This is a genomic window from Dokdonella sp. (assembly GCF_019634815.1).
Lineage (GTDB): Bacteria > Pseudomonadota > Gammaproteobacteria > Xanthomonadales > Rhodanobacteraceae > Dokdonella_A.
In genome coordinates, this window is record NZ_JAHCAP010000001.1 from 1 (window position 1) to 57,671 (window position 57,671).

Below are 57,671 nucleotides of genomic sequence, written 5' to 3' on the forward strand. Positions count from 1 at the left end.
AACCGGGGCCACCGATCAGGCACGCCAGCACGATCAGCGGCGGCAGGCGAAACACGAGGGCGCGCAGCAGGTTCATGGCATCAGCTCCGATTCGGTTGGGCGCAGGGACGGAAGTGCCGAGTCTGAACCTTCATGGCAGGCATTCCATCCTCAAATCTGGGGATGCCCAGGTCCTGTACGAACTGCGAATCGGCGCCGCTGTACACCTGCTGCCAGCTCGCGCCCACTTTTTCCTCGAGCCGGTAACCAGTGGCGCTGCTCATTGCAGTCCACTTCACCGTGTAGGGCGTGCTCGCGCCGACCGGGTTGGGCGCCCAGGCCAGCCCCGTGGGTGCGCGCAGCACGTAGGCGCTGGCCTGCGGCCCGGGTTCACTGCAGCCGTTGGCGTTGCAGGCGCGCAGCGCGTAGGCGTACACCCCGCCGGTGCGCGCGCTGACGGGCGTCCAGTTCGTCGTGCCGGCCGCAGGCGCGGGCGTGGCGGGCGCCAGCGCGCCGCCGTTGACCGACTCCAGCAGCACCATGCTGGTGCTGCCGCTCGGGATCGACCACGACACGGTATACGTGCCCGTGGTGCTGATGGCCGGGTTGATCGTCGGCGCCGAGGGCACCGTAGCTCCGCCGCCTCCCACCCGCGCCAGCAGCGAGCCGTTCAGATACACGTAGTCGGTGAACTCACCGTTGGCCGACTGCTCGGCCAGCAGCTGGCCGGCCTTGCTGTACACCTGATAGGTGTTGGCGTTTCCCGTGCGGGTGATGCGCACGCGCCGGCCGAGGCCGTCATACAGGTAGTTTTCGTTGCCCTGGTCACCGCTGGTGGCGATCACGCGGTCGGCGTCGTCAATCGTGAAGCTGCGGCCCGCCCGCGATGTCACGTTGCCGCGCGTGTCGTAGCCGTAGCCGATTTCCTGCGCGCCGGTGAGCGCATCGAGCCGATTGGTGGTGGGGTTGATGGTGTAGTTCGTCTGCGCGCCGCCAAGGACTGCCTTGCGCAGGTTGTCCACGCCGTCGTACTCGAAGCGGGCCAGGCCCCAGCGCGTAGGATCGGACGTGACAGTTTCCAGGCGATCGAGCGAGTCGTAGGTCATGCTGCGCGTGTCGAGCCCGGCTTGCGCATGATCGACGATGTCGGTGACATTGCCGTTGGCATCGTAGGCGTATTCAAAATCGATGACACCCGCATCGGTGCTGCGCTGGGGCAGTTTGCGGTCGTTTTGCGTCAACTGGTGCGTGCGATTATTGCCATAGGTGAAGGTGTTCATCGCGCCATTGGGCCAGTACGTCACGTTGCTCGCGTAGCTGCCCGCCTTGCTCGGCCGGCCCAGCGCATCGGGGGCGAAGTCCACCGCCGTCATGTCCGGATACAGCAGGCCGCTGAGGTGGCCGTTGGTGCTGTAGGTCCAGTCCAGCTGGAAGGTCTTGCCGTCGAGGGCGAGCGTTTCCTTCGTGATCTGGCGACGCCCGTTGTAGTCGTAGCTCCAGACAACCGGACCTTGGGTGACGCTTCTCAACGTGCCATCGGCGTACCAGTCCTGACTGATCGTCGCGGTGCCGCTCGGGAAGGTGGTCGTGAGCAGGCGGTTCAACGCATCGTACCCATATTCGACGACCTGGCTGGCGGCGCCGCTTTCTATACAGTTGCCAGAGCCGCCCTTGCCACGCCATTCCAGGTTCCCGGCCAGATCGTAACCGAACACGCTGGTGCCCGATTCGGGTTCGGTCACGCTGCACAGGCGCTGCTGGTCGTTGTAGGTGTAGCTGCGACTGGCGCTGTGGGAATGACCGCCGCCGCTGCGGGTGATGCTCAGGATCTTGCCGAAGGAGTCGCGAGCAATCGAGGTCAGCTGATCGGTTTTGCCGACAAGCTCGCGGCGGATCTCCACGGGCGTGTCATAGCCTGGCGTTTCGAACGATGCGAACGTGGTGTACGTCTTGTGGCCGCGCGCGTCCGTCGTGGTGCGCTTGTGCGCACTTGCATAGGTCGATACGGTGGTGAGCAAGCCACGCTCGGAATCCTGCCCGGTGGCGACCACCCGGCCCAGGGCATCGTAGCTCGTCGAGCGGCCCGCATTGGCGACGGCGGTGGCCGACGGATAGGACGCAAAGGTTTCCCGGCCGGCATGATCGAACCGGCGCCGGACGTAGATCTGCGACGCCCCGATGCCGGATACGTCGGTCCTGGACAGGCGGGGGCGCCACAGTCCATCGAACCCCGTGGTTTCCGTGGCCAGGCCCGTCGTGCGCGTGCTCTGCCAATACGTGCAGCTCCCCATGCCCGCCGTGCAGGGGAAGTCGCCGCCGCCGCTCAACTGCTCATAGGTGAAACTGGTCGAGTTCCATGCCGGGTCATTCCCCGCAACCGGATAGCTGATCTTCTTCAGGCGGCCGGCCGGGTAATACTCGTAGCTCGTGGTATTGTTCAGAGGATCGGTCATCGAGGTGATCTGGCCCCAGTCATCGACCGTTGCCGACATCGTGGTCGTGTCGTCGGCAAAGATGATCGAGCGCGGGATGCCGCGCCAGTAGCTGGCAAACTTCGTCTCGTGCTTTTTGCCATCGGTCTGCGATTTCAGTGTGCCGTCGGCATACCAGATATTGCTCTGCACCAGCTCGCCGAACTCCCGGGCTTCGAGCAGGTCGGCGGTGGTCGAGTCATAGGTGTTGGTGTTGAGCGTGTATTGCTGAAGTCCGTGAGTCTCCTTCAGCGATGCGATTTGGCCGAGCACCCAACGCGTCGTGTTGTCGTGGTACGCGATCTCGCGCTCCTTGCTGCCTGCCGAACCGGACACGGTTTCGTGCACGACGCGCGCCCACGCATCGAAATCGTCCTTGCTGAGGCTGCTGCGCGAAAACGGGGTTCCATCCTGCTTGATCGTCCGCGATTTCACAGGTGCGATGCGCGCGTGAATCTGATCGGGGGTACCCAACGCCGCGCCCCATTGCGCGGGATAGTTCGCGCCGCCCCGATCGCTCGACGAACCGTAGGCGAGCGTTTCCTTGCGCAGGCCATCGGTGCCATCGGGCGCGCCCGCGTAGGTCGTCGTGGTGTACAGGCGGCCTTCGTCGACGTTGTAGATGTTGCCAAAACCGTGCTGCACGCTCGAGCCATCAGGCTGCGTGATCGTGGTCGTGCGCGTTGCCGAGCCGGCCGGCGTGCCCGGGGTGATGTTGTATTGCCAGGTGATCGGCGCGGCAATGCCGGCACCCCGCACGACCTTGCGCGTCAGGCTGAATGCATCGTAGTGGGGCGGCGGTTGGCGATCGCCATCCGAGCATCTGACGCCAATCCCATTGGTGAAAGCACGGAAGAAACGCTTGTTCTCGAATTCGAACTTCGCCTGTGCGCCAGCCGGATGCGTGACGGTCAGGGAAAAAGCGTCGAGCGTGGGGGCCGGTGGAACGCACCAACCGTTGTCGACATCATAGGTGTACAGCAGATTGCCGCCGGGCACATATCGCCACGCCGAGTGGTCGGGTAACTCCACACCTTGGAGTGTGCCGCGTTCAATCTCCGGCCGGCTCGCCGCGTTGGGATAGTAGGAATAATTCCAGATACGTCCGTGCGCAGTCGCGGTTTTCAGGCGCCAACGCTGCTTGCCATCGGGGTAACTGCCACCGACCGGTATGATCGCTTCGTAACCCAGGACGATCGTACGGGTTTCGCCGCTTGCAGACGTACCCCGGATCGCCTCCAGTCGCGGCTGGAAGGCCGGCGTATCGGCCCGGAACGACCAGTCGTATTCGACCTTGTTACCGTGGCGGTCCTCTATCTTGCTGGCCAGCAGGTACACCTCGATACGGTCATAACTTGCAGTCCAGCCATCAGAAGTCGGCAGCTCGACTGAACCGGCGTTGCGGCGGGCTTCCACGTCGAAGGTCCAGACCGTGCCGTCGGCGGAATGCATCACGAACCCTTCGCGAGGTTCGGTTGATCCCGGGTTCTTGACGTTGGCGACACAGGTGAACTGATCGAGATCGGCTGTGACGTAGACATAGGCGCCGATCGGCACTGGCGTCGTGATCGCCGGATCGCGCACCAGCATGGTGCGATCACCCTTGCCGGGAACGTGGACGCGATTGCCCGACCAGGCACGTTTCAGGGGATAGTCGGACTTGGGCAGGAAATTGCTGCTGCAACGCCGACCATTGAAGGCAGGGTTGTTCTGGTCCTCGGTCCAGGGGTAGCGCTTGTCGAACACGCCCGCGATATAGGGCACGTCCAATGTCCAGTTTCCGATGCCGCCGAGGTCCTCCATGCCGATCGAACTGCTGGAGCGCTGTTTGCCGGCCACGTTGAACGTGCGGCCCAGCCGGACCGGCAAGGCGTCGCTGCCGGGAATGTCGATGTCGGTGACGGAAAACGATGTCCGCCCATCGAACAGCGAGACCTGCTCGCCGAACGCGTCGGCACCCATTGGTGAAATTTCCGAGGTCTTGACGCGCTCGGCCCACGCGCCCCAGGGAAAGAACGATTCGGTTGGTGTGCCGGCGCTCAATCGATCAGGCGGGTTGCGCGCAAGATCGGCGTCGGTCAGCACGCCGCTCGTCTGCGCCGTGGCGATCGAAACCGTGGTGCCCAGCGCGAGAAGCAGCAGCCCCCCCCCGCAATCCGTTGATCTTCGGTACCGTCATCTCGCGTGCTCCTTCGCATTCCATGAAGGCGCGACTGTACCTTCTTGAACAAAGGTCAATCCGCGAGTTCAGTCGCAGTTTCGTCGGCCGACTGCAGGTACGCGCGGCCCGCCATGCAGCGCGCATGCAAACCGAGCGGGAACATGGGCGTGCTTGGCGCAAGCGTTCGTGGGCCGTCCGGTCGAAGGCTGCGCTGAAATACCGGTCACAGGGCGAGCCAGTCCGGAGTGCACCTCGAGCCGGACGCGGGTCACAGCCGTGGCCGCGGCCTGCGCGACTGGGCACGCATGCGAATGGTCCCGCCTGGCTTGCGCGCCATGACAGAATCGACACCCGCCATCTGCTTCCACCCCTGCAGCGAGCCGCGTTCACCATGCATGCCCACCAACGTGCCTTTCTCGACCTTGCCCTCGCCCGCGAAGCGCTGCGTTTTGGCGAGTTCACCCTCAAATCCGGACGCGTGAGTCCGTATTTCTTCAATGCCGGCCTGTTCGATTCGGGCGCGGCGCTGGCAACGCTCGGCGCGGCCTATGCCCAGACCGCGGTCGCATCCGGGATTGCGTTCGACATGCTGTTCGGGCCGGCCTACAAGGGCATCGTGCTCGCTGCGGTCACTGCCACCGCACTGGCGCAGCAGCATGGCCGCGACCTGCCCTTCGCCTACAACCGCAAGGAGGCCAAGGATCACGGCGAAGGCGGCAGCCTGGTCGGGGCGCCGCTCAAGGGGCGCGTGCTGATCGTCGATGACGTGATCACCGCGGGCACCGCGATTCGCCAGTCGCTCGCGCTGATTCGCGACGCCGGCGCCACCCCCGTGGGCGTACTGGTCGCGCTTGACCGCGAGGAACGCGGCCAGGGCGAGCTGTCGGCCACGCAGGAACTCAGCCGCGAACAGAGCATCCCGACCGTGGCGATCGCCCGCCTGGGCGATCTGCTCGGCTGGGTCGCCGACAAGCCCGAACTCGCCCTCCACCACGAGCGCCTCGCGGCCTACCGCGCGCGCTACGGATGTTGACGCGGCGCGTACCCGCAGCGGGCGCGGCTCGCCTATACTCGGCGCCGAACAGGAGGCCGGTCATGCGTGCAGCGGTTGTCGTCGGTCTGATCGTGGCATTGGCCGCGCCGCCGGTGTTGGCGGCGGGGACTGGCGCCACCAAATACAAATGGCGCGATGGTACCGGCGCCCTGCATTACAGCGATTCACTGCCGCCCGAGGCGGTGAAATTCGGCTACGAAGTGGTCAACGGGCAGGGACTCGTGATCAGGCGGGTCGAACGCGCCAAGACCGCCGACGAAATCGCCGCCGCCAAGGTCCAGGCCGCGAAGGACAAGGCCGAGCGCGCGATCGCCGAGCAACGCGAACGCGACGACGCGCAGCTGATGTCGATGTATGAGGACGAAGCCGCGCTCAAGGCCGCCCACCAGCAGCAACTGGATTCGATCGATCAGGAAATCAAGGCGGCGCAGTTCAGCCTGCGCGGTCAGGAACAGGCGCTCGCGGACCTGCTCGACCGTGCCGCCGCCGCCGAGCGCAGTGGCAAGAACCTGCCTGATGCACAAACCCAGCGCATTGCCGAGCTGCGCGCACAGATCGAAACCCATCAAGAAGCCGTCGAGCGGCGCCAAGCCGACCGTGAGTCCACGCAGGCGAGGCTCGAAGCCGAGGTGCTGCACTTCCGCGAACTCAAGGCCAAGCGCGACGCGGCCCACTCCTCACCCTGAAGGCGCGGCCGCGACGACTCAGAACGGCAACTTCAGGGTGTCGTCGGTCGCCAGAATCTGTTTGCGGAATATGGCCTGGATGCGCGCCAGGGCCGCGGCATCGTCGGCGTCGAACCGCAGCACGAGCACCGGCGTCGTGTTCGATGCACGCACCAGACCCCAGCCATCGGGCCAGTCGGCGCGCACACCGTCGATCGTGGTCAGGCGCGCGCCGTCGAAGATCGCGTTGTCCTTGAAGGCTTCCATGAACTTGTAATGCTCGCCTTCGCGCATCTCGATCTTGAGTTCGGGCGTGGAAACACCCTTGGGCAGGGTCGCGAAGATTTCGGCAGGCGCGCGTTCCTCGAGATCGCCAGCAAGGATTTCGAGCAGTCGCGCCGCCGAGTAGATGCCGTCGTCGAAGCCGTACCAACGCTCGCCGAAGAAGAAGTGACCACTCATTTCGCCGGCCATCGCCGCATCGGTCTCGCGCATCTTGGCCTTGATCAGCGAATGGCCGGTGCGCCACATGAGCGGGCTGCCGCCATGCTGAAGGATCAGCGGTTGCAGGTGGCCCGTGCACTTGACGTCGTAGATGATCGTCGCGCCCGGGTTGCGCTGCAGGATGTCCATCGCAAACAGCATGAGCAGGCGGTCTGGATAGATGATCTCGCCCGCCGCGGTGACCACGCCGAGGCGGTCGCCGTCGCCATCGAAGGCCAGACCGATGTCGGCACCGACCTGCTTCACCGAAAGAATCAGATCCTGCAGGTTGTGCGGGTCGGACGGATCGGGATGATGATTCGGGAACGTGCCATCGACCTCGCAGTACAGCGGCGTGACTTCGGCGCCGATCGCCTCGAGCACCTGTGGCGCGATCGCGCCGGCAATGCCGTTGCCGCAATCGACCACCACCTTCATGCGCCGGCCGAGCTGCACGTCGTCGGCGATACGCTGGGTGTAATCGCCACTGATGTCGATCGTCTGCACGCTGCCGTCACCGCCGACGAAGGCCTGCTCGACAATGCGCTTGTACAGGCCCTGGATCGCGTCTTCGGCAAGCGTCTCGCCGCCGAGCACGATCTTGAATCCGTTGTAGTCGGGCGGATTGTGACTGCCGGTGAGCGAGACGCAGGAGCCGGTGCGCAGATGGAAGGCACCAAAATAGGTGAGCGGCGTCGGCGCCGCGCCGATGTCGAACACGCGCAGCCCACAGGTCTTCAAACCGTCGATCAAACCCTTGGACAGATCCGGTCCCGACAGCCGCCCGTCGCGGCCGACCACGATCTCCTCGAGCCCGCGCTCGCGCGCCTCGCTGCCGATCGCGCGGCCGATCAGGCGGGCGATATCGACGCTCAGCGACTTGCCGACCACGCCACGGATGTCGTAGGCGCGGAAGATGCTGCGGTCGATCTGCACCGGGCCCGACGGCGCCTTGGCGGCGGCGGTTGCAGGCGCAGCCACCGCGGTTTTCGCGGCGCCCGCCGCCGCGGCCGCCTCCTCGCGCAGGACCTCGGTCATCGTCAGCTGGCTGCCTTCTTCCCTGGGGCGACGCTGCAGTGATTCCAGCGCCTGACGCATGCCCACCTTGCGCACCCACAGCGCCGCCAGACCCGCCGCGGTTGCGACCAGGCCGATGAACAAGAGCAGGAACGGCGCGCGCGGTAGCAAGAGAAAGCGCTCGGCATCGGCCTTGCCGATGCGCAGGCGCGTGCCTGCGATCACTTCACCGACATCGGTCGATGTATAGGCCGAGACGTCACCGATGGTGGCGATCAGTGCGTCGCCGCGTCCATCGCCCTGGCGCAGATCGAGCCGCACGTCGTGCACGCGCGTGCGGCGAAAGGTATCGAGGATCGGCGCAAACGGCTGTTCGACGACCGCGAAGGCGACCACCTTGCCGTCGACCTGCGCCGGCATCGCAATCATCAATTGTTCGCTGCCGTCGTGCTCGCGGCGCATCTCGGCGAGCGGCTGGGCCGGGTTGATCTTGGCCTGCATCAGCGCGGCGGCCTTGGCATAGCCGAGCGCGCGCAGATCGCCCGAAAGCACCTCGTCGAGGTTGGAGCTGTAGAGTTCCGCATCGGTGGCTGCAGGCAGCAGGCGCCGCAACGCCGCGGCCGCGGCCTCTCGACCATCGGCTTGCTGCAGCGCTTGCTGGATCTCGGGATTGGCCAGGGCCTGCGCGATCGCATCCTGATCGCTGCGCACCTGGGCCGCGATCTGCGCCGCGACCTGCGCGCGCGCCACATCGGCCTGGGCCGAGCCGCGCTGCACCGACCAGATCAACCACGCCTGCCACAGCGCGATTGCACCGACCACGAGCAGGATGGCCGCCAACGCAAATGACAGGATCGGCGGCAAGGCCACCCGGACCTTTCTGAGCCGCTCGGAAGATGCTGCGTTTGCGTCCCCGCCCATGCCTGCCGCTCCCCTCGTTCGAAGCATCGCGCCCGCCCGCCTCAATGCCGGCCGGAACTGCCGAAGCCGCCTTCGCCGCGCTCGCTCGGCGCGAACTCGGCCACCGTCTCGAACACCGCGCGCACGATCGGTACGATCACCAGCTGCGCGATGCGTTCCCCCGGGGTGATGGTAAATGCCTGCCCCGAGCGGTTCCAGCACGAAATCATCAAGGGCCCCTGATAGTCGGCATCGATCAGCCCGACCAGATTGCCGAGCACGATGCCGTGCTTGTGGCCCAGCCCCGAGCGCGGCAGCACCAGCGCGCACAGCTGCGGATCGTCCAAATGAATGGCAATACCGCTGGGAATCAGTGCACTGGCGCCGGCCGCCAGTTCCAGCGGCGCTTCGAGCATCGCGCGCAGGTCCACGCCCGCCGAGGCTTCGGTTGCCGGCGCCGGCAGCGGATATTCGCTGCCCAGCCGCGGATCGAGGATTTTCATCGCCACCCGCGTCATGCCGCGGCTCCGCGCGCCGCGCGCAGGTGGGCGATGTGTGCCACTAGGTCGCGCGCCAAGGTGAGCTTGCTCGCGGTCGCCAATTCCTGCCGCCCGCCGGGCCAGATCAGCAGCAGCGCGTTGTCGTCGCGCTCGAATCCGCAACCCTCGCCCACCTGGTTGGCGGCGATCAGATCGAGATTCTTGCGCTCAAGCTTGGCCCGTGCATACGCCTCGACGTCGTGGGTCTCGGCGGCGAAGCCGACCACGAACGGACGCTGCGGCAAGTCCGCAACCTCGGCGAGGATGTCGGGGTTCTGCACGAGATCGAGCGTCAGGCCGCTGTTGCGATCGGTCTTTTTGAGCTTCTGGCTGGCCACCGACGCGGGCCGGAAGTCGCCGACCGCAGCCGTCGAGATGAAAACGTCGGCGCCGGCTGCGCGCGCGAGCACGGCCGCGTGCATCTGCTGTGCGCTGCGCACATCGACACGCTCGATGCCTGCGGGCGTGGACAGGTTGACCGGCCCCGCCACCAGGGTGACCTGCGCACCGGCATCGCGCGCCGCGGCGGCAATCGCAAAGCCCATCCGCCCGGAACTGCGGTTGCCGATGAAACGCACTGGATCGATGTCCTCGAAGGTCGGTCCGGCCGTCACCAGCACACGCGTGCCGGCGAGCACGCGCGGCGCGCGCGTAGCCGCCAGCGCCTCGACGATCTCCCCCGGTTCGAGCAGCCGGCCGCTGCCGACATCGCCGCAGGCCTGTTCGCCCACGCCGGGCCCGAACACGCGCACCCCGCGCGCGCGCAGGGTGACGAGGTTGGCCTGGGTCGCCGCGTGCGCCCACATCTGCTGGTTCATCGCCGGCGCGATCGACAGCGGCGCCGCACAAGCCAGACACAGCGTGGTCAGCAGCTCATCGGCCTGACCTTGCGCGAGCCGGGCGATCAGATCGGCCGAGGCCGGCGCGATCAGGACTTCATCGGCCCAGCGCGCGAGCTCGATGTGGCCCATCGCCGCTTCTGCCGACTCGTCCCACAGGCTCGTGCGCACGGGATTGCCCGACAGCGCCTGAAACGTCAGCGGCGTGACGAAGCGCGCCGCGTTCTCGGTCAGCACGACGCGCACCTGCGCACCCGCGTCGCGCAGACGCCGCACGAGCTCGGCGCCCTTGTAGGCGGCGATGCCACCGGAAACGCCGAGCAGGACGCGCAGGCCGGCCAGAGCATGACTCATGTAGGAAACCACGTACATCAAATGGAGCGGCTAGCTTACTGAAATTCGCGCCGCGCGCCGCTGGCGAGCGTCACTGCTTCGCCCGAACATGCTGCGCGCAGCGGGCATATCGACATGTCCGCACCCGATTTCCGCGAGGCGAAGACGATGAGCATCCGCGAATGGCCCAGCCAGGAACGTCCACGGGAAAAACTGCTCGCACGCGGGCCGGGCGTGCTCTCCGATGCCGAACTGCTGGCTGTGTTCCTCGGCTCGGGGCGCCGCGGCAAGACCGCGGTCGACCTCGGGCGCGACTTGCTCGCCCGCGCCGGCAGCCTCAAGACCCTGCTCGATGCTCCGCAGGGTGAGCCGGGCATCGGCAGCGTGGCCTGGTGCCGGCTGTGCGCCGCGCTCGAACTGGGCAAACGCTATCTCGACGCCGAACTGCGCAGCAGCACCGCGCTCACCAGTCCGACCGACAGTGCGCGCTATCTCAAGTCGCGGCTGGCCGGCTATCCCTACGAGGTGTTCGCCTGCCTGTTCCTCGACAATCGCCATCGCGTGATCGCCTTCGAGGAGCTGTTCCGCGGTTCGATCGACGGTGCCGCGGTGCATCCGCGTGAAGTCGTGCGGCGTTGCCTGGCCCACAACGCCGCCGCGGTCATCGCCGCGCACAACCACCCGTCCGGCGTCGCCGAGCCGAGCAGCGCCGATCGCCAGATCACCACGCGCCTGCGCGACAGCCTCGCCCTCGTCGATGTGCGGCTGCTCGACCATTTCGTGATCGGCCACGGCGAGCCGACCTCGCTGGCCCAGCGCGGCTGGGTCTGAGGCCGCATCAAGCGCCACGCAGCGTCAGCCGCGAGGCTTGCGCAAGGGCCGCGTTCTGCCTGGCGGGCGCACAACACCCGCGCGGCCGAGCGCCTATACTCGGCGCCACTTGGGGGAGACAGGGCGCGGCCGTTGATTCTGGGATTTGCCAGCGAGTTTCCGCCCGACCAGACCGAGCACGAGCTGCCCGACGTGGCCAGCGCGCGCGCGCGCCTGGGTGCCAAGGCGCAGCCGCTGGATGATGTTTTCGAGCATCTGCGCGAAGCGCTGGCGGGCCTGCTGCGCGACCCTGCCGACCGCGCCCTGTTCGCACGTGCCGCCGACGCCGCCCTGCTCGGCTACGCGCGGCTTGCGCTGCGCCACGGCAGCCTCGGCAGCGACTTTCATCCCTATCACAACGAAACCCACGTGCTCGACCTGTGTGGCCCGCGGCTCGATCGCCTGCTGCAGACAATCGGTCCGAATGCACTCCAATTGCCGCAGTGGCTGAGCCTGCTGCTGTTTGCTGCCTGCCATGACCTGCGCCAGCGTCAGGCGCCGCACCCGATCGACGGCGTCGGCGCCAACGAGCGCGCGAGCTGGGAGGAAAGCCAACGGATCCTCACATCATGCGGCCTCGACGAACAACGGGACGCGGCGCTCTGGATCGCTTTGGAACTCGCCATTGCGGGCAGCACCTTCGACGCACGGCCTCTGGCGACGCAAGGTGCGCTCAACGCCGCCGACCTCGTGCACAGCGGCGGCGCGCTCGCAGCCCGCCTCGACCATGTCCTCGACCGGCGCCACCCCGCGTGGCGCAGCGATCCCCAGCTCGTGGCCGCCTGGAAGCTCGCCCTGATTGCGGCCGACCTCGATACCGCCAACGTCAGCGAGACGTTCGATCGCTTCGCCGCCAGCGGTGAAAACCTGTGCCGCGAACGCGAACTGCTCGCCGGCCGATCGCTTGCCGCTGACGAGAGCGCGCAACCGGTGCTTGCCTTCCTCGGCGACGGCCAGAGCCGTTTCTTCTTCGAGTTGCATCGCTTCAATTCCGAAGCCGGCATGGCCGCGTTCGGTGCCGGAAAGCAGGCCAATGCGCCGCGCCTCAAGGCTTTGATCATGGGCACGCGCGCACGCATTGCGCTTGGCGGCGTACCCCGCAGCGGCGACGACGTGATTGCCGCGTACCGGCAAACGCTCGCACGGATCGAATGAAGGCGCTGGTTCTGCGCGGCGATTGTTTCGCGCAAGCCTTACAATGGCCGGTCCCGTTTCTGCGATGTTCCGGCTTTGAAAGACTCCCTGCATTCCCTGCTTCGCCACGCCATCGATGCCTTGCTCGCAGCCGGCAGTCTGCCCGCGGGCGACCTTCCCGCGTTCGTGATCGAGCGCACCCGCAATCGCGAGCACGGTGATTTCGCCACCAATGCCGCCCTGCTGCTCGCCAGGACTGCCGGGCGCAAGCCGCGCGAGCTGGCTGCCGATCTGGTCGCCGCGCTGCCAACCGACCCGGGTCTCGCCAAGGTCGAGATCGCCGGCCCCGGCTTCATCAACTTCTTCCTCAGCCCGGCGGCCTATCACGCCCAGGTGCGCGAAGTGTTTGCACGCGGCGACAGCTATGGCCATGGCGGCGCCGGCGCCGGCCGCACTGCGGGCGTCGAATTCGTCTCGGCCAACCCGACCGGCCCGTTGCACGTCGGCCACGGCCGCGCGGCTGCGATCGGTGACTGCATCGCGCGCCTGCTTGCCGCCAACGGCTGGAACGTCAAGCGCGAGTTCTATTACAACGATGCCGGCGCGCAGATCAACAACCTCGCCATTTCGGTGCAGGCGCGCGCCCGCGGTCAGGGCCCCGACGACGTCGGCTGGCCAGCCGACGGCTATCGCGGCGACTACATCATCGATGTCGCCCGTGCCTATCTCGACGGCGCCAGCGTCGAGGTCGATGGCCGGCTGATCGTCGCGGCGCGCGCAGTCGATGACTTGGACGCGATCCGCCGCTTCGCGGTGGCTTGGCTGCGCCGCGAGCAGAACGACGACCTCGCCGCGTTCGGCGTTGGCTTCGATGTCTACTTTCTCGAGAGCTCGCTCTACGCCGACGGCAAGGTCGAGGAAACCGTGCGCGAGCTCATCGCCCACGGCCACACCTACGAGGAAGGCGGCGCCCTGTGGCTGCGCACCACCGATTTCGGTGATGACAAGGACCGCGTGATGCGCAAGTCCGACGGCAGCTACACCTATTTCGTGCCCGATGTCGCCTATCACCGCAGCAAGTGGCAACGCGGCTACCTGCGCGCGATCACCGAGCTGGGTTCGGACCACCACGGCTCGCTTGCGCGCGTGAAGGCCGGATTGCAGGCGCTCGATTGCGGCATTCCGCAAGGCTGGCCCGAATACGTGCTGCACCAGATGGTGACCGTGATGCGCGGCGGCGAGGAAGTGAAACTGTCCAAGCGCGCCGGCAGCTACGTGACCCTGCGCGACCTCATTGACGAAGTCGGCCGCGATGCCACCCGCTGGTTTCTCGTCGCACGCAAGTCCGACTCGCAACTGGTGTTCGACATCGACCTCGCACGCGCGCAGACCAACGACAATCCGGTCTACTACGTGCAATACGCACATGCGCGCATTGCCAGCGTGATGCGTCAGCTGGGCGAGCGCGGCCTGGCCTGGGACCGCGAGCATGGCCTCGCGCAACTGGCGCGGCTCGACAGCGCCGCCGAACAGGCCGTGTTGGTCGAACTGTCGCGCATGGCCGAAGTCGTCGAGGCCGCAGGCGCAAGCCTGGAGCCGCATTTGCTGGCGAACTGGCTGCGCGAGTTGGCCGCAGCCTTCCATGGCTGGTACAACAGCTGCCAGTTCCTCGTCGAGGATGCAGCCCTGCGCAACGCGCGCCTCACGCTCGCTGCGGCGGTGCGCCAGGCGCTTGCCAATGGTTTGGATCTGTTGGGCGTGACCGCGCCGGAGAGCATGTAATGGCATCGAAGAAGAATGGTCGCCAGGCCACCCGTGGCGGCGCGCAGACACCGGGCTGGATCTGGCTGCTGGGCGGCGTCTTGATCGGTGCGCTGCTGATGGCGCTGGTCGCAGGCAAGGGCTGGCTGCCGCTGCTGCGCAAGAGCGATTTGCCGCAACCCAATCCACAGGCCACCGCGCCACGCGAGACCGAAGCGCCCGTCGCCGAGGCCAAGCCGAAGAAGAACTACGACTTCTATCAGGTGTTGCCCGAGGCCGAAGTCGTGATTCCCGACGCGGAACTCTCGGCCAAGGCACGCGCCGAACAACAGGCACGCACAAATGCAGCGCCGATAGCGCCGGCGCTGCCACCGGGCGCGGCACCCAATCCCACCGCGGGCGGTCGCTACGTGCTGCAAACCGGCTCGTATCCCGATGCCAAGGGCGCCGAGGAAGCCAAGGCGCGCCTCGCCTTGGTCGGTTTCAGCGCGCAGGTGCTGCCGGTGACGATCAACGGCAAGACCTGGAACCGGGTGCGCGTGGGCCCCTACGCCACCGCGAGCGAGCTGGAAACCGCCAAGCGCGCGCTCGCCGATAACGGCGTCAATGCGATCGCGCTCAAGGAACAAGCCTCACCGTGAGTCAATGCGGCGCCCGAGCGCCCCTCCAACGACACGATCAGGCTGAACCGATATGGGTATGCCAATAACAACCCGTACAAGAACACTGACACAGACGGGCGACTCTGCATGCCGGCTTTATCTGATTCATGCACGTACGCCCGAAGCGCGCGAGGGCTTGCGCTGCGATGCCTGCGTGATCGGGCACCAACATTCGCCGATCTGAAACGAACAGGCCCGGCGTCATGCCGGGCCTGCGTTGATCGCAAAGGCGCGCTGAAGGAAGGCTTCAGCTTTCGAAGCCATCCTGGAAAATGATGTCGGTCGGCTTGAACGTCGCCGTCACCGTGCAATCGGCGGTCACTGGCGCCGTCTGGTACTGCAAGGGTGCGTTCAAGCTGCCTCCGCAACCGCTGACGGCATCGACACCGTAGTTGGTCTCGGGCGTGAGCGTGAAGGTCACGACCGAGTTTTCAGGCACGGTCTGTGGTCCCGCCGGCGACATCGCCCCGTGGGGTCCGGGTGCGGGCGTCACGGTCCAGGAGGGTCCGGTTTGCGCCGAGACGAAGCGATAGATCTTGCCGCCACCGTCGGTGAGATAGAGATTGCCTTCCTCATCCTCGCCGAAACCATAGGGCGACATCGACGGTGTTCCCGCGAGGATCTCGCGCGTCCAGGTCGGCAGCGCCGCGCCGGGGTTTGCAACCACGTAAATATTTGCCGAAACATTGTCGCTGAAGATGTACTGGCCGCGCAGCGGCACGATCGGGCCACGATAGACGTAACCCCCGATGATCGCGTAGGTGCCATCAGCCGAATGCCCGGTTTCGATTTTCGGTGGCACGCTGCCCGCCGGGCCGGTGCAGGGTGTCGCGTTGCCGGGATAGGTATGCAGCCCTTCGCAGGCGTTCCATTGGAAGTTCTGGCCGACGCTGCCGGCCGCCTGGAAGTCGATTTCCTCGTAACGGTTCTGACCAACCTCGCCGATCGTCATGTCGCCGGTCTGCCGGTCGAAGCTGAAGCGGAACGGATTGCGGAAGCCCCAGTTGAAGACTTCGGCGCAGTCGTTCGGGAACTGGCCGATGTCGGCAAACGGATTGTCGGGCGGAATTGCATAGGGTGCGGCGCCGCTGGCCGGTTTGCCGCAGAAGTTGGCCGGCACCGGCGCTGGCGTGGTGTTGTGCACGTCGATCCGGATGATCTTGCCCAGCAGGTAATAATTGGGACCGCTACCCGAGGTGTCGTGGCAGCTCGCCGGATTGTTGTCGGCCTTCTTGCGTCCGTTGCACTGGGCAAATCCGTTCGGGTCGCCCTGCACACCACCATCGCCCATCGACCAGTTGAGATAACCCTGCGCATCGAAGGCGATGTCGCCGCCGTTGTGATTGGAGGCAATGTCGGGCACGCGCAGCACCACGGTACCGGTCGGATTGGCGACATCGGGGTTGCCCGACACCGTGTAGCGCGCGAGCACCTGGTCGGCGGCCGCACCCAGGCGCGGATCGCCCGAAGGCGCGCTGTAGGTTACGTAGAACGTGCCGTTGTTTGCGTAGTCGGGGTCGAAGGCCAGACCGAGGATGCCTTGCTCGTTGCCGCAGCTCGGGTCGAGCGAAAGAAACGGCGTCGCCAACAGCACGCCGTTCTTGACCACGCGGATGGCTTCGCATTTCTCGACCACGAACAGGCGATTGCTGCCGTCGCCGGCATTGCGGACCGCGATCGGCTTGTCGAAGGTGGTGGATGCATCGGGCCAGCGTTCGAGATGAAGATCGGACGGAACGATTGCGGCCATTGCCGCGCTGGCGGCAAAGCCGGCAGCGACGATTGCGAACGAGTGCAGTACCTGCATGACAAACCCTCCAGGAGGTTATGGAAGCATTTTGCGGCAGCGGTGAATCAACTCCCGAAGCCGTTGGCGAAGCTCAGGTCGCCATGCGAGCGGGCACGACCACGAGACAGGCCATCAAGGCATAGCACGCGGCGAGCCCGTATGCGAGCAGAACGCATCGGAATCGTGACGGCCGGCAGCGCTTGGGGGCATGATCGGTCACACCCCTGTGCGCACGCACCGGCTTGGACTATGGTGGCGTTTTGTCCGGGGCATGCCATGACCGCCAAGACCGTACTCGTCACCGGCGCCAGCGCCGGCTTCGGCGCCGCCACGGCGCGTTGTTTTGCCGCCGCCGGCTGGCGCGTGATCGCCTGTGCGCGTCGTGCCGAGCGTTTGCATTCACTGGCGGCCGAGTTCGGTGAGCGCGTGCACATTGCGGCGTTCGACGTCCGCGATGCCGCGGCGATGCAGGCCGCGCTCGATGCACTGCCCGAGGATTTCCGCGACATCGACGTGCTGGTCAACAATGCCGGCCTCGCGCTGGGCACCGCCAAGGCGCCCCAGTGCGACCTTGCGCAGTGGCGGCAGATGATCGACACCAACATCACCGCGCTGGCCACGCTCACCCACGCATTGCTGCCGACCCTGATCGCGCGGCGCGGCGCGATCATCAACGTGAGCTCGATTTCGGCGACCTATCCCTACACCGGCGGCAACGTCTACGGCGGCACCAAGGCCTTCGTGACGCAATTTTCGCTCGGCCTGCGCAGCGACCTGCACGGCACCGGCGTGCGCGTGAGCTCAGTCGAACCGGGCATGGCGCAGACCGAATTCACGCTGGTGCGCACCGGCGGCGATCAGGCGGCCTCGGACACGCTCTATGCCGGCGCCCACCCGATCACCGGCGATGACATCGCGCAGACGATCTGGTGGATCGCCAACCTGCCGCCGCACCTCAACATCAATCGCATCGAGGTGATGCCGACCAGTCAGTCGTTCGCGGGCTTCCAGGTCGCGCGCGACTGAGCCGCGCACATCACTCCTGGCTGAGGTAGGTGTAGCCGATGAGTCCGGCTTCGAGCGCGGCGCGCAGATGCTGCGCCTCATCGCCTGCCAAACCCGCCGCGGCGATGCGCGCATCGTAGGCGGCACGCAGCGCCGCGAGATCGTAGCCGACATAGTCGAGCATGAGATCGACGCTGTCGCCACGGCGCTGGTCCTCGAAGCGGAACCCTGCGCCATCGAGGCGCACGTTGACCGCGTCGGTGTCGCCGAACAGGTTGTGGATGTCGCCGAGCGTTTCCTGATAGGCGCCGACCATGAAGATGCCCAGCCGGTAGGGCTCGCCCGCGCGCGGCGCGTGCAGCGGCAGGCTCACGTCCAGGCCATCGGCTTCGACGTAGCGATCAATGCGGCCATCCGAATCGCAGGTGAGATCGGCGATCACGCCGCGGCGGTCGGGCGCTTCGTCGAGCCGCTCGATCGGCACGATCGGAAACACCTGATCGATCGCCCATACATCGGGAATCGACTCGAACACCGAGAAATTCACGAAATACTTGTCGACCAGGGTCTCGGCGATCTCGTCCAGCGCCTGCCGGTGCATGCGTTCGTCTGGCTTGAGGCGCGTACGCACTGCATTGATGACGGCGTAGTAGAGATCATCGAGCTGGGCGCGCTCGTCCAGCGTGAGCTGGCCCAACGAAAACAGCGAATAACCTTCGGCGAGCTGGTACTGGGCCTCGTGCCAGGACTCGGTAGGCGGGGTGTGGTCGATTTCGGCGAGCACTTCGCGCAGGCGCCGCAGCACACTCGCCTCGTCCGCATGCGCGGGCGGAATCGCGCCACGCGGCGCGGCCTCGATCTCGCTCACGTCGACCACCAGCACCGCATGATGCGCGGTCAACGCGCGGCCCGACTCGGTGAGGATATGCGGCGGCGCCAGCGCATGCGCGGCGCAGGCCTGCGCCAGTACGCCGACGATCGCCGATGCGTATTCGCCCAGGCCGTAGTTGATCGAGCAATCCGAGCGCGAGCGCGTGCCTTCGTAATCCACGCCCAGGCCGCCACCGACATCCATGTGCGTGATCGCATGCCCCATGCGCGAGAGCTCGACGAAATAGCGCACCGCCTCGCGCATGCCGTTGGCGATGTCGCGCACATTGGACATCTGCGAACCCATGTGGAAATGCAGCAGCTTGAGCGTATCGCCCAGGCCCGCCGCCTTGAGTTCGTCGAGCAGGGTGAGGAGCTGACGCGGCGTGAGCCCGAACTTGGCCTTGTCGCCACCGGAGTTCTGCCACTTGCCCGCGCCCAGGCTCTTCAGGCGCATGCGCACGCCGAGCAAGGGCTGCACGCCCAGCACGCGCGCTTCCTCGATCACGTGGCGCAGCTCGGACGGCTTTTCGATGACGATGAAGATCTCGAGTCCGAGCTTGCGCCCGATCAGCGCGAGGCGGATGTATTCGCGATCCTTGTAGCCATTGCAGATCACCGTGCTGCCCGCCCTGGCCAGCGCGAGCACGGCCATGAGCTCGGGCTTGGAGCCGGCTTCCAGCCCGAAGCCCGCATCGCCGCTGGCCGCCAGCGCGCCGGCAACCTGCTTCTGCTGGTTGACCTTGATCGGATAGATCAGCGTGTAGCGACCACCGTAATCCCAGTCGCGCATCGCCTGCGCGAACGCACCCTGCAGGCGTGAACGACGATCATCGAGGATGTCGGCAAAACGCACCAAGAGCGGCAAGCGCGCACCGGCAGCCTGCGCCGCATCGACGACCTCGGGCAAGGCCAGCGCCGGGCCATCACCGCGCCGCGGCCGCACCAGCAGCTTGCCGCCCGCGCCGACATCGACGTAACCCGCACTCCAGTGCGGCACCGCCCAGGTCTCGCGCGCGGCATCGATGTCCCACTGCGGCTTGTTCACCCTTGCCTCCGGTCATGCATTCGAGCGCGCTAGTGTAACGAGCAAGCACGGCCCCTGCGTGTCGGACGCGCACCAAGCGGCTACAATTGGCGGTCCGGCCAGCCCCGGATCGACCGCATGAAGGACACCATGATGACAGCCACACCCACGGGCGCTGCCGAGACCTGGTTCAGCGAGCAGCATGCGCGCTCGGGTTCCTCCTTCGGCCTGCGCGTGAACGCGCGCCTGCATGCCGAGCAGACCCCGTTCCAGACGATCGAGATCTACGACACGACCGACTGGGGCAAGCTCATGGTGATCGACGGCTGCACCATGGTGTCCACGCGCGACAATTTCCTCTATCACGAGATGATGTCGCATCCCGCGCTGTTCACCCACGCACGCGCCAAGCGCGTGGTGATCATCGGTGGCGGTGACTGCGGCACGCTGCGCGAAGTGCTCAAGCACGAGGAAGTCGAGCAGGCCGTGCAGGTCGAGATCGACGAACGCGTGACGCGCCTGGCCGAGCAGTATTTCCCCGAGCTGTGCGCGTCCAACCATGATCCGCGCGCGCAGCTGTTGTTCATCGACGGCATCAAGTACATGGCCGAGCAGGATCCCGAGTCGATCGACCTCATCATTGTCGATTCGACCGATCCGGTCGGCCCGGCCGAAGGGCTGTTCAACGCCGCCTTTTATGCGAGCTGCTTCCGCGCGCTGCGTCCGAGCGGGATCCTCGTGCAGCAGAGCGAGTCGCCACTGGTGCACCTGGACCTGATCAAGGCGATGCGCACCTCGATGCGCATGGCGCATTTCCAGGCCGTGCGCACGTTGCTGTTCCCGCAGCCCTTGTATCCGACCGGCTGGTGGAGCTGCACGATGGCGCGCAAGAACGCCGATCTCAGCGACTTCCGCGAGCGCGGCGCCGCCCAGCGCCAGTTCGATACGCGCTACTACAGCGTGGAAACGCACAAGGCCGCGCTGGCGCTGCCGCCATTCATGCGCGAAGCACTGGGCGAATGAGCGCTCGCGCGCGCGGCAGCCGCCGAGCGATGCGCCACACCGGCCCCATGCGTCGCGGTCCGGGCTGAAGCGATGTCGGCGGTTTCCGCCTTCGGCCTGATCCTGGCGATGATTGTCGTCGGCAAGGTTCTGGCGTGGCGGCGCGTGGTGCCCGATCGGTCGGCAGACACGCTCAACCTGGTCGTGCTCTACGTCTGCCTGCCTGCGGCGGTGTTGCTGTACGCGCCGCGGCTCACCTTCGATCTGGACCTGGCGGGCCTGGTCGCGGTGCCGTGGCTGATCCTCATCGCCGCAAGCACGCTCACCCTGCTGCTTGCGCGTTGGCTGCGCTTTTCACCTGCGCTCACCGCGGTGCTGCTGTTGCAGATTCCGCTGGGCAACACCTCGTTTCTCGGCTTTGCGCTGATGCCTGCACTCGCCGGCGAGGACGCGCTGCGCTATGCGGTCGTCTACGACCAGTTCGGCAGCTTCATCATTCTCTCGACCTTCGGCCTGATCACGATCGGCCTCTACAGCGGCCAGCGCACCAGCCTGCGCGCGATCCTCGTGCGCATCGTCACTTTCGTGCCGTTCATCGCGCTCGTGCTCGCGCTCACGCTGATGCCACGCGACTACCCGCCGGTGATCGCAGGCCCACTCAAGCTCCTCGCCGACAGCCTGCTGCCGCTGGTCGCGCTCGCCAGCGGGATGCAATTGCAGTTGCGACTGCCGCAGCACCATCGCCTGCCGCTGGTCTATGGCCTGGGCGCCAAGCTGCTGCTCATGCCGCTGCTGGCCCTGGGTCTGGCGAGCCTGCTCGGCCTCGACAGCCAGATGCGCGCGGCGGCAGTCTACGAGACCGCGATGCCGCCGATGATCACCGCGGGCGCGCTGCTGGCATTGGCGAAGCTCGAGCCGGAATTGGCCGCGGCGATGGTCGGTTTCGGCCTCATCGCTTCGATGGCGACCCTGCCGCTGTGGCATGTCCTGCTAGGCGCCTAGCAGGATCGGAGCGCAGGCTCCGGCGGCGGGATCCAAACCCCTGCGCACGCCCCGCGGAACGCTCGGTCCATCCGCGCGCGCCTCGCCGCAGGGCTGTGCAGCAGCCGATGCTATCGTGCGCGTCGCGGCCCCCCCCGGAGTCCTGCCATGCAACGCGCCTTCCTGATCCTCGCGACCGCCTTGATCAGCTGCAGCGCACAGGCGGGCGACCGCATCACCGGAAAATCATTCGCCACCCGCTCGGAAGTGATCGCCACGCACGGCATGGTGGCGACCTCGCATCCGCTGGCGACCCAGATCGGTCTGGACGTGCTCAAGCGCGGCGGCAGCGCGGTGGATGCCGCGATTGCAGCCAATGCCGCGCTCGGCCTCATGGAGCCGGTGTCCAACGGCGTCGGCGGGGATCTGTTCGCGATCGTGTGGGATGCGAAGACGAAGAAGCTCTACGGCTACAACGGCTCGGGACGCTCGCCCAAATCCTTGACCCTGGCGTGGTTCAAGGAGCATGGCTACACCGCGATTCCGCCGCTCGGTCCGCTGCCGGTGAGCGTACCCGGCGCGGTCGACGGCTGGTTTGCACTGCATGGGCGCTTTGGCAAGTTGCCGATGAAGGATGTGCTGGCACCGACGATTGCCTATGCGCGCGAGGGCTTTCCGGTCACCGAGCTCATTGCACATTACTGGGCATTGTCGGTACCGAAACTTGCGAAATTTCCGGGCTTCACCGAGCAGTTCACGCTCGCCGGCAAGGCGCCGGCCAAGGGCGAGATCTGGAAGAACCCGAACCTCGCCGACACCCTGCAGGCGATCGCGCGCGGCGGCCGCGACGCCTTCTACAAGGGCAGGATCGCGCACACGATCGCCGACTACATCAAGGCGCAGGGCGGCTTTCTCTCGTTCGATGACCTCGCCAGCCACCACGGCGAATGGGTCGAGCCGATCTCGACCAACTATCGCGGCTTCGACGTCTGGGAGCTGCCGCCCAACGGTCAGGGCCTGGCCGCGCTGCAGATGCTCAACATCCTCGAGGGCTACGATTTCTCGAAGATCCCGTTCGGCAGCGCCGAGCATGTGCATCTGTTCGTCGAGGCCAAGAAACTCGCCTTCGAGGATCGCGCGAAGTTCTATGCCGATCCGGCCTTCGCCAAGGCACCGATCGAGGGACTGTTGTCGAAGGACTATGCCGCGCAGCGGCGCAAGCTGATCTCGCCCGACCAGGCGATGAAGGCGGTCGAGCCGGGCACCCCGCCGCTGGGCGGCGACACCATCTATCTCACCACCGCCGATCAATGGGGCAACATGGTCTCGCTGATCCAGTCGAACTTCCGCGGCATGGGTTCGGGCATGTCGCCGCCGGGGCTGGGCTTCATCCTGCAGGACCGCGGCGAGCTGTTTGCGCTGGTGGATGGCCACGCCAACACCTACGCGCCGGGCAAGCGACCGTTCCACACCATCATTCCGGCCTTCATCACCAAGGACGGCGCGCCGTGGCTGAGCTTTGGCCTCATGGGCGGCGACATGCAGCCGCAGGGCCACGTGCAGATCGTGATGAACCTGATTGATTACCACATGAACCTGCAGGAAGCAGGCGATGCGCCGCGCACCCAGCACGAAGGCTCGACCGCGCCCGATGGCCAGGCCACGCCGATGAACGATGGCGGCTGGGTCGATCTGGAATCGGGCTTTGCCTACGAAAGCGTGCGTGGCCTCATGCGCAAGGGACACTCGGTGCGCTTTGCCGACGGCCCCTATGGCGGCTATCAGGCGATCGGCTGGGATGCGAGCACGCGCACCTACACCGGCGCCTCGGAAGGCCGCAAGGACGGCCAGGCCTCCGGTTACTGAAGCGGACGTCGTTTGGTGAGGCGGCGCGAGCGGTGTACGCTGCGCGGCATTGCAGACCGGCGGAGGCATGATGCTCAAGGTACTGGTGGCAAGTTCCAAGGGTGGCGCGGGCAAGAGCACGATCGCGACCAATCTGGCCGCAAGTTTTGCGGTCGACGGCAAGAACACCGTACTGGTCGATGCCGACCGTCAGGGTTCGAGCCTGCACTGGTGCGAACGCCGCGCGATCCATCCCGACGCGGTACTCGGAGTGCCCGGCCTGCGCCGCGACTGGGCCAGGCAGGTTCCCGCCGATGCCCAGTGCGTGATCATCGACACGCCCGCTGGTATCCGCGCCAACGAAGTCGCCGAATGGCTCGACTATGCCGACGTGCTGGTGGTGCCGGTACTGCCCTCGGCCATCGATCTGGAAGCCACCACGCCGTTTCTCGAGGAAGTCGCGGCCCTGCCGCGCGTGAAGAAGGGCAAGGCCACGGTCGGCCTCGTCGCCAACCGCCTCAAGCCCTGGACCAACGCTTCGCAAGCCGCGGTCGAGGAAATGCAGACGCTGGGCTTCCCGCTGGTGGCGCAGCTGCGCGACACCCAGGGCTACGTGCTCGCCAATGCGCTGGGCAAGAGCATCTTCGACTACCACTCCGAGCAGGTGCGCTCGCACCAGGAAGACTGGGCCAAATTGATCCGCTGGCTCAAGAAGCACGCCTGAGCCGCGCCGACGGAGTGGGCGAAGCAGGCGGGTCGACTCGCCGGCCCGTTTGCATGTGCTGACATGCCTTTGCGTGGTCTTTGCGCAGCGCAGGTCAGCCATTTCGCGCCCGGCGCGTTCAAAGCCGGTGCAGCCCTCCCCGCTGCGAACCGGAGATGCCCCGATGCAAGTCCTTTCCCGCTCCCTCACCCGCTGCGCGCTCGCCGCCGCCTGCCTGCTCGGCATGGCCGCCGCAGGCGCAGCCACGCCGCCCGCTACCACCCCGGGCGCGCAGCCCGTGTCGGCACCGGCCCATGCGCGCCAGCGCCTCGACGCCAATGGCGATGGCCAGGTCAGCCGCGCCGAATACCAGGCCTGGATCGATGCGCGCTTCGCCAGGATCGACACCAATGGCGACGGCGTTGTCAGCGTCGGAGAAATCATCGATTCGCCGGCGGCGCGCCAACGGGCCGAGCGTCGCGCGCGACGTTTCGTCGAGCGCTTCGCCGCACCCGGCAGCAGTCAGGTGTCGCGCAGCGACTTCGAGACGGCGCTGATGGTCCGCTTCGATCGCGTGGCCGACGGTGGCGACACGGTATCGCTCGACCAACTGCGACCCGACCATCCCCGCGGACCGCGCAAGCACGACGCGCCCGGGCATTGAGCGCCCGGCGCCGGTCCCGAGCCCGGCGCGGGCAAGTGCGCGTGCAGCGCCGGTAACATGGGCTGCGACATGACTTGACCACAACCGTCCCGGTTGCGGCATCATCGTCGCAGTCCAACGGAGTGATCAGCCATGAGCACGCGTGACCTCATCCTCGTTCGTCACGCGCATGCGCAAAATGCAGCGTCCGGCCAAGGCGACCTCGAACGCACCTTGAGCGCCACCGGGATCGCCGAAGCCGACGCCGCCGGACTCTGGCTCAAGCAGCACGGTGCCACGCCCGATCGTGTGCTGTGTTCGCCTGCACAGCGCGCACAGGCGACCTGCGAGCGGCTGGTCGGCGCGCTTGGCTGCCCGCGCGCAACGGAAGACGCGCGCATCTACGAGGCCACGCCGGCGACCCTGCTGCGCATCCTCGATGAGCACACCGACGCCCGCTGCCTTATGCTGGTCGGCCACAATCCAGGCTTCGAATCGCTGCTGGCCCTGCTCAGCGAGGGCGCCTCCGATGCCGGCCGTGGCATGCCACCGGGTGCTGTCGCCTGGTTGTCCCTGCCGCAGGGTGAAATCGAGCCGGGCCAAGCCCAGGTCCGCCACTTCTGGTGGCCCTAGGACGTGACCGATGCGCCCCGTGCTGCTCGCGCTCGCGCTGGTGGCCGTGCTGCTGGCCCGCGAGGCGTCCGCGAGCGATGACGGCCGCTTCATGCGCCTGGATGCGCAGCGGTCGAGCGGCAGCTTCCGCGTCAAACTCATCTGGCTGTTCGGCATCGATGGCGAGTTCGGCCGCATCGACGGCGAGATCCGCCGCAATGACTTTCGCGACAGCCTGCAGGTGACGGCACGCGTGGATGTGCGCAACCTGCACATGGCCAGCTCGCGCCAGGAGACCTGGGCCAAGTCGGAAGAGTTCTTCGATGCTGCCCACCACCCGCAGCTCAGCTTTGTCTCCGATGAATTCGCCCGCCTGCGTTTGCGCGAAGGTGGCGAACTCACCGGCCGCCTGACCGTGCGCGGCATCACCCAGCCAGTACGCCTCGAACTCCTGCCTGCGCAATGCGCGCATCCGGCTTTCGAGTGTCCGATCCGCGTCAATGGTTCGATCCGCCGCTCGCGGTTCGGCATGACGAGCCATCGCGGCACGCTCGCCGACAAGGTCGAAATCGACTTCAACATCTTTGTCGCTGGCGACACCGCACGTGACGCCTTGGCACCGGGATGAGCGTGATCGCAGCGTCATCACCAGGCGCCTGCCTGCTGCGCTGGCTGGCAGTCACCAGCGTGCTGCTGCTTGGCGCTTGCGGCCTCAATCGGCCGCTCGCGCGTCAAGCCGCCCATCTGGTTGCGCAGGAGCGTCCGACCGCACTCGACTGCGATCGCGCCGACCATTGCGCGCTCGCTTCGCCCTACATGGAACTCGCCGATGCCGCGCGCCGGGACGATCGCGACGGGGCGCCGGCACACGTGGTCGATGTGCTCGAGCAGGGCGCCGAGTCATTGCAGATCCGCGTCCATTTGATCCGTGCCGCACGGCACAGCATCGACATCCAGACCTTCATCTGGGCCGAAGACGACGCTGGCTGGCTGGTGCTCGACGAGCTGATCGCGGCGGCGCGGCGCGGGGTCAAGGTGCGCATCCTCGCCGACCAGCTGTTTTCACTGGATGACGAGGAGTGGCTCGCCCGCATCGCTCGCGCCCACGTCAATCTCGAGTTCCGTCTCTACAACCCGACCTTCGACAAGGCCGTGACCCAGCCGGTGGATTTCGCCGCCAGCATCCTGTGCTGCTTCTCGCGCTTCAACCAGCGCATGCACAACAAGTTGTTTCTCGTCGATGGTGAGATCGGTATCGCCGGCGGGCGAAACTACGAGAACCGCTATTTCGACTGGGACCAGACCTTCGACTACCGCGACCGTGACGTGCTGGTGATCGGTCCGCGCAGCGGCGCGCAGATGCAGGCCTCGTTCGAGCAGTTCTGGAAGCATCCGCGCGCGGTGCCGCTGACCCGCCTCAACGATGTCAACCATCGCCTTGTCCGCGACGGACTGCAGCATCGGGCACTGCAAGCGCCGCCCGACATCGACCAGTCACGGGTTGACGCGCTGCGCGCACGCGCGGTCGACCCGCAGGCGATGCAGGCATTGGCGGCGCGCGCACAATGGGTCGGTGCGGTCGACTACTTTTCCGACGCACCGGACAAGGCCCAGCGCGCCGATGATCCGGCCCTGCTCGCGCTGACCACGCGCATCAGCGACTTGTTGTTGCAGGCAAAGCACGAGGTCGTGCTGGAGACGCCCTATCTTGTGTTCAGCCGCAAGGCGCGCCGGATCTTCCGCTATCTGCACAAGCGCAAGGATCCGGCGCAAGTGATCGTCTCGACCAACTCGCTCGCTGCGACCGATGCGTTCTACGTCTATGCGCTGTCCTACAAGTACAAGAAGCGCTATCTGCGCAGCTATGGCTTTCGCATCCACGAGTTCAAACCGTTCCCGCAGGATGCTGCCGAGTTCATCGCCGACTACGACGCGCTCGCTGGCGGTGACAACGCGGGTCGCTACCAGCGCTACGCGCAGGCGCCGCTCAGACGTGGCGGCGTGCGCTTGGGCCTGCATGCCAAATCGCTGGTGATCGACCGCGCGATCACCATCATCGGATCGCACAACTTCGATCCGCGCTCGGACAACTACAACACCGAATCCGGCTTCATCATCGCCGACGTGGCGGTCGCGGCGCGCGTGCAGGCGGCGATCCTGCGCAATACCGCGCCGGGGAATGCCTGGCTGATCGCGCCGCGCCAGCGCAATGGCTTGCTGGCACGGATCAACGAACCGATCGCGGACCTGTCCGCGCGCCTGCCCTTGTTCGACCTGTGGCCGTTCCGCTACAGCTCGAGCTTCGAGCTCGATCCCGGTTGCGCGCCGTCAAGACCCGAAGATCCGGGATTCTATGCCTGCCACCGTGATGTCGGCGATTTCCCCGAGGTCGACCTGCCGCTCAAGACCATCTACACGCGCATCATCACCGCCTTCGGCGCCGGCCTCGCCGGGATCCTCTGAGGCGCACGGCGATTGACGTGGCCGGCCCCGCCTCGATAGTCTGTGCCGCTCTTTGCCGTGGAGATTTCCGCATGTCGCTCGCGATCACCATCGAACTCGGCGATGCCGATCTCCAGCACTTCATCGACGCGATGAAGAAGGCGCAGGAGAACACCAAGAACCTTTCTCCGCAGCAGATTGCCGACGCCGCCACCCAGCTGCTCGCTGACGGCCACAAGATCCAGGTGCCCGACTTCATCGCGCAGCGGCTGCACAAGCTCGACCTGATGATTTCGATGGTCAATGACGAAGGCTTCGGCTTGCCTGCCGAAGACAGGCAGCGCGTGCTCGCCTGCCTGACCTATTTCGCCAATCCGCAAGACATCATCCCCGACAACGTGCCGGTATTGGGCTTCCTCGACGATGCCATCATGATCGAGCTGTGCCAGCGCGAGCTGCATCACGAACTCGACGCCTACGAGGACTTTGTCGATTTCCGCAACCGCGAGGCGGCTGCTCGCGGTGTCGATCCGGCCACACTCAAGACCCAGCGCGTGGACTGGGCCGAAGCACGCCGCGTCGAAGTGATCGATCGCATGCGCAAGCGGCGCGGTCAGAGCTATCAATCCAACGATGGCTGGCGTCCGCGTCTGTTCTCCTTCGGCGGCTGAAAACACACCGCCACACCGGAACACGGGGCCGCGCAAGCGGCCCTTTTCATTGGCCGCCAGACCCGGCTCAGTGCGTGGAGATCTGTGACAGCAGCCCAGTCGAGGCGCCGCCCAGAATCACCAGCGCAACTGCACAGACCGCCAGCGGCAGACCGAACATGAGCAGGTTGATCAGCCAGCCATACCAGGGCATCGGTGGCCGCTGCGCGGGTGGTGGATTGCCCGGTTCGACCGCGCGAAACACCACCAGGGTGCTCGCCACATAGTCATGCAGGGCCTGCTTGCGTGCAGTGAGGCCGGCCATCAGGTAGCCGATGTTGAAGATCATCCCGGACAGGATCTTGGCGAAATGGCGACCACTGGCGCGGCCGAAGCCGATGCGATGGCCATTGTCATCGACCACCTTGAGGCCGAGCGCACGCTTGCCCGGCGTCGCCTGCCAGGAACTGCATTCAAACAGGGCGAAATACAGCCACTGGCCGACGAAGGCGAGGCTGGCGATGAGCATGACCGTACCGATCAGCGAGGCCAGATCTTCCACCCTGCCGCCCTGCAGGGCATGCACCAGGGTGCCCGAGAGCAGCATGACCTGGATTCCCGCCAGAACCAGACCAATCAGCAGACCGTCGATGCCGAGCGCGGCGCAGCGCCGCCAGAAACCGGCATGGATCGTCGCCCCCGCAGGCAAGGGCAAGGCACCCAGCGCGTCGGTGGTCGGCGTCGCGGTCGCGGCGAGACTGTGCCCGCTGTCGACGGCCGGCGCTGCTCGATAACTGCGCAGGGTGTCGCGGCCCGACTGCGCCTCGGCATCAAAGGCGGCCACTGGCTCCTCGGCCGGCGGCGGTGGCGGTGCGCTGTCCGCTCGCGCCGAATAGGCCTGCCACTGGCTGCTGCCGACATCGGCCACCTGGATCGAGCGCGGCCACAGACCCCGCTCGATGCGATCGTCGACGAATACGCGCGGCACCGGCCCGCGCGCGCCTCCTGCCAGCACGACGAACAGATCGCCGCGCCCGTCAGGCGCGCAGATTTCGGTCTCGGCGCCGAGTGCGGCGATACCCGAAGCGAGCGTCTGCAGCTTGCCCAGATCATCGCCTTGCTTGATCGTCAGCGGTGCACGCGCGACCAGTCGCGCCTGCAGCTTGTCGGCATCCAGGCGCAAATACACGGCCAGCCGTGGCCACACCGTGGCGGCATCGAAAGCGGGAAGGATGTCCCCGGTGAGAACGAGAGCGTAGCTTCCGCCCGACATGCAAACCCCCTCTGGTCGACCGCGTTGCCATCCACTCCCTGCGCGGTGGTTTGAACAGGTCCCGAGGCTCCCTCGACACCCTTTGCGCGGCACGATGGACGCGCGCCGCGGAAATCCAGACCGGTGCAGGATAGCCTTTTCCACACCCGGGCATGCAAGCCTCCGCAGCTTGACGGCTCCGGCGGCGCCGGGATGACTTATGCTTGGGCGAACCTCATACCGCGCGCAACGACCGGGAGCGCAACATGAACTCCTCGCCGACTCCGACCCTGCCCGCGGCGGATCCGACCGCGACCGGGCAGACCTGTCCCAACTGCGGTGCGCCGAAACTCGGACCGTTCTGCCAATCCTGCGGCCAACCCGAAAAAGGCATGGTCCGCCATCTGGCCAGCGTGATGTCGGACATTGCCGACACCCTGTTCAATGTCGATTCGCGCATCTTCCGCACCTTGCCTGCGCTGTTCCTGCGCCCGGGCTTCCTGACCAACGAGTACTTCGCCGGACGGCGCACGCGCTACGTGACACCGTTCCGGCTGTTTTTCTTCCTGTGCCTGATCGCATTCTTCGCGATCCAGGTCGGGACCGGCATCACCTCGGTGCAGTCATTGCGGCTGGGCGACAGCGAATCGGGCGAATTGCTCGAGCAGATCGCATCGGCGCAGACGCCCGAGGATCTCCGGCAAGCCACCGAAAAGTATGCGGCGACGCTGGAAACCGCCAAGTCCGCGGCACGCATTTCGAGTCAGGCGGTGAAGGCGATACAGGCGCGGATCGATTCGGGCAACGAGCTTTCGCGCAAGCGCCAGGCCTTTCTCGTCGAGCGTGCCGCGGCGATCGCCGCGGGCAAGCCGACACCACCTGATCCGGCGATCAGTCGCGGCATCGAGATCAACGGCGCGGTTTGGCAGCCGACCGCGGAAAGCACGCGCGTGTCCTGGCTGCCCGATTTTGCCAACGCCCGCCTGCTGCAGATGGCGCAACGCACCGCCGCCAATCTCAAAAGCGCGCGCCACGATCCATCGCATCTGATCGAGGGCGTGTTTTCGGTGCTGCCACAGACGATGTTCGTGCTGATGCCGCTGCTCGCCCTGCTGCTCAAGATCGCCTATTTGTTCAAGCGGCGCTTGTACATGGAGCACTTCCTGGTGGCGCTGCACGCCCACGCCTTCGTGTTTCTGTCGCTGCTCCTGCTCGTGCTCGTCAATCTGATCAACAGCTGGGCGCTGCTGCATGCCGGTTGGCTGGTGACCCTGTGCGGCTGGATCAGTGCGGCGATCTGGACCTGGATCATCGTTTACCCGCTGCTGATGGCCAAGCGCGTCTACCGTCAGGGCTGGTTCATGACGACGATCAAGTTCTGCTTCGTCGGCCTGGGCTATCTGATCCTGCTCGGCTTCGGCCTCGCCGGCGCGATCATCGCGAGCCTCGCGGCGACCTGAGCCGGGATCGCTTTGTCGTCAGGGCTGCGGCGGCGCTGGCGGCAGGCTGTCGGCATAGTCACGCAAGGCCTGCACCGACAGTTCGCGCAGGCGCTCGCGTTCGGCGGCACGCTGCGTCGCCGGCAGGGCGCGCAGATGGGCGCGCAAGGCGTGTCGCTGCGGCACCGTCAGTTCCGCCAGCCGGGCGAAGCCGGCGCGCTCGTGCTCGGCCTGTGCGCCGGCGATGAAGGCACTGCGCTGCGCGGGCGTCATCGCATCGAATTGCGCGCGCAGCTCGGCGCGGCGCTGTGGCGACATCGCCTTGAAGCGCGCGAAGGCTTCCCGCAGGTGCTGTTGCCGCTCCGCCGGCAGGGCGCGAAAGCGGGCGCGGCGCTGGGCCAGTTCGGCACGCTGGTCCGGACTCATCGCCGCCCAGCGCGCAAGCCAGCGCGAGAGTTTCTCGCGCTGCGCCGGAGTGGCGTCCTGCCAACGCGCAGCCAATTGCCGCAAGCGCAGTTGCTGACGCGCGTCGAGCGTGGCCCACTGGCCCTGCAAGGGCGCCAGCACCGATTTCTCGGGCGAACTGAGCGTCGTCCACGGCTGCCGCTGCGGCGCGGGGGCGGGCTGCGCCCGCAACGGTGCAGCCAGCACCCATGCCAGCACGAAAGCCAGTGCAAGGCGAGCGGTCACGGCACGCAACGGACTCCAGCAGCTTCCATCCATCGGTGTTTCCTCAGCCCTGACCGGGTCCGCCCGAAGCGGCCAGCCAGGCATAGAAATCGAGGTTCTCGTAGAGCTCGTCGCTGTCCGGATCCGCGACAGCGAGATCGGCATCTACATCGGCCTGCGTGCTTGGCGCGACGACTGGCGTGGGCGCCGTCGCAGGGACTGGCGTTTGTCGGGAAAGGCCGAAGGCCAGCACCAGCACGGCGGTCGCACCCAAAACACTCAGACCGAGCCACAACGGCCGCTGCGCGTGCGCCTTGCCCAAGGCGGCCTGACGCGCGCGATTGAGCCGCGACAGCGTCGCCGCGTCGATCTCGTGCAAGGATTCGTCGAGCAGGGCGCGTGATCGTTCGAGCCAGGGTTCGGAACGGGGATCGTTCATTGGTAAGGCTCCAGTTGCTCACGCAGACGCGCCAACGCGCGCGACAGATGCGTCTTCACGCTGCCCTGGCTGCAGCGCATTGCAGTCGCGGTCTGGGCCACATCGAGACCTTCCCAGATGCGCAGCAGGAAAGCCTGGCGCTGACGCAGCGGCAACGCGCGCAGGGCGAGGTCCAGCGCCGCGCCCGCCTCGCGATCGGCCAAGCGCGCGAGCGGGCCGGGTTCGCGCCCATCGGCGACCGCGAGCAGTGGGTCGGATTCCTCATCGGCATCGCCACCCAGGCGTCCGAGCCAGCCCGTCCAGCGGCTGCGCACCGCGTGGCGGCGATGCCAGTCGTGGATGCGGCTGTCGAGCACACGCCAGAACAGCGGTGCCCATTCCTCGGGCGTGCGCTGCCCATAACGACGCACAAAGCCGAACATCGCTTCCTGCACCAGATCGACCGCATCGTCGCGCTGGCGGATCGCCAGCTCGGCCACCCGCCAGGCGCGCCGTTCGACCCCGCGCAGGAAGGCATCCAGCGTGGCGGCAGCGGGGACCGCAAGCGGTGCCGCCAACTGGCTCGAATCAAACCCGCTCATCGGACAAACGAACACACCCATGAAGCGCCTGCAACGCCAACTCGACACCCGCCAGAACGCAGCGGCAGCGAATCGGTTGACCGCGTCGCAAAACCACCTCGAGGCAGCCGCGTCAAGGGGTTGTACACAATCGAAGGCTGTCGGGCGGACACGGGCGACGCAGCATGAACCGATTCCGACCACTCCCGCAACTCGCCACGCAAGTCATTGAAAAACAAGCCTTCATGGAATTGGTCATTTTTTGACCAAGCTAAGACAAGCGGCGTTTTTCGCGCGGAATCGACGCTCCGACCTGGCGTTCATCCACAAACTTATCCACAGGCGGTGTGGATAAGCGGTTTTTCCCTACGGAAGCACAGACTTAGGCTCCAATCCTTAGCGATTCATTTAGAAAGGTCATGCAAACTGCCCAGTCCGTGGCAGAGCGGGTGCGACCACAGGCCGTTACCCCACTCACTGGCGCTCGCGCCGCTCCGTTTTCGTCGCGCCGGCAAGTCTCACCTGGGCAGCGCCATCTCGGCGCGCACGCCGCTGGCGATGCTCATGCAGACGCAGTACGCGTCGGCGCGCACCGCGCCACAGCAACCAACCGACGACCGCGACTGCGAGCACGACCAAGGCGATCACGATGCCGTGGCCTTGGCGGATCGCGCCGAGCAGCCAATCCCGGCGCTCGGCGCCGAAATAGCCGAGCCAGATCCAGCACGGCACCGAGATCAGCGCGGCCAGACCATCAAGTGCGACGAAACGCCAGTATGAAACCCGATGGGTCATGCCCGCAGTGAGGAACACCGCCGCGCGCAAGCCGGGCAGGAAACGGGCGAAGAACAACATGCGGTTGCCGTAGCGATCGAACTTCTCCTGCACCCGCGCGTAGCGGCGCGGCGTGAGCACGCGCGCGATCCACGGCAACTTGCGCACCCGCGGGCCGAAGTGATGGCCGAGCAGGAACATCACCGAATCGCCGACCATGACACCCGCCAACCCAACCACGATCATCAGGCGCAGATCGGCATGGCCGAGCCCGGCAATGATGCCGCCGGCAACCAGCGAGACATCCTCGGGTATCGGCACGCCCATGCCGCAGATGATGAGCACCACGAACAAGGCGGCATAGCCGTTTTCGATGAACAGGCGAATGAGGGCGTCGAGCAGGGACATCACGGACAAGGCGGACGGGTCGCCGCCGATTCTACGTTGCCCGCACGGGTTTGCGCGCCCCGCGACGGCGTCGCCTAGATGCCCACCTGCCCGTGGCAAGCGGTCAAATTTCCAGCAGGCTTCCGAAATTGTGCCAACCCCTGGATCGATCGCACGCTGGGATGCACTCGTGGGCGGCTTGCCCCCGATATGTCTGTAACATCCCGATGCCGAATTACGGCGTACAGGAGGCCACAACATGGAAAGAATGAGCACACTCATGGCCGCTTGCGTGGTTGCCCTGATGGTCTCGATCGGCGCACCCGCGAATGCTGGCGAGACACCTTCAGGCCAAGGGCGGCAAGGCATCGCCGGCTACACGGTCACCTATCGGCATGCCGCTGCCGGTACGCGGGACGATCCGGTCGTCACCGAAACCAGGACCGGTGATCCGCAGGCCAAGTGGGGTGGCAATGGCAACGGACCGCCTGACATCGGTGATCAACGAACACGCACCTGGTTGGACGGGCCGGATTCCGGGGTGGTTATCAGTTCCATGAAATCCTTGATCGCTGGCAATATCTCAACGCACCCATCCATGGGCCGCCGGGCGCGGGTGATGGACCGCAAGGCTGGGCCGAAATCTCCAACGTCAGTCGTCCAGCCACCCTCATCGACTGCAACAAGCTGTTGCATAAGACTTGCAGCAGCCTCTGACCATCGGCCAGAACCGCATGTTGCGAGCGTGCACGAGCCCGGTTCACGATCGGGGCCGTCATGTCCCGAGATTGATTCCACCTGCTTGGCGAGCCATGCACTCGCATCCGCAGCACGGATGACTGGAGTCCTGCGCATCAGGCGGAGAGTGAGACGCAGAAGGTCAGCGCATCGAAACGCGCGCGGCCAGAAGATCCTCGAGATCGGCTCCGGCAGTGCGTGAAGCCTCCAGCTGCGCGCGCGTCCAGGTCTCCAGCAGCCGGCCTTCATGCAGCAGGGTCACATGGTCGGCCCAATGCTGGGCGAGATCGAGGGAATGGGTCGCCAGCAGCACCGCGCAACGCCCGGCGTCGACGCGCGCGCGCAGATGCCTTTTCAGCACCAGGGCACTGGCCGGGTCGAGGCCATTGAAGGTTTCATCGAGTACGATCAAGGCCGGCTCACCGAGCAGGGCAATCAGTGCGCCGACTTTCTGCCGCGTGCCATAGGACATCAGCGCGACGGCATCATCGAGCCACGGCGCCAGACCCAAGGCATGCGCGAGCTCGAGCACCTCTTCATCGATCTCGCTCAGTCCCTTGGCCGCCGCCTGCACGGCCAGACATTCGCGCGCGCTGAGCAGTTCGGGCAGACGTTCCGGAGCGATCGCATAGCCGAGCCGCTGCTTGGCCGCGACGGGCGTGGTGAGCAGGCTGTGTCCCTCGATCTGGACTTGCCCCGCGAGCGGCTGCAAACGATCCACGCAGCAGTCAAGCAAGGTGCTCTTGCCACTGCCATTCGCGCCCAGCAACACCAGCCAGTGCCCACGGTCCAGTTGCAGATCGAGATCGCGCAGGATGCGGCGACCACGCCGTTGCGCCGCGAGTCCGCGGATTTCGAGGACGGGAGGACTCATCAACATTTCCCTTGAGATCGCAGCGCCCAAGTGATCACGCCCAGACACACGAAGAGCCAGCACAGAACCAGCGCCAGCACGACCGAAAACGGCGCAGCCAGAGCAAGCGCGACGAGGCCGATTGCGCTGGTCAACGCCAGCTGAGCACAGCACGGAAGCAGGAGCAGATGTGTCTGCCATCGCCGCCGTGGCAGCGGTACAACGCGCAGGAAGATCATGCTCGACGCCAGCGCCGTGCGTGTCGCGCGCAACAATCCCCACGCAGCCAGCACGAGGATCAGCAGGGCGATTTCAAGCAAGGCGATCGCCGGCGTGGTGCCTGCCGGCAAGGTGAGCAAGAGAGCGCCCACCCACTGTGCATGCTGGCGCGGCTGCGCGTCGGCCAGCCATTGCGCTCCCGGCCATCGCCGCAGCGCCGACCAGTCGGCACGCGCAGCGTCCACGGCCGTGCGCTGACGCAGCCGTGGCAAGGGCGCCGCGGCGTCGACGACCGGCACGCGACCGTGATGCCAACCCACGGCAAATCCGGCTGCGAGCGCAAACGCGCTGCCCGACAGTACGCCACCGAGGTCGCGCACGGCCCAGACCGCGAGAATCAGCAAGACCGCACTTGCCGGCACTAGCAACGCGATGATCGCCTCGCGCATGAGCTGTGCGTTCAGCGCCTCGTGGCCGATCGGCGCTGACGCGAGCCAGGACTCACGATGTACCTGTTCGCCACGCTGGCGCCGACGTCTCGCGAAGTGCCAGGCGCCGAGTGCGGCGAACGACACGACGAACAATCCCTGACGCTGCAGGAAGGGCAACATTGCATGCATGCGTGCATGCCAGGCAGACCACGCATCCAGCAAGGCGACAAGGCACGCGGGCAACAGCACGAGGGTGATGCGCAGTGCGTGCAGGCGAAAGCGGCCGCGCGCCGCATCGGCGTAGCAGTCGGCCAGCGCAAGCGCCTTGCGCGAATTCAGAATCGAGGCAGCCATGCACGGTGCGACCAGCGCCACATCTCAAGGTTCACCTTGACCTTGCTGCCCTTCCAGTCAATTCCACGCGGCGCCACCAGGATCGGACTTCTCAGCCATCGGCAGGAAGGAGCCATGAGCAGTCATTTCACCAACCGCTCGTCGACCAGATTCCTGACCACCGAGGGATCGGCGAGCGTCGAGATGTCGCCCAGCGCCTCGGGCTGGTTCTCGGCAATCTTGCGCAGGATCCGGCGCATGATCTTGCCCGAGCGCGTCTTGGGCAGGCCAGGCGCCCACTGCAACTGGTCGGGCGTGGCGATCGGGCCGATTTCCTTGCGAACCCAGGCCACCAGTTCCTTGCGCAGTTCCTCGCTTGGATGCTGGTCGGCCCTGAGCGTGACGTAGGCGTAGATGCCCTGACCCTTGATGTCGTGCGGATAGCCGACCACCGCCGCCTCGGCAACCTTGGGGTGGGCCACCAGCGCACTTTCCACCTCGGCGGTGCCCAGGCGATGCCCGGACACATTGATGACATCGTCGACGCGACCGGTGATCCAGTAGTAGCCATCCTCGTCGCGACGCGCGCCATCGCCGGTGAAGTACATGCCCGGATAGGTCTTGAAGTAGGTATCGATGAAACGCTGGTGGTCGCCGTAGACGGTACGCATCTGCCCCGGCCAGGAATCGGTGATCACGAGATTGCCCTCGGTCGCGCCTTCCTTGATCTCGCCGTTGGCATCGACGATCACCGGCAGCACGCCGAAGAACGGCAACGTCGCCGATCCCGGCTTCTGCGCGATCGCGCCGGGCAGGGGCGAAATCAGGATGCCGCCGGTTTCGGTCTGCCACCAGGTGTCGACCACCGGGCAGCGCCCATCGCCAACCACTCGCCAATACCACTCCCAGGCTTCCGGGTTGATCGGCTCACCGACCGAGCCGAGCAGGCGCAGCGAGGCGCGCGAGGTGGATTTCACCGGACCATCGCCATCACGCATCAAGGCGCGGATCGCAGTCGGCGCGGTGTAGAGGATGGTCACCTTGTGCTTGTCCACCACCTGCCAGAAGCGTGAGCTGTCGGGGTAGTTGGGCACGCCTTCGAACATCAGCGTGGTCGCGCCATTGGCAAGCGGCCCGTAGAGCACATAGCTGTGTCCGGTGACCCAGCCGACATCGGCGGTGCACCAGTAGACATCATCCTCACGCAGGTCGAATACGGCTTCGTGCGTGTAGGCAATGAAGACGAGGTAACCGCCGGTGGTATGCAGCACGCCCTTGGGTTTGCCGGTGCTGCCCGATGTGTAGAGGATGAACAGGGGATGCTCGGCATCCACCACCACAGGCTCGTGGGCAGTGGACTGACCTTCCATCAATACGTGCCACCAGCGGTCACGCGGCGCCTGCATCGTCACCGCGCCGCCGGTATGGCGTACCACCACGACGGTCTCGACACTGTTGGTGTCGGGCCGTTGCAGCGCCTCGTCGACATTGATCTTGAGTGGCACTTTCTTGCCGCCGCGCAGGCTCTCGTCGACGGTGATCAGCACCTTGCACTGCGCATCGGCAATGCGGCTGGCCAGCGAATCAGGCGAGAAACCACCGAACACGACCGTGTGGATCGCGCCGATGCGCGCACAGGCGAGCATCGCCACCGCCACCTCGGGAATCATCGGCAAATAGATCGCGACCCGATCGCCCTTCTTCACGCCCAGGTTGGTGAGCATGTTCGCGGCCTGGCACACCAGCGCGTGCAGCTCGCGATAGCTGATGTGGCGGGATGCGCCTGGATCGTCGCCTTCCCAGATGATCGCGGTCTTGTCGCCGCGCGTGGCGAGGTGACGATCGAGACAGTTGGCGGCGAGGTTGAGCTGGCCATCGGCATACCAGCGGATATGCAGGTGGCTGGCGTCGAACGAAGTGTCCTTGACTTGGGTGTAGGGCCGAATCCAATCGAGGCGTTTGCCGATGCGGCCCCAGAAGCCTTCCGGATCGCGGATCGACTCGGCGTAGTCGCGCTCGTAGGTGGCGCGGTCGATGCGTGCCTTGGCGGCAAACCCGGGTGCGACGGGGTGGATGTTCGACATGGCTGACTCCTGCAAGAGACCAGACGGGCCCGTTGCCCAAGTGTGCCACGCAACGACGGCAATGCATCCGACTTGGGTCAAGGCTTCGACCAATGACGAATGGCAGGCTGGCAACAGCCGCGAAGTCCTCGCGACGCCATCCTGGAGAACCCATGAACAGCCCAGCACGCCCCCACGCGCATCGTGCACTGGCGGCCGCGATCGCCGCCTTGCTCGTCCTGCCCCTGAACGCGCAAGCCAAGGATCCGTCCCAGCAGTCACTGGAAGCGCGCATCCAGCAGCTGGAAGCCGAATTGGCTGCGATCAAACAGGAAATCCGCGCGCAGCGACACGCGGTCGAGCAGGTCGCGCAGCAGGCGGCCGCGCCGCCAGCAGCGCCGCCGGCCCCACGGGAAGAGCCGAAATCGGCGGTATTCACCACCGCCAAGGGCGTATCGGTGGCGCTGCACGGCCTGATCAACGCCAGCGCATTCAGCCAGAATCGCAGCTTCAGTTTCGGCAATGGCCAGAGCGCGCAGTACCCGGTTCCGGGCGCGAGCGGCACGCTCAGCGGCTTCGACATACGCAACACGCGCTTCTGGCTCGATTTCACCGGCGCCCAGCTCAACGAATCCTGGGACGGCGGCGGTCGCATCGAAATGGATTTCTTCGGCGGCTTCAACGGCAGCGGCCCCTACAGCCACCAGCAACCGGTGCCGCGCCTGCGCCAGGCCTGGCTCGACATCGCCAATCCCGGGATGGGCAGCCGCATCCGCATCGGCCAGCAGTGGGATCTGATGTTCCCGGTCGACGTCTTGCCCACCTCGCCCACCCATGTGTCCTTCCCGCTCGGCTTCGGCAATGGCTTCGTCGGTTGGCGCTTCCCCGGCGTGGTGTGGATGCAGGACGTGGATCTGGGCTCAGGCAGCGCCAAGTGGCGATTCGACGTCGGCGCCTTCGAAGGCTCGTGGAACGGCCCGGGCGCGACGACCAATTATCTCACCGGCGGCAATGTCGACTTCCAGCCGCAGATCGAGGCGCGCGTGCGCGCCGCGGGCTCCAACTGGGTCGCCTTCGTGGCCGGCCGCTACAGCAAGATCGACCTGCGCGGCGTGGACGGCACGGCGGCGACGCCGGTCAAGTCCAGCGTCGACAGCTCCGGCATGCAGGTCGGCGGTCAGTGGACGCCGGGCGCCTGGGTACTCAAGGGCCTGCTCTACACCGGCAACGGCCAGGGTCAGATTTTCGGCAACCTCGCCCAGTTCGGCGACATCGGCGAAAGCGGCGGCTTCGTCCAGGTCGGCTACAAGTTCGACCCGCACTGGAACATCAATGCGTTCTACGCAACGAGCAAATCCGATCGCGCGGACGTGGTCGCCTGGCAGGGCAATGGCGCCAGTGGCCTGCTCAAGAGCCGGCAGGCCGCGCTCAGCCTCATCTACGCGAGTGGCCCCTATCAGCTCGGCATCGAATGGATGCATGACCAGCTCGACTCGCTCAATGCCGGGGCGCTGCGCAAGACCAGCGGCAACCAGCTCAGCGCGAGCGCCCAGTACACGTTCTGACCCGGCCCGCGGCTGCCGGACCGGATCCGGCGGCCGCGGAGGTCAATCATCCGATGCTGCTGCGCCGGCTCACGATCTTCGTGATCCACGTGATGATGATCAACGGCCCGTCCGCGGCGTGATCGGTCGAACGGTTCCCGACCCGGACGCGCCACTGCTCGATGCGCCTGCCGTATCACACCGGCAGCGACCGCTTCGGCGGCTCCGTGCCCGCGATCCCGTTTGCCCTGTTCGTGTTCAAGGGCGATCTCCACTACGGCCCGTGGTACACGATCATCGTCGCCCTGATGACGGCGTTGATCGGCCTCCTGTTCCCGCCCGAAACCAAGGACGTCGACCTTTCCAAGTGACATCGGCGGTTGCGGATCGCCGGGCCTTGCAGCGCCCGGGAGCCTTCTCCCTGCGGACGGCTCTCTGCTTGCCGGCATCCACTGCAATCGCTTGTGTGGTTGCGAAAACAGCGTCGCATCGCTCCACTACAATGCCGCCCATGCGCATCGGTCCCCATGCCATCGCGCCGGCCATCATCCTCGCACCGATGGCTGGCGTCACCGACAAGCCGTTCCGCCTGCTGTGCAAGCAGCTCGGCGCGGGCTTGGCCGTGTCGGAGATGACCACCGCCGATCCGCGTCTGTGGGCCACGCGCAAGTCGCGCCAGCGCATGGATCACATCGGCGAACCCGATCCGGTGAGTGTGCAGATCGCCGGCCATGATCCGGCCCTGCTCGCGCAGGCTGCGCGTGCCAACGTCGAGCATGGCGCGCAGATCATCGACATCAACATGGGCTGTCCGGCGAAGAAGGTGTGCAATGTCTGGGCCGGCTCGGCCCTGCTCCAGGACGAGGCGCTGGTCGCACGCATCCTCGACGCAGTGGTGCGCGCGGTCGAGGTGCCGGTCACGCTCAAGATCCGCACCGGCTGGAACCACGACAACCGCAACGGCGTGACGATCGCGCGTATCGCCCAGGACTGCGGCATTGCCGCGCTCGCGGTGCATGGCCGCACGCGCGCCGATCTCTACAACGGGCAGGCCGAGTACGAAACCATTGCCGCCATCCGGCAGGCGATCACGATTCCGCTGATCGCCAATGGCGACATCGATTCACCGCACAAGGCGCGCGCGGTGCTCGCGGCCACCGGCGCCGACGCGATCATGATCGGGCGCGCCGCGCAGGGCCGACCGTGGATCTTCGGCGAGATCGCCCATTTCTTCGCCAACGGCGAATTGTTGCCACCCCCCACGCCCGAGCAGGTGCGCGACATCCTGCTCGGCCACCTCGACGCGCTCTACGCCTTCTACGGCGAGCAGCATGGCGTGCGCATCGCGCGCAAGCACCTGGGCTGGTACGCGAAGGATCGCCCGGAGAACGCGGCGTTCCGCAGCGTCGCCAACCGCGCCGACAGCGCGGCCGAGCAGCTGAGCCTGACGCGCGACTATTTCGATGCGCTTGCCGCGGGACTCGCCCACGAATTCGCCGCGGCGGCTTGAGCCAATCCGGCGCCACCTTTGTCGGCAGCCGCGGCAACCCTGCAGTGGCGACTGATTCGAAGATGCAACACCAGGGGTCAGCCCTTGGCCTCGATTGCGAGCGGGCAGTGACAGGCACGAGCCGCACTGGATATCCACCGCAGCAGCGCGCGGCGGCGTTTGTTACCCTTGCACGGTCGCCCCGCTCGTCGTGTCCATGCCTGATTCTGGTTTCCTCGCCGATCGCGCCCGCGTGTCCTCGCTTGCGGCGCTCGCTTGCTGCGCCCTGCTCGCAGCGGCGGCGTTGTGGCTGCTCGCGCGATTGGCGCTGAGCCTGTGGTCGAGCAGCGCCGTGGTGCCAGCCAGCGGCACCCGCACGATCAACGTGCGCGCGCCGGCAAGCCCGGTTTCGGTCGTGCGCTTCCACCTGTTCGGCATCACGCCGCCGCGCGCAGGCAGCAACGGTCCGGGCGCGCCCGCATCAACAACCGGACTGATCCTGCGCGGCACCCTGGCCGATCGCGATCCCAAGGCGGGCGTCGCCGTGCTCGACGGTGCCGGCAACGGCGAGCGCAGCTTCCGCGCCGGCGAGGATGTCCTGCCCGGCGTGCGCCTTGTTGAAGTCCATGCCGACCACATCGTGCTCTCGCGCGGCGGCGTGCAGGAAACCCTGCGTCTGGTGCGCGACACCAACCTCGATCCGACCAACGTGGTGCGGCCGACGCCGGGCATCGCCAAGGGCAGCGCCACCGTCAGCTCGGCGACGCGCACCGGTGCAGGCAATGTGGCCGTGCCCGCCGCCCCGGTTTCCAGCGAGACGCAGCGCACGAGCGCGCGATTGCGCGCCAATCCGGCCGAACTTGCCCAGCACGTGCAGATCATGCCCGTGCTCGACAACGGCAAGCTTGCGGGCGTGCGCGTTTCGGCCAGCGGCGAGGAGGCGACGCTGCTCGCCCAGGCCGGTCTGCAGCCAGGCGATACAGTGATCGCGGTCGATGGCCAGCGCATCGATTCGATCGAACGCGGCCAGCAGATCGTGACGCGGCTGGGCTCGGCCAGCAGCGCCCGCGTCACCGTGCTGCGCAATGGCAAGACCGTCGATCTCACGGTTGCATTGCGATGAAACCCTTATCCAAACGATGGTGCTCCCGCGCATGAATGCGATTTTGCTTCGCCTGTTCCCGCTTGCGCTGTGCGGCGCGCTGTTCGCAGCGGCCGTGCAGGCGCAAACCAATTCGCCGGCCGCACCGGCCCATGCCGCCACCGCCGATGGCCGGCATACGCTCAATCTCAAGGATGCCGACATCCAGGCGCTGATCGCCACGGTCAGCGAGATCACCGGCAAGAACTTCATCGTCGGTCCGAATGTGCAGGGCAAGGTCACCGTGGTGTCGGCGCGGCCGATGAAGCCCGACGAGATCTATGACGTGTTCCTGTCGGTGCTGCGCGTGCATGGCTACGCCGCGGTCCCTTCGGGCAGCATGGTCAAGATCGTGCCCGATGCGATCGCGCAGACCGATGCCGCCAGCGCGGTCAACGGCAACCAGCAGCATGCTGCCGACGAACTGGTCACCGAGATCGTGCCGGTCAAGCACGTCTCCGCGGCCGAACTGGTGCCGATCCTGCGCCCGCTGATGGCACAAAGCGGTCAGCTCATCGCCCACGCCAGTTCCAATTCGCTGGTGATTTCCGACCGCGCCGGCAATGTCGAGCGGCTCAAGACCATCGTCAGCCGCATCGACACCGTCTCCGATGCACAAGTGGAGATGATTCCGCTCACCCATGCCAATGCCGCCGAACTTGCGCGCACGCTCACCGCTCTGTCCGACGACAAGGCCGCGCAAGCGAATGGCGAGGCGGTGCGCGTGTTCGCCGATACCCGCACCAATTCGATCCTGCTCGCCGGTGCCAAGAACGGGCGCCTCAAGATGCGCGCGCTGATTGCGCATCTGGACACGCCGGTCAACGGCGGAGGCGATACCCAGGTGATTTACCTGCACTATGCGCGCGCCAAGGATCTGGTGCCGATCCTGCAGGGCGTTGCCACCACGCTCTCGGGCATGGCGCCGCCCAATGCCGGCAAGGGTGGCGAAGGCGGCGGCGGTGCCAGCGCCTCGACCGCGACGATCCAGGCGCACGAGGAAACCAATTCCCTGGTGGTCAGCGCGCCGCCCGCGGTGTTCCGCTCGCTCGCCAATGTCGTGCGCGAGCTCGACATCCGCCGCAACCAGGTGTTGATCGAAGCGGTAATCGCCGAAGTCGCCGACCAGACCGCGAGCGAACTCGGCGTGCAATGGCAAATGCCATTGGGCAAGCAGGGCCAGCACGTGATCGGCGGCACCAACTTCACCGGCCCCTCGCGCGGCAACAACATTTTCAACGCCGCGCAGAATCCACTCGGCGTCGGCAACGGCTTCAACCTCGGCTACATCGACGGCACGGTCTCGATCGGTGGTCACGAGCTGTTCCAGATCGGCGCGCTGCTGACCGCCTTGCGAGGCGACGGCAAGTCCAACATCCTGTCCACGCCCTCGGTGCTCACGCTCGACAATCAGGAAGCCGAGATCAAGGTCGCCAAGGAAGTGCCCTTCCTCACCGGCCAGTACACCACTGGCGCGCTCGGCGCCACGACCACCACCAACGGCGGCGCCACCACCACGACCGGCATCACCAATCCATTCCAGACCATCGAGCGCAAGGATGTTGGCCTCGTGCTCAAGGTCAAGCCGATGATCAATGTCGGCGACTCGGTGCGACTGGACATCCATCAGGAAGTCTCGAGTCTGCTGCCGCCGGTCGCAGGCGCGGTCGACCTGGTCACCAACAAGCGCGAACTCACCACCAGCGTGCTGGTGCAGGATGGCGCCCTGCTCGTGCTCGGCGGTCTCATCGATACGCAACAAAAGGACAACGTGCAGAAGGTGCCCGCGCTGGGCGACATTCCGCTGCTCGGCAACCTGTTCCGCTATCGCAGCAACGACCGCAGCAAGACCGATCTCATGGTGTTCCTGCACCCGAAGATCCTGCGCGATGCGGCGACCGAGGCCGCGGTGTCGAGCGAGAAGTACAACTACATGCGCACCGAGCAGTTGCAGATGCGCCAATCCGACTGGCCGATCACGCCGCGCGAGCAGCGGCCAATGCTGCCCGAGGTGCATGACTTCCTCGCCAGTCCCGCGCTCGATGCATCTGCTGCGCACAAACCCGCGACCACGCGCAAGCCATGAACTCGATCGACAAAATCGGCGTGACGGAAGCCTCTGCATGACGACGGTCGCGCCCGCGCGACCGGGTTTCGGCTACGCCAAACGCCACGGCGTCGCGCTGACCGGCTGCAAGGACGGTCACGCGCTGATCAGCTGTCGTCCCGGCGTGAGCGTGGAGGTGCTGGCCGAACTGCGGCGCCATCTCGCACTGCCGCTGCGCCTGTCCGCGCTCGAAGCAAGTGCCTTCGATCGCCTGCTGCGCGATCTCTACGAACAGGGCGATGACGCGCGCGCGATGGTCTCCGATCTCGACGAGCGCCTCGATCTGCGCACGCTCGCCGACGAATTGCCCGAGCCCGAGGATCTGCTCGAGTCCGATGACGACGCGCCGATCATCCGCCTGATCAACGCCCTGCTCACCGAGGCCGTCAAGGAAGGCGCCTCCGACATCCACATCGAGCCCTACGAGAATCGACTGGTGGTGCGCTTTCGCATCGACGGCGTGCTGCGCGAAGTGCTCAGCCCGCGCAAGGCGATCGCCAATGCGGTGGTCAGCCGCATCAAGGTGATGGCGCGGCTCGACATCGCCGAGCGGCGCCTGCCACAGGATGGCCGCATCGGCCTGCGCGTGGCCGGCCGACCGGTGGACGTACGCGTGTCGACGATTCCCGCCGGGCGCGGCGAGCGCGTGGTGCTGCGTCTGCTCGACAAGCAGGCCGGCAAGCTCGATCTCGCCCAACTCGGCATGAGCGAGGCGGCCCAGCAGCACCTCGAAGATCTGATCGCGCGCCCGCACGGCATCCTGCTGGTCACCGGCCCGACCGGTTCGGGCAAGACCACCACGCTGTACGGTGCGTTGCTCAAGCTCAACGATTCCTCGCGCAACCTCATGACGGTCGAGGATCCGATCGAGTACTACATCGACGGCGTCGGCCAGACCCAGGTCAACACACGCGTGGACATGACCTTCGCACGCGGCCTGCGCGCGATCCTGCGCCAGGATCCCGATGTGGTGATGGTTGGCGAAATCCGCGACCTGGAGACGGCCGAGGTTGCGGTGCAAGCCTCGCTCACCGGCCACCTCGTGCTGTCGACGTTGCACACCAACTCCGCGGTCGGTGCAATCACGCGGCTGCGCGACATGGGTGTGGAGCCGTTCCTGCTGTCATCCTCGCTGATCGGCGTGCTCGCCCAACGCTTGGTGCGCGTGCTCGACCCGGCCACACGCGAAGCCTATGCAGCCACGCCCGCAGAGCTCGCCGCATTCGGACAGGCCGCCGATGCGCAGGTCACGCTGTATCGACCGCGCGCCGATCTCGCCGCGCAGGGTCGTGGCAATGGCTACAAGGGCCGTACCGGCATCTACGAACTGGTCAGCCTCGACGATCGCCTGCGCAAGCTCATTCACGAAGGTGCCGCCGAGTCTGAACTCGAGCGCCATGCCCGCAGCCGCTCACCCTCGATCCTCGCCGACGGCTGGCGCAAATGCGTGGCCGGCATCACCTCGACCGAGGAAGTGCTGCGTGTGACACGCGAAGAGTGAGCACGACCGCTCCGTTCCCGGCGTGACGCGACAAGCGCAGCCATCGCTGGAACAATAGGCGTCGGCTCACAGGAGAGAGCATGCCCGCGTTCGCCTACCAAGCCCTCGACGCCAGCGGCAAGACCCAGCGCGGCGTGTTGCAAGGCGATACCGCGCGCTCGGTGCGCGGCACGCTGCGCGAGCGCGGCCTCAATCCGCTGAGCGTGGACGAGGTGCGCGAGGACGCCGGCGGCCGCAAGCCGTTCGCGCGACGCGGATTGGGCGCGACCCAACTCGCCCTGCTCACGCGCCAGCTCGCCACCCTGCTCGGCGCGGGCCTGCCGATCGACGAAGCACTCGCCGCGATCTGCGAACAAAGTGATGGCGATCGTCAACGCGAAGTGGCGATGGCACTGCGCGCGCGCATCAGCGAGGGCGCGAGTCTGGCCGGCGCGCTGCGCGAGTTTCCCGACACCTTCCCCGAGCTCTACTGCGCGAGCGTGGCTGCCGGTGAACAGTCGGCGCAACTCGACCATGTACTCGACAAGCTCGCCGACCACGCCGAGGCGAGTGACAACCTGCGTCAGAAAGTGCTTGCCGCGCTCACCTATCCGCTGTTGTTGACGCTGGTCGCGATCGCAGTCGTCACCGGACTGCTCGGCTGGGTGGTGCCGCAGATCGTGGGCGTGTTCGAGAACATGCATCAGGCGCTGCCGTGGCCGACACGCATGCTGATCGCGCTGTCGGATTTCGTGCGCCATTGGGGCTGGCTGCTGCTGGTCGCGATCACGGCCGCGATTGTCACTGTGCGCCTGCTGTTGCGCAGTCCGGCCACGCAGGCACGCTGGCATGCCTTCGTGCTGCGCCTGCCGCTGATCGGTCGGCTCGCGCGCGCTGCCGATACCGCGCGCGCCACGCGCACGCTCGCCTTGCTCGCCGGCAGCGCAGTGCCCCTGCTCGATGCGCTCGCGATTGCCGCCCAGGTGGTGGCCAACCGCTCGATGCGACAGGCGCTGTCCGGCGCCGCAGTCAAGGTGCGCGAGGGCAGCGCGTTTGCGCGGGCACTCTCCGACAGCGGGCAGTTTCCACCGGTGGCGCTGCGTCTGATCGGCAGCGGCGAGCGCTCGGGTCAGTTGCCGCGCATGCTCGAGGAGGCCGCCAACCAGGCGCAACGCGACCTGGATCGCAGCCTCACCACCCTGACCGCGATGCTCGGGCCGCTGGTGATCCTCGCGGTCGGCGCAATGGTGCTGTTCATCGTGCTGGCGATCCTGTTGCCGATCTTCGATCTCAACCAGATGGTGAAGTAGGGCCGCGGTCGGTGCGGGCGACCGTTCGGTATCGCGGGCAGCGCGGCACGAGAAATGCAAACCTTTGTGTCGAGCGTGGCTGATTGCTTCTGGTCCGCATGTCCGGGCACGGGCCAATGCCCAGTACGCGACACGGATCGCTGGCTTTGAACGGCCCCGCGCCTACAATTCCGCAAGGACCTGCTTTGCCGACTCCCGACGCCAGATGATCCGCTTCGACAACGTCACCAAGCGCTACCAGACCGGGCTCGACGCGCTCACCGAACTCAGCTTCGAGGTTGGCACGGGCGAGATTGCCTTCGTGACCGGTCATTCCGGCGCCGGCAAGAGCACCCTGCTCAAGCTGGTGAGCCTTGCGGAACGCCCGACCCGCGGCCAGATCACCGTCAACGGCCGCGATCTCGCGCGCGTGCGCAGCGGCGCGATCCCGCTGCATCGGCGCGGCATCGGCATGGTGTTCCAGGATCATCGCCTGCTGACCGACCGCAGCGTGTTCGACAACGTCGCGCTGCCGTTGCTGATTGCCGGCACTGCGCGCGCCGAAATCGGCAAGCGCGTGCGCGCCGCGCTCGACAAGGTCGGCCTGCTTGCGCGTGAGAAGGCCGCGCCCGTGGCACTGTCCACTGGCGAACAACAGCGTGTCGGCATTGCCCGCGCACTGGTCGCCAAGCCGCCGCTGATCCTTGCCGACGAACCCACCGGCAACCTCGATCCACAGCTTTCGCTGGAGATCATGAACCTGTTCGCCGAGTTCGGCGCGGTCGGCACCACGGTGCTGATCGCCAGCCACGACCTCATGCTGCTCAAGCGCATGCGCCGCCGTGTGCTGGTGCTTGATCATGGTCGGCTGGTCGACGATTTCCGTCCCGAGGCGGCCGCATGAACGCCTCCGTGCAGGCCACGCCACGCGCAGCGCCCGAGCCGCTGCCGGCAACCCGCGTTGCACATGTTCGGGCACCGCTGGGTGAGCGTGTCGCCGCTTGGCGCGATCAGCATTTCTACAGTCTGTTCTCGAGCCTTGGGCGGATGAGCGCGCGCCCTTGGGCCAGCGGCCTCACCGTACTCGTGCTGGGCTTTGCGCTGGCACTGCCGATGCTGTTCTGGCTGGTCTACGACAATGCCCGCGAGCTTTCGAGCGGGATGCGCGAAGCGCGCGAAATCACCGTTTTCCTCAAGCCTGCGCTCGATGGGCCGGCGGCGGCGGCGGTCGCTGCGCGCTGGCGCGCGCGCGACGACGTCGCCGGGGTCGAGGTGCGCACGCCCGAACAGGGCCTGGCCGAGTTCCGCCGGATGTCGGGCTTCGGCGAAGCGCTTGACGCCCTCGGGGAGAACCCGCTGCCAAGCGTGCTGGTGGTGATGCCCAAGGCGAGCCTCGATGCCGCCACCGCCGCCCTGCTCGGCACCCTCGAATCCGACCCCGCCACCGACCTGATCCAGTACGACGCCGTGTGGCGGCGCAAACTGTCGGGTATGCTGCACCTCGGGCAACGGTTCGTTCTCGTCATTTCCGCGTTGTTGGCGCTGGCGACCCTGCTCGTGATCGGCAACACGGTGCGCATGGACATCCAGGCGCGTTCAGGGGAAATTGCGGTGATGCAGACGATTGGAGCCAGCAATGGCTTCATCAGGCGGCCATTCCTGTATGCGGGCTTCTGGTATGGCCTGCTCGGCGGCATGGTGGCGTTGGCGCTGGTGGGTGCGGTCGAACTTGCGCTGGCGGCGCCGATCGACGCGCTGGCCCAGGCGCAGGCGCGCGCGTTCGCGATCCACGGCATCAATCTGCGGGTGGCTTTGGCGGTTCTGGCCGCCGGCACCGCGATCGGCTGGTTCGGCGCCTACTTGGTGACCATGCGCCACCTGATTGCCGGCAGGCCACGCTGATGGCCGAAGTCTCGCTCACCCGCCACATTTCCAGTGACGAGCCGCGCGTGCTCGTGGTCGACAGTTCGCGCGTCGCGCGGCGCCTGATCGAGCGCGTGCTCAAGAACGAATTGCCACATGCGACCGTGGTGGGTTGCGACAGCGGCCAGCAGGCGCTGTCCTATCTGCGCAACGACGTGTTCGATCTGGTCACCACCGCGCTGCGCCTGTCCGACATGGATGGCATGCAGCTCGCACGCTCGATCCGCGATTCCAATTCGCAGGCCTACATTCCGATCGTGGTGGTATCGGGCGACGTGCAGGAGCGCCTGGTCGCGCGTTCGCTCGACAGCGCGGTGACCGACTATTTCGACAAAAGCCTGGGCATCGAGGCACTGGCGACCTTCATCCGCGGTTATGTCCGTCCGGTGGAACAGGTCGACGGCAGCGTGCTGTATGTCGAGGACAGCCGCGTGGTCGCGCTGGCCACGCGACGCATGATGGAAAAATGCGGCTTCACGGTCGCCCACGTGGTCAGCGTCGAAGCGGCGCTGGAGCTGCTGGAAGGCGCGCGCAATGAAAACCGCGCGCCCGGCTACGACCTCGTGCTCACCGATGTCAGCCTCAAGGGCGACCTCGGCGGTGGCGACCTGCTCGATCGCATCCGCAGCCAGTTCGGCTATGCCAAGAGCGCGCTGCCGGTGCTGGTGATGACCGGCGACGACAACCCCGATAACCAATCCGCCCTGCTCAGCGCCGGCGCCAACGATCTCGTGCACAAGCCGATCGAGGAACGCCTGCTGATCACCAAGCTGCAATTCCAGCTGCGCGTCGCGCAAAGATTCCGCGTCGGCACGCAGGCATGAGCGGGTCCGAACGCGTCAGGCTCGACGCGTCCTGGCTGTCCCGCATCGGCACCCAGTTCGAGCAGCCGCACATGCGGGCACTGCGCGAGTTCCTGCGCGCGGCCAAGGCCGCCGGCAAGGTGGTCTATCCGCCCGGCGCGCGCATCTTTGCCGCGCTCGACAGCACGCCCTTCGATGCGGTCAAGGTGGTGATCCTCGGTCAGGATCCCTATCACGGCCCGGGACAGGCCCACGGCCTGTGTTTTTCGGTGCTGCCGGGCGTGGCGACGCCGCCATCGCTCGAAAACATCTTCAAGGAGATCGAGCGCGACCTCGGCATCGCGCGGCCCGATCACGGCTGCCTGCTGCCGTGGGCGCGCCAGGGCGTGCTCTTGCTCAATGCGGTGCTCACCGTCGAACGGGGTCAGGCCGGGTCTCACCAGGGCAAGGGCTGGGAAACCTTCACCGATGCCTGCATCGAGGCGCTCAACCGCGAACGCGAGCATCTGGTGTTCCTGCTCTGGGGCAGCTACGCCCAAGCCAAGGGCAAGCTGATCGACCGCCAGCGGCATCTGGTACTCAAGGCCCCGCACCCCTCGCCGCTGTCGGCGCACCGCGGTTTCCTCGGCTGCGGCCACTTCTCGCGCACCAACGCGTACCTGCGCGACCGCGGCCAGACTGCGATCGACTGGCGTCTTCCACCCCGCGCCGAGCTGGCGCTGCCCTGAACGCACTGTTTTCCCCAGCCGAACACCCGGGTAGATTTCTTTCTGATCAATGACTTGCGGCCTTCGTGGCGGTTGGTCACGAGCCATGCGGCTCTGGTGATTTGCCATACTTGGCAGTACACTAACCGCCATTCAAGCTGCGCAGGACGGCATCGCACAGCGAACTTCCGCAGCGCTTAGCAGTCCAAGGTCGCGAGTGCTAAAGTGCGGCAAGACTCGGGGGAATCAATCCAATGAGCAATCAAATCGTCACCCATTCACTGCCCGTCCTCAACGCGGTCGGCAGTCTCGATGCCTACGTGAGCGCAGTGCATCAGATTCCGATGCTGAGCCAGGACGAGGAACAGGATCTGGCCCGCCGTTACCATGACGACAACGACCTCGACGCGGCCAAGCAGATGGTGCTTGCGCACCTGCGCTTCGTCGTCCACGTTGCGCGTGGCTATTCCGGCTATGGCCTGCAGATCGCCGATCTCATCCAGGAAGGCAATATCGGCCTGATGAAGGCGGTCAAGCGCTTCAATCCCGAACACGGCGTGCGACTGGTGTCGTTCGCGGTGCACTGGATTCGCGCCGAGATGCACGAGTTCATCCTGCGCAACTGGCGCATCGTCAAGGTCGCCACCACCAAGGCGCAGCGCAAGTTGTTCTTCAACCTGCGCAAGTCGAAGAAGCGTCTGGGTTGGATGAACGCCGAAGAGGTCGACACCGTGGCCCGCGAGCTCAACGTGCCGGCCGCGACCGTGCTGGAGATGGAAGCGCGCCTCAACGGCCGCGACATCGCCTTCGACGCACCGGCCGATGCCGACGACGACGAGAAACCCGCGCCCGCGGCCTTCCTCATCGACCACTCGGCCGACCCCTACGCGATGGTGGAAACCGAATCGGAAGACGAATCCAGTCTCGACACCCTCCATCGCGGCCTGGTCAAGCTCGATGAGCGCTCGCGCGACATCATCCAGCGCCGCTGGCTCAAGGACGGCGAGAAAGCGACCCTGCAGGAACTGGCCGACGAATACGGCGTCTCCGCCGAACGCATCCGCCAGATCGAAGCCAACGCGATGAAGAAGATGCGCGCGCTGTTCGAAGCCTGAGCGCAACGCAAGCGATCCACAGCGAGGGCGGCCGATGGCCGCCCTTTTCTTTCCGGGCGCGCAATGGCGCGCACTCGCGGCAGGCGCGCGCAGGACACTGCGCGGCGCCGGCGGACGATCCGGCACGGCTGTCCATGGGTTTTCGCGCGAGCGCACGAACCAGATCGATCCGGCCATTTCAATGCGGGAATGAAGGGTTTGCGCGCCCTCATCGTCGGCTGCGCGCCTCCGGCGTTCGAGTCGATCGACTCGCCATCGGGTGCACGCAAAGCCTGCGGGCAACGATCCAGCTAATACAAATCCACCGGATCCACGTCGATCGACCAGCGCACGCGGCGCTGCGCCGGCAGGGCGCGCACGGCGGGCAACCACGCATCGAGGAATGCGTGCAGGCTGCGGCGATGCCCGCTCTCGAAAAGGATCTGGCCATGCACCGCGCCTGCGCGCCGCGCGAGCGGCGCGGCCATCGGGCCGCGCAACACCACTCCGAGGGGGAGCGCCAAGGCCCGTGCTGCGGCGGCGAGGAAGGCATCGAGTTCGGCCTGTGTCGGCGCCTGTGCACGCAGCAGGGCGAACTGTGCATACGGTGGCAACTGCGCGGCGCGCCGCTCGCCGAGCAGTTCGCGCGCGAGTAAGCCGTAGCCGCGCGTGATCAGCGCGCGCAGCAGCGGGTGCCCGGGTTCGTGGGTCTGCAGGATCACCCTGCCCGCGCGTTCGGCGCGACCTGCGCGACCGGCGACCTGGACAATCAACTGCGCGAGCTTCTCGCCGGCACGGAAGTCGACGCTGTAGAGGCCTTCGTCGATACCGACCACGACGACCAGGGTGAGCTGACCCAGATCGTGCCCCTTGGCCAGCATCTGCGTGCCAACCAGCAAGCGCGCACCCGGCGTGGCGAGGCTTTCGATCAAGGCTTCGCGCATGCGCCGGCCACGCGTGGTGTCGCGATCGATGCGCACGATCGGTGTGTCGGGAAAACGTGCGGCGAGCAGGTCTTCCAGACGCTCGGTGCCTTCGCCCAGCGGCTGCAAGGCCAGGCTCGCACACTGCGGACAGGCACGCGGCAGGCGCTGCTGCACATCGCAGCGATGGCAGCGAAGTTGCTGCTCGCGCCGATGCAGGGTGAAGGCGCGCTCGCACTCGGGGCAGCGCGCGCTCCAGCCGCAGTCGTGGCACAGGAGCACCGGCGCATAGCCACGGCGGTTGCGAAACACCAAAGCTTGTTCGCCGCGTGCGAGGCAGGCTTCGATCGCGGCCAGCGTCGGCGCGGCCAGACCATGTTGCAGACGCTGATGGCGCAGGTCGATCACCTCGTATGCAGGCGGCTGCGCACCACCCGCACGTTGATTGAGCCGCAGCAGTTGATAACGACCGGCTTCGACATTGGCGAGGCTTTCCAGTGATGGCGTGGCGCTGCCGAGCACGAGCGGAATGTCGAGCGCGCGCGCGCGCACCACGGCCAGATCGCGCGCGTGGTAGCGAAAGCCCTCGTGCTGCTTGTAGGAGCTGTCGTGTTCCTCATCGACGATGATGAGGCCCGCGCGCGCGAGCGGCACCCAGCTCGCCGAGCGCGTGCCGAGCACGACCGGCGCGCGCCCCTGCGCCGCAGCGAGCCAGGCGCGTGCGCGTTCGGCGTCGCCCAGGCCCGAGTGCAACACCGCGATCTCGACGCCGAGTCCGTCGCGAAAGCGGCGGATCGTCTGCGGCGTCAGCGCGATCTCGGGCACCAGTACCAGCGTTTGCTGACCGCGTTCGAGCGCGGCGCGCGCGAGTGCGAGATAGACCTCGGTCTTGCCGCTGCCGGTGATGCCATCGAGCAGGAACGTCGCAAAGCCGCTGCTGCCGCGCACGGCATCGACTGCGGCCTGCTGTTCCGCATTGAGGCTACGCGCAGCTGCCACTCGTGGAAGTGCGATCGGATCGATTGCTTCGATCCAGTCGCGCGCGCTGGCAGTGCGCAGCGCTGCCGCGCCGCCGACTTCACGCGCCACCGGCAGCGGCAGCGCTTGTGCGGCCAAGGCATTGAGCAGCGCATCGATGCGCGTGCCGCGACGACGCTGCGGATCGACGAGCGCGGCGCGGCCGGCCTCACTCAGCTGCACTGCGACAGGTGTCGGCTCGGCGATGCTGCGTGCCTGGCGCAAGGCCGTGGGCAAGGCGCTGAACAGCACTTCGCCGAGCGGATGCTGGTAGTAACGCGCGGCCCAGCACAGGCTCGACAGCAGCTCGCCTTGCAGCAGCGGCGTCGCATCGAGAACGGCGTCGATCGCCTTGAGCCGATCCGGTGGCGTGGCCTGCGTCTCCTGCTCGACGACGATGCCGATCGCCTGCCGGCGGCCGAAGGGCACGCGCACGCGGCAGCCAACCACCGACCCGACGTCATCGGCGAGGTAGTCGAACAGGGTGGGCAAGGGCACGGGCAAGGCCACGCGCAAGATCGACGGCATCGATGATCACTCGAGGAAACGCCACGCAGGACACCGCGCAGCGGACAACGCTGCAAAGCCTAGCAGACCCCTGTCACCCAGCGCCGCGCAATGAACATCACTGGCCAAACCGCGCGCGCACCGCGGCGAAGTCGGCCATCGCCGATGCCGCGCCGCGCCCTTCGGTGGCGAGCGCCGCGCAGCGGTTGGCGTGTTCGATCACGACGCGAAACGGTTGGCCGGCAAAACGCACGAGCCCGGCCGCGAGGGCACCCGAGAGCGCATCTCCCGCACCGGTGGTGTCGAGGACTTTCGCCGGCGCTGCGGCAAGGCGATAGCAGTCGAGTGCGTCGCCTCGCCGATCTCCACCGGCATGCGATACGAAGCAGCCGTGCGCGCCGAGCGTGATCACCAGCGTACCCACGCCGAGCCGGCGCGCGAGCCGGTGCAGGTTGGCGTCGTCCTGCGCAACGAGTTGATCGGGATCGACTTCGATGCCGCACAGACGTGAGAGCAGCAGCGCGAACTCGGTTTCGTTGGGGGTGAGGATGTCGACGTCGGCGAGCAGCGCAGCGTCGAGCTGCGCATGCACGGGCGCGGGATTGAGCACGCGCACGAGATCACGGCTGCGCGCAAGCGCGAATGCCGCGCGGGTCGCCTCGATGTTGTTCTCGAGCTGCGCCAGCAGCACGCGCGCCATGTCGAATGCATCGGTCTGCGCCTGCACGAAGGCGGGATCGAGTCGCTCGTTGGCACCCAGCGCGACGATGATGCGGTTTTGGCCACCGGCCTCGACCACGATGCAGGCGCTGCCGGTGGCCGCGTCACTGTGCAGCAGCCAGCGCGCATCGATGGCCTCGGCAGCGGCGAGTTCACGCGCGCAGCGGCCGGCGGCGTCATCGCCGAGCGCGGCGATGAACGCCGTCGCCACGCCCTGACGCGCGCAAGCCACGGCCTGATTGAAGCCCTTGCCGCCCGCGGCGCTGTGGAAATCCTCACCACGCCGCGTTTCGCCGGCCTGCGGCGCGCGGTCGATGTGCCAGGCGTAGTCCTGGTTGTAGCTGCCGACGACGATGACCTGCGGCGCGCTCATGCCCTCACATCTGTTCGAGCACGCCGGCGATGGTTGCGGTCATGAAAGTCGCCAGCGAGCCGCCGAGCACCGCGCGCAGGCCAAAACGCGCGAGGTCCGAGCGGCGATTGGGTGCCAGCCCGCCGATGCCGCCGATCTGGATCGCTATCGAGGAGAAATTGGCAAAACCGCACAACGCGTACGTCGCAATCAATTGGCTCTGCTTGGTCATTTGCGCCATGTGATTGGACATGTCGACGTAGGCGACGAATTCGTTGATCACCACTTTCTGGCCGATGAAACTGCCGACCAGGGTCGCGTCCTGCCACGGCACGCCGATCAGCCACGCGAGCGGGGCGAGAATCCAGCCGAAGATCGTCTGCAGCGACAGCTCGACCGAATGTCCCGCACTGGCCGAGAGCCAGGCGTTGATCGTGGAATCGGCGGCGGCGCCCCAGGCATGCGTACCCAGCCACTGGATCGGACCATTGACGAGCGCGATCAGGGCGATGAAGGCGAGCAGCATCGCGCCCACGTTGAGTGCGAGACGCAAGCCATCGCTGGCGCCGGTGGCGGCCGCATCGATCACGTTGGCGGTGGTCTTTTCCACTTCGAGCTTGACCGTGCCGCGCGTGAGGGGTTGTTCGGTTTCGGGCACGAGGATCTTGGCCAGCATCAGGGTTGCCGGCGCCGCCATGATGCTGGCGGTGAGCAGGTGCTTGGCGAAAAACTCCTTCTGCGCCGGATCATCCCCGCCGAGCAGGCCGACATAAGCCGCCATCACCGAACCGGCGATATGGGCCATGCCGCCGATCATCACGGTCATGAGTTCCGACTGCGTCATGCGTTCGATGTAGGGCTTGATCGTCAGCGGTGCCTCGGTCTGGCCGATGAACACGCTGGCGCAGACGCTGGTGGTTTCGGCGCCCGACACGCGCATCACCTTGGTGATCACCCAGGCCATGCCCTTGACCACCTTCTGCATCGCGCCCAGGTGATAGAGCACGCCGGTGAGCGAGGCGAAGAAGATGATCGTCGGCAGCACCTGCACCGCGAACACGAAACCGAACTTGCTGGTGTCCATGAAGCTGCCGAAGATGAACTTCGAGCCGACATTGACGAAGTCGAGCAGCTTGACGAAGCCGACCGCGATCGCGTTGAACACGTCGCGGCCGAGCGGCAGCTTGAGCACGATCGCCGCGAACACGATCTGCAGCGTCACGCCGGTGGCGACCAGCTTCCAGTCGATCGCACGCTTGTTGTTGGAAAACAGCCAGGCGATGCCGATCAGCACCGCGAGGCCGAACGCGCCGAACGCGACCTGCCCAAGAACTTCCAGCATTGATTGTCCCCACGATGCGGCGGGCGCCGACCGGAACGGCGAGACTAGGGCAGGCGAGCGAGCGCACGCAAGGCGCAGCGCCGCGCGCGGCAAGCCTTCGCACGCCGCGGCCCCCGCGAATGTGAGCGCGCTCACGCTCGCTTTTCCGCGCGGATGCTTGCATGGTGCGACAATCGCGCCCGGCCAGCGGCCGGCAAGCGCTTGCACGCGCGCTTGCGGACAGCAGCCACGGTCGGCCGATCGCGTTTCAATCCTGCGGGCTCACTGGCTCGCGCCCTTCGATGCAAAACGGGAGCTCGCGTGCAGGCACGCCGATCACAACAACGCCCGGGATCGGGATACGCCGCCGAGGCGGGCAAGCTGCTGGCCCTTGTCGGCGCACTGGCCGCTTGCGCGTTGACCATCTGCTTGATGGATCCGGCCTTGGCGCCGGGTGATCCGGGCGTCGCCGAAGCCACCACGCCCGCACCTTGGCCTCTGCTCGCACTCAACCTGGTCCCGCTGCTGCTCATCTTGCTGCTGCTGGTGGCCGTGACGGGCCGGGCCTGGCTGTCGACACTGCTGCTTGCCGGCATGACCTACCTGCTGTACTTCGTGAACCAGATCAAGCTCGCCGAGCAATCGACGCCGATCGTGCCG

General features: G+C 66.5%; 47 protein-coding genes (1 of these 47 running past the window's edge). 30 read left to right on the forward strand and 17 right to left on the reverse strand.

Annotated elements, in window-relative coordinates:
• Nucleotides 1–80: 80 nt before the first annotated feature.
• Entirely contained in the window at nucleotides 81–4,535 is a 4,455-nt protein-coding gene (locus KF759_RS00005) for a hypothetical protein (RefSeq protein WP_291222056.1), read from the reverse strand.
• Nucleotides 4,536–5,002: 467 nt separating this feature from the next.
• On the opposite strand from KF759_RS00005, the gene pyrE reads away from it, so the two are divergent.
• Nucleotides 5,003–5,644: an orotate phosphoribosyltransferase gene (gene pyrE, locus KF759_RS00010; protein ID WP_291222058.1), complete on the forward strand. Its 642-nt coding sequence runs from the start codon at nucleotides 5,003–5,005 to the stop codon at nucleotides 5,642–5,644.
• A 62-nt stretch (nucleotides 5,645–5,706) separates the two neighbouring features.
• Nucleotides 5,707–6,351 (forward strand): DUF4124 domain-containing protein, encoded by a 645-nt coding sequence (locus KF759_RS00015; RefSeq protein WP_291222059.1) that lies wholly within the window; start codon nucleotides 5,707–5,709, stop codon nucleotides 6,349–6,351.
• Nucleotides 6,352–6,369: 18 nt separating this feature from the next.
• Here KF759_RS00015 and KF759_RS00020 read toward each other — a convergent pair whose 3' ends face one another.
• The 3 genes from KF759_RS00020 to coaBC all read right to left on the reverse strand — a co-directional run bounded on the left by KF759_RS00020 (nucleotide 6,370) and on the right by coaBC (nucleotide 10,462).
• Complete coding sequence (locus KF759_RS00020) at nucleotides 6,370–8,700, reverse strand: phosphomannomutase/phosphoglucomutase (RefSeq protein ID WP_345777410.1); 2,331 nt, start codon at nucleotides 8,698–8,700, stop codon at nucleotides 6,370–6,372.
• 92 nt (nucleotides 8,701–8,792) lie between these two features.
• The gene (gene dut, locus KF759_RS00025; RefSeq protein WP_291222063.1) at nucleotides 8,793–9,248 is read right to left on the reverse strand and encodes a dUTP diphosphatase; all 456 of its coding nucleotides are present in this window, start codon (nucleotides 9,246–9,248) and stop codon (nucleotides 8,793–8,795) included.
• A complete protein-coding gene (gene coaBC, locus KF759_RS00030; protein ID WP_291222065.1) occupies nucleotides 9,245–10,462 on the reverse strand; it encodes a bifunctional phosphopantothenoylcysteine decarboxylase/phosphopantothenate--cysteine ligase CoaBC in 1,218 nt (405 codons plus the stop codon). The genes dut and coaBC overlap by 4 nt, the downstream gene beginning before the upstream one ends.
• Before the next feature lie 147 nt (nucleotides 10,463–10,609).
• On the opposite strand from coaBC, the gene radC reads away from it, so the two are divergent.
• The 4 genes from radC to KF759_RS00050 all read left to right on the forward strand — a co-directional run bounded on the left by radC (nucleotide 10,610) and on the right by KF759_RS00050 (nucleotide 14,847).
• On the forward strand, nucleotides 10,610–11,272 hold the full coding sequence (gene radC, locus KF759_RS00035; RefSeq protein WP_291222466.1) for a DNA repair protein RadC: 663 nt from the start codon (nucleotides 10,610–10,612) through the stop codon (nucleotides 11,270–11,272).
• A 132-nt stretch (nucleotides 11,273–11,404) separates the two neighbouring features.
• The gene (locus KF759_RS00040; protein ID WP_291222067.1) at nucleotides 11,405–12,466 is read left to right on the forward strand and encodes a hypothetical protein; all 1,062 of its coding nucleotides are present in this window, start codon (nucleotides 11,405–11,407) and stop codon (nucleotides 12,464–12,466) included.
• A 75-nt stretch (nucleotides 12,467–12,541) separates the two neighbouring features.
• Nucleotides 12,542–14,227: an arginine--tRNA ligase gene (gene argS / locus KF759_RS00045; protein ID WP_291222068.1), complete on the forward strand. Its 1,686-nt coding sequence runs from the start codon at nucleotides 12,542–12,544 to the stop codon at nucleotides 14,225–14,227.
• Nucleotides 14,227–14,847 carry an SPOR domain-containing protein gene (locus KF759_RS00050; protein ID WP_291222070.1) on the forward strand — a complete coding sequence of 207 codons (621 nt, stop codon included), beginning with the start codon at nucleotides 14,227–14,229 and terminating at the stop codon, nucleotides 14,845–14,847. Before argS ends, KF759_RS00050 begins: the two co-directional genes overlap by 1 nt.
• A 268-nt stretch (nucleotides 14,848–15,115) precedes the next feature.
• Here KF759_RS00050 and KF759_RS00055 read toward each other — a convergent pair whose 3' ends face one another.
• The gene (locus KF759_RS00055) at nucleotides 15,116–16,675 is read right to left on the reverse strand and encodes a PQQ-dependent sugar dehydrogenase (RefSeq protein ID WP_291222072.1); all 1,560 of its coding nucleotides are present in this window, start codon (nucleotides 16,673–16,675) and stop codon (nucleotides 15,116–15,118) included.
• Nucleotides 16,676–16,933: 258 nt separating this feature from the next.
• On the opposite strand from KF759_RS00055, the gene KF759_RS00060 reads away from it, so the two are divergent.
• On the forward strand, nucleotides 16,934–17,683 hold the full coding sequence (locus KF759_RS00060; protein ID WP_291222074.1) for an SDR family NAD(P)-dependent oxidoreductase: 750 nt from the start codon (nucleotides 16,934–16,936) through the stop codon (nucleotides 17,681–17,683).
• A gap of 10 nt (nucleotides 17,684–17,693) precedes the next feature.
• Here the strand turns inward: KF759_RS00060 and speA are convergent, their stop codons facing one another.
• Nucleotides 17,694–19,580 carry a biosynthetic arginine decarboxylase gene (speA, locus tag KF759_RS00065; RefSeq protein WP_291222075.1) on the reverse strand — a complete coding sequence of 629 codons (1,887 nt, stop codon included), beginning with the start codon at nucleotides 19,578–19,580 and terminating at the stop codon, nucleotides 17,694–17,696.
• A gap of 132 nt (nucleotides 19,581–19,712) precedes the next feature.
• On the opposite strand from speA, the gene speE reads away from it, so the two are divergent.
• The 9 genes from speE (at nucleotide 19,713) to KF759_RS00110 (ending at nucleotide 28,458) form a co-directional block, all read left to right on the forward strand.
• Entirely contained in the window at nucleotides 19,713–20,582 is an 870-nt protein-coding gene (gene speE / locus KF759_RS00070) for a polyamine aminopropyltransferase (RefSeq protein ID WP_291222468.1), read from the forward strand.
• Between the two features lie 72 nt (nucleotides 20,583–20,654).
• Nucleotides 20,655–21,563 carry an AEC family transporter gene (locus tag KF759_RS00075; protein WP_291222076.1) on the forward strand — a complete coding sequence of 303 codons (909 nt, stop codon included), beginning with the start codon at nucleotides 20,655–20,657 and terminating at the stop codon, nucleotides 21,561–21,563.
• A gap of 147 nt (nucleotides 21,564–21,710) precedes the next feature.
• Complete coding sequence (gene ggt / locus KF759_RS00080; protein WP_291222078.1) at nucleotides 21,711–23,408, forward strand: gamma-glutamyltransferase; 1,698 nt, start codon at nucleotides 21,711–21,713, stop codon at nucleotides 23,406–23,408.
• A 70-nt stretch (nucleotides 23,409–23,478) separates the two neighbouring features.
• Entirely contained in the window at nucleotides 23,479–24,111 is a 633-nt protein-coding gene (locus tag KF759_RS00085) for a ParA family protein (protein ID WP_291222080.1), read from the forward strand.
• Nucleotides 24,112–24,274: 163 nt separating this feature from the next.
• Nucleotides 24,275–24,754: a hypothetical protein gene (locus KF759_RS00090; protein WP_291222082.1), complete on the forward strand. Its 480-nt coding sequence runs from the start codon at nucleotides 24,275–24,277 to the stop codon at nucleotides 24,752–24,754.
• Nucleotides 24,755–24,886: 132 nt separating this feature from the next.
• Nucleotides 24,887–25,366, forward strand: a complete 480-nt coding sequence (locus KF759_RS00095) for a histidine phosphatase family protein (RefSeq protein WP_291222084.1) — start codon at nucleotides 24,887–24,889, stop codon at nucleotides 25,364–25,366.
• A 10-nt stretch (nucleotides 25,367–25,376) separates the two neighbouring features.
• The gene (locus KF759_RS00100; protein WP_291222086.1) at nucleotides 25,377–25,973 is read left to right on the forward strand and encodes a YceI family protein; all 597 of its coding nucleotides are present in this window, start codon (nucleotides 25,377–25,379) and stop codon (nucleotides 25,971–25,973) included.
• 2 nt (nucleotides 25,974–25,975) lie between these two features.
• A complete protein-coding gene (locus KF759_RS00105) occupies nucleotides 25,976–27,808 on the forward strand; it encodes a phospholipase D family protein (RefSeq protein WP_291222088.1) in 1,833 nt (610 codons plus the stop codon).
• Between the two features lie 71 nt (nucleotides 27,809–27,879).
• Nucleotides 27,880–28,458: a YkvA family protein gene (locus KF759_RS00110; protein WP_291222090.1), complete on the forward strand. Its 579-nt coding sequence runs from the start codon at nucleotides 27,880–27,882 to the stop codon at nucleotides 28,456–28,458.
• Between the two features lie 67 nt (nucleotides 28,459–28,525).
• On the opposite strand, the gene KF759_RS00115 is transcribed toward KF759_RS00110, so the two are convergent.
• Nucleotides 28,526–29,710, reverse strand: a complete 1,185-nt coding sequence (locus KF759_RS00115) for an RDD family protein (RefSeq protein WP_291222092.1) — start codon at nucleotides 29,708–29,710, stop codon at nucleotides 28,526–28,528.
• A gap of 245 nt (nucleotides 29,711–29,955) precedes the next feature.
• On the opposite strand from KF759_RS00115, the gene KF759_RS00120 reads away from it, so the two are divergent.
• Entirely contained in the window at nucleotides 29,956–31,149 is a 1,194-nt protein-coding gene (locus KF759_RS00120) for a DUF3667 domain-containing protein (RefSeq protein WP_291222094.1), read from the forward strand.
• Nucleotides 31,150–31,167: 18 nt separating this feature from the next.
• Here KF759_RS00120 and KF759_RS00125 read toward each other — a convergent pair whose 3' ends face one another.
• The 7 genes from KF759_RS00125 to acs all read right to left on the reverse strand — a co-directional run bounded on the left by KF759_RS00125 (nucleotide 31,168) and on the right by acs (nucleotide 38,615).
• Complete coding sequence (locus KF759_RS00125) at nucleotides 31,168–31,851, reverse strand: DUF3106 domain-containing protein (protein ID WP_291222096.1); 684 nt, start codon at nucleotides 31,849–31,851, stop codon at nucleotides 31,168–31,170.
• A 10-nt stretch (nucleotides 31,852–31,861) separates the two neighbouring features.
• Nucleotides 31,862–32,236, reverse strand: a complete 375-nt coding sequence (locus KF759_RS00130; protein ID WP_291222098.1) for a hypothetical protein — start codon at nucleotides 32,234–32,236, stop codon at nucleotides 31,862–31,864.
• Complete coding sequence (locus KF759_RS00135; RefSeq protein WP_291222100.1) at nucleotides 32,233–32,838, reverse strand: RNA polymerase sigma factor; 606 nt, start codon at nucleotides 32,836–32,838, stop codon at nucleotides 32,233–32,235. Before KF759_RS00135 ends, KF759_RS00130 begins: the two co-directional genes overlap by 4 nt.
• 432 nt (nucleotides 32,839–33,270) lie before the next feature.
• On the reverse strand, nucleotides 33,271–33,978 hold the full coding sequence (locus tag KF759_RS00140; RefSeq protein WP_291222101.1) for a DedA family protein: 708 nt from the start codon (nucleotides 33,976–33,978) through the stop codon (nucleotides 33,271–33,273).
• A gap of 859 nt (nucleotides 33,979–34,837) precedes the next feature.
• On the reverse strand, nucleotides 34,838–35,569 hold the full coding sequence (locus KF759_RS00145; RefSeq protein ID WP_291222103.1) for an ABC transporter ATP-binding protein: 732 nt from the start codon (nucleotides 35,567–35,569) through the stop codon (nucleotides 34,838–34,840).
• Nucleotides 35,569–36,552: a hypothetical protein gene (locus KF759_RS00150; RefSeq protein ID WP_291222105.1), complete on the reverse strand. Its 984-nt coding sequence runs from the start codon at nucleotides 36,550–36,552 to the stop codon at nucleotides 35,569–35,571. The genes KF759_RS00145 and KF759_RS00150 overlap by 1 nt, the downstream gene beginning before the upstream one ends.
• 122 nt (nucleotides 36,553–36,674) lie before the next feature.
• Entirely contained in the window at nucleotides 36,675–38,615 is a 1,941-nt protein-coding gene (gene acs, locus KF759_RS00155; protein WP_291222107.1) for an acetate--CoA ligase, read from the reverse strand.
• 152 nt (nucleotides 38,616–38,767) lie between these two features.
• Between acs and KF759_RS00160 the strand changes: the two genes are divergently transcribed.
• The 12 genes from KF759_RS00160 to rpoH all read left to right on the forward strand — a co-directional run bounded on the left by KF759_RS00160 (nucleotide 38,768) and on the right by rpoH (nucleotide 52,192).
• Nucleotides 38,768–40,159 carry a hypothetical protein gene (locus KF759_RS00160; protein WP_291222109.1) on the forward strand — a complete coding sequence of 464 codons (1,392 nt, stop codon included), beginning with the start codon at nucleotides 38,768–38,770 and terminating at the stop codon, nucleotides 40,157–40,159.
• A 161-nt stretch (nucleotides 40,160–40,320) separates the two neighbouring features.
• Nucleotides 40,321–40,509: a hypothetical protein gene (locus KF759_RS00165; protein WP_291222111.1), complete on the forward strand. Its 189-nt coding sequence runs from the start codon at nucleotides 40,321–40,323 to the stop codon at nucleotides 40,507–40,509.
• Between the two features lie 140 nt (nucleotides 40,510–40,649).
• The gene (gene dusB / locus KF759_RS00170; protein ID WP_291222112.1) at nucleotides 40,650–41,648 is read left to right on the forward strand and encodes a tRNA dihydrouridine synthase DusB; all 999 of its coding nucleotides are present in this window, start codon (nucleotides 40,650–40,652) and stop codon (nucleotides 41,646–41,648) included.
• Nucleotides 41,649–41,844: 196 nt separating this feature from the next.
• On the forward strand, nucleotides 41,845–42,750 hold the full coding sequence (locus tag KF759_RS00175; protein WP_291222114.1) for a type II secretion system protein N: 906 nt from the start codon (nucleotides 41,845–41,847) through the stop codon (nucleotides 42,748–42,750).
• A gap of 31 nt (nucleotides 42,751–42,781) precedes the next feature.
• The gene (gene gspD, locus KF759_RS00180; protein ID WP_291222115.1) at nucleotides 42,782–44,854 is read left to right on the forward strand and encodes a type II secretion system secretin GspD; all 2,073 of its coding nucleotides are present in this window, start codon (nucleotides 42,782–42,784) and stop codon (nucleotides 44,852–44,854) included.
• A 37-nt stretch (nucleotides 44,855–44,891) separates the two neighbouring features.
• Nucleotides 44,892–46,376 (forward strand): type II secretion system ATPase GspE, encoded by a 1,485-nt coding sequence (gene gspE, locus KF759_RS00185; protein ID WP_291222117.1) that lies wholly within the window; start codon nucleotides 44,892–44,894, stop codon nucleotides 46,374–46,376.
• Between the two features lie 80 nt (nucleotides 46,377–46,456).
• Entirely contained in the window at nucleotides 46,457–47,665 is a 1,209-nt protein-coding gene (gspF, locus tag KF759_RS00190; protein ID WP_291222119.1) for a type II secretion system inner membrane protein GspF, read from the forward strand.
• Between the two features lie 205 nt (nucleotides 47,666–47,870).
• Nucleotides 47,871–48,548, forward strand: a complete 678-nt coding sequence (ftsE, locus tag KF759_RS00195) for a cell division ATP-binding protein FtsE (RefSeq protein ID WP_291222120.1) — start codon at nucleotides 47,871–47,873, stop codon at nucleotides 48,546–48,548.
• Entirely contained in the window at nucleotides 48,545–49,546 is a 1,002-nt protein-coding gene (gene ftsX / locus KF759_RS00200; RefSeq protein WP_291222121.1) for a permease-like cell division protein FtsX, read from the forward strand. The genes ftsE and ftsX overlap by 4 nt, the downstream gene beginning before the upstream one ends.
• Entirely contained in the window at nucleotides 49,546–50,391 is an 846-nt protein-coding gene (locus tag KF759_RS00205; protein WP_291222123.1) for a response regulator, read from the forward strand. Before ftsX ends, KF759_RS00205 begins: the two co-directional genes overlap by 1 nt.
• On the forward strand, nucleotides 50,388–51,098 hold the full coding sequence (gene ung, locus KF759_RS00210) for a uracil-DNA glycosylase (RefSeq protein ID WP_291222124.1): 711 nt from the start codon (nucleotides 50,388–50,390) through the stop codon (nucleotides 51,096–51,098). Before KF759_RS00205 ends, ung begins: the two co-directional genes overlap by 4 nt.
• A 233-nt stretch (nucleotides 51,099–51,331) precedes the next feature.
• A complete protein-coding gene (gene rpoH / locus KF759_RS00215) occupies nucleotides 51,332–52,192 on the forward strand; it encodes an RNA polymerase sigma factor RpoH (protein WP_291222125.1) in 861 nt (286 codons plus the stop codon).
• Between the two features lie 290 nt (nucleotides 52,193–52,482).
• Here the strand turns inward: rpoH and KF759_RS00220 are convergent, their stop codons facing one another.
• The 3 genes from KF759_RS00220 to KF759_RS00230 form a co-directional block, all read right to left on the reverse strand.
• The gene (locus tag KF759_RS00220) at nucleotides 52,483–54,639 is read right to left on the reverse strand and encodes a primosomal protein N' (RefSeq protein WP_291222127.1); all 2,157 of its coding nucleotides are present in this window, start codon (nucleotides 54,637–54,639) and stop codon (nucleotides 52,483–52,485) included.
• 97 nt (nucleotides 54,640–54,736) lie between these two features.
• Nucleotides 54,737–55,711 carry a ribokinase gene (locus KF759_RS00225; protein ID WP_291222128.1) on the reverse strand — a complete coding sequence of 325 codons (975 nt, stop codon included), beginning with the start codon at nucleotides 55,709–55,711 and terminating at the stop codon, nucleotides 54,737–54,739.
• A 4-nt stretch (nucleotides 55,712–55,715) separates the two neighbouring features.
• Complete coding sequence (locus KF759_RS00230) at nucleotides 55,716–57,032, reverse strand: nucleoside transporter C-terminal domain-containing protein (RefSeq protein WP_291222130.1); 1,317 nt, start codon at nucleotides 57,030–57,032, stop codon at nucleotides 55,716–55,718.
• Between the two features lie 411 nt (nucleotides 57,033–57,443).
• On the opposite strand from KF759_RS00230, the gene KF759_RS00235 reads away from it, so the two are divergent.
• On the forward strand, nucleotides 57,444–57,671 hold the start of the coding sequence (locus tag KF759_RS00235; protein ID WP_291222131.1) for an LTA synthase family protein. It continues 1,512 nt past the right edge of the window; the window shows 228 of its 1,740 coding nt (coding positions 1–228); the start codon lies at nucleotides 57,444–57,446; its stop codon lies beyond the right edge, outside the window.

Excerpts from the sequence above, each read along its gene's own strand:
- pyrE (WP_291222058.1), top strand. The coding sequence starts at position 5,003 with ATGCATGCCCACCAACGTGCCTTTCTCGACCTTGCCCTCGCCCGCGAA.
- KF759_RS00015 (WP_291222059.1), top strand. The coding sequence starts at position 5,707 with ATGCGTGCAGCGGTTGTCGTCGGTCTGATCGTGGCATTGGCCGCGCCG.
- dut (WP_291222063.1), bottom strand. The coding sequence starts at position 9,248 with ATGACGCGGGTGGCGATGAAAATCCTCGATCCGCGGCTGGGCAGCGAA.
- coaBC (WP_291222065.1), bottom strand. The coding sequence starts at position 10,462 with ATGAGTCATGCTCTGGCCGGCCTGCGCGTCCTGCTCGGCGTTTCCGGT.
- radC (WP_291222466.1), top strand. The coding sequence starts at position 10,610 with ATGAGCATCCGCGAATGGCCCAGCCAGGAACGTCCACGGGAAAAACTG.
- KF759_RS00050 (WP_291222070.1), top strand. The coding sequence starts at position 14,227 with ATGGCATCGAAGAAGAATGGTCGCCAGGCCACCCGTGGCGGCGCGCAG.
- KF759_RS00055 (WP_291222072.1), bottom strand. The coding sequence starts at position 16,675 with ATGCAGGTACTGCACTCGTTCGCAATCGTCGCTGCCGGCTTTGCCGCC.
- KF759_RS00060 (WP_291222074.1), top strand. The coding sequence starts at position 16,934 with ATGACCGCCAAGACCGTACTCGTCACCGGCGCCAGCGCCGGCTTCGGC.
- speE (WP_291222468.1), top strand. The coding sequence starts at position 19,713 with ATGACAGCCACACCCACGGGCGCTGCCGAGACCTGGTTCAGCGAGCAG.
- KF759_RS00075 (WP_291222076.1), top strand. The coding sequence starts at position 20,655 with ATGTCGGCGGTTTCCGCCTTCGGCCTGATCCTGGCGATGATTGTCGTC.
- ggt (WP_291222078.1), top strand. The coding sequence starts at position 21,711 with ATGCAACGCGCCTTCCTGATCCTCGCGACCGCCTTGATCAGCTGCAGC.
- KF759_RS00085 (WP_291222080.1), top strand. The coding sequence starts at position 23,479 with ATGCTCAAGGTACTGGTGGCAAGTTCCAAGGGTGGCGCGGGCAAGAGC.
- KF759_RS00090 (WP_291222082.1), top strand. The coding sequence starts at position 24,275 with ATGCAAGTCCTTTCCCGCTCCCTCACCCGCTGCGCGCTCGCCGCCGCC.
- KF759_RS00095 (WP_291222084.1), top strand. The coding sequence starts at position 24,887 with ATGAGCACGCGTGACCTCATCCTCGTTCGTCACGCGCATGCGCAAAAT.
- KF759_RS00100 (WP_291222086.1), top strand. The coding sequence starts at position 25,377 with ATGCGCCCCGTGCTGCTCGCGCTCGCGCTGGTGGCCGTGCTGCTGGCC.
- KF759_RS00110 (WP_291222090.1), top strand. The coding sequence starts at position 27,880 with ATGTCGCTCGCGATCACCATCGAACTCGGCGATGCCGATCTCCAGCAC.
- KF759_RS00115 (WP_291222092.1), bottom strand. The coding sequence starts at position 29,710 with ATGTCGGGCGGAAGCTACGCTCTCGTTCTCACCGGGGACATCCTTCCC.
- KF759_RS00120 (WP_291222094.1), top strand. The coding sequence starts at position 29,956 with ATGAACTCCTCGCCGACTCCGACCCTGCCCGCGGCGGATCCGACCGCG.
- KF759_RS00125 (WP_291222096.1), bottom strand. The coding sequence starts at position 31,851 with ATGGATGGAAGCTGCTGGAGTCCGTTGCGTGCCGTGACCGCTCGCCTT.
- KF759_RS00130 (WP_291222098.1), bottom strand. The coding sequence starts at position 32,236 with ATGAACGATCCCCGTTCCGAACCCTGGCTCGAACGATCACGCGCCCTG.
- KF759_RS00135 (WP_291222100.1), bottom strand. The coding sequence starts at position 32,838 with ATGGGTGTGTTCGTTTGTCCGATGAGCGGGTTTGATTCGAGCCAGTTG.
- KF759_RS00140 (WP_291222101.1), bottom strand. The coding sequence starts at position 33,978 with ATGTCCCTGCTCGACGCCCTCATTCGCCTGTTCATCGAAAACGGCTAT.
- KF759_RS00145 (WP_291222103.1), bottom strand. The coding sequence starts at position 35,569 with ATGAGTCCTCCCGTCCTCGAAATCCGCGGACTCGCGGCGCAACGGCGT.
- KF759_RS00150 (WP_291222105.1), bottom strand. The coding sequence starts at position 36,552 with ATGGCTGCCTCGATTCTGAATTCGCGCAAGGCGCTTGCGCTGGCCGAC.
- acs (WP_291222107.1), bottom strand. The coding sequence starts at position 38,615 with ATGTCGAACATCCACCCCGTCGCACCCGGGTTTGCCGCCAAGGCACGC.
- KF759_RS00160 (WP_291222109.1), top strand. The coding sequence starts at position 38,768 with ATGAACAGCCCAGCACGCCCCCACGCGCATCGTGCACTGGCGGCCGCG.
- KF759_RS00165 (WP_291222111.1), top strand. The coding sequence starts at position 40,321 with ATGCGCCTGCCGTATCACACCGGCAGCGACCGCTTCGGCGGCTCCGTG.
- dusB (WP_291222112.1), top strand. The coding sequence starts at position 40,650 with ATGCGCATCGGTCCCCATGCCATCGCGCCGGCCATCATCCTCGCACCG.
- KF759_RS00175 (WP_291222114.1), top strand. The coding sequence starts at position 41,845 with ATGCCTGATTCTGGTTTCCTCGCCGATCGCGCCCGCGTGTCCTCGCTT.
- gspD (WP_291222115.1), top strand. The coding sequence starts at position 42,782 with ATGAATGCGATTTTGCTTCGCCTGTTCCCGCTTGCGCTGTGCGGCGCG.
- gspE (WP_291222117.1), top strand. The coding sequence starts at position 44,892 with ATGACGACGGTCGCGCCCGCGCGACCGGGTTTCGGCTACGCCAAACGC.
- gspF (WP_291222119.1), top strand. The coding sequence starts at position 46,457 with ATGCCCGCGTTCGCCTACCAAGCCCTCGACGCCAGCGGCAAGACCCAG.
- ftsE (WP_291222120.1), top strand. The coding sequence starts at position 47,871 with ATGATCCGCTTCGACAACGTCACCAAGCGCTACCAGACCGGGCTCGAC.
- ftsX (WP_291222121.1), top strand. The coding sequence starts at position 48,545 with ATGAACGCCTCCGTGCAGGCCACGCCACGCGCAGCGCCCGAGCCGCTG.
- KF759_RS00205 (WP_291222123.1), top strand. The coding sequence starts at position 49,546 with ATGGCCGAAGTCTCGCTCACCCGCCACATTTCCAGTGACGAGCCGCGC.
- ung (WP_291222124.1), top strand. The coding sequence starts at position 50,388 with ATGAGCGGGTCCGAACGCGTCAGGCTCGACGCGTCCTGGCTGTCCCGC.
- rpoH (WP_291222125.1), top strand. The coding sequence starts at position 51,332 with ATGAGCAATCAAATCGTCACCCATTCACTGCCCGTCCTCAACGCGGTC.
- KF759_RS00220 (WP_291222127.1), bottom strand. The coding sequence starts at position 54,639 with ATGCCGTCGATCTTGCGCGTGGCCTTGCCCGTGCCCTTGCCCACCCTG.
- KF759_RS00225 (WP_291222128.1), bottom strand. The coding sequence starts at position 55,711 with ATGAGCGCGCCGCAGGTCATCGTCGTCGGCAGCTACAACCAGGACTAC.
- KF759_RS00230 (WP_291222130.1), bottom strand. The coding sequence starts at position 57,032 with ATGCTGGAAGTTCTTGGGCAGGTCGCGTTCGGCGCGTTCGGCCTCGCG.